Origin of the sequence: Pseudomonas sp. YQ_6 (genome assembly GCF_043103245.1) — a bacterium.
GTDB classification, from domain to species: Bacteria; Pseudomonadota; Gammaproteobacteria; order Pseudomonadales; family Pseudomonadaceae; genus Aquipseudomonas; species Aquipseudomonas alloputida.
In genome coordinates this window covers 1-57,671 of the sequence record NZ_JBICJR010000032.1, presented here as the reverse complement: position 1 = coordinate 57,671, position 57,671 = coordinate 1, and the positions used below count along the sequence as shown (strand labels likewise).

General features: G+C 63.2%; 46 protein-coding genes and 1 riboswitch (1 of these 47 running past the window's edge). Of the genes, 32 read left to right on the top strand and 14 right to left on the bottom strand.

Annotated features, from left to right (window positions below):
- Positions 1 to 1,052, bottom strand: partial view of a peptidoglycan glycosyltransferase PbpC gene (gene pbpC, locus ACF8FG_RS10490; RefSeq protein WP_392518765.1) — the 5' portion only. Its footprint begins 1,303 nt before the window's first position; the window shows 1,052 of its 2,355 coding nt (coding positions 1–1,052); it begins with the start codon at positions 1,050 to 1,052; the stop codon falls past the left edge of the window.
- 77 nt (positions 1,053 to 1,129) lie between these two features.
- Here pbpC and ACF8FG_RS10485 point away from each other — a divergent pair, with 77 nt between their 5' ends.
- Positions 1,130 to 1,423 (top strand): hypothetical protein, encoded by a 294-nt coding sequence (locus ACF8FG_RS10485; protein ID WP_004577004.1) that lies wholly within the window; start codon positions 1,130 to 1,132, stop codon positions 1,421 to 1,423.
- A 152-nt stretch (positions 1,424 to 1,575) separates the two neighbouring features.
- Here ACF8FG_RS10485 and ACF8FG_RS10480 read toward each other — a convergent pair whose 3' ends face one another.
- Positions 1,576 to 6,471, bottom strand: coding sequence for an alpha-2-macroglobulin (locus tag ACF8FG_RS10480; protein ID WP_318081903.1), 4,896 nt, complete (start codon positions 6,469 to 6,471; stop codon positions 1,576 to 1,578).
- Between the two features lie 277 nt (positions 6,472 to 6,748).
- On the opposite strand from ACF8FG_RS10480, the gene ACF8FG_RS10475 reads away from it, so the two are divergent.
- Positions 6,749 to 8,086, top strand: coding sequence for an MATE family efflux transporter (locus tag ACF8FG_RS10475; RefSeq protein ID WP_014589553.1), 1,338 nt, complete (start codon positions 6,749 to 6,751; stop codon positions 8,084 to 8,086).
- A gap of 73 nt (positions 8,087 to 8,159) precedes the next feature.
- On the opposite strand, the gene ACF8FG_RS10470 is transcribed toward ACF8FG_RS10475, so the two are convergent.
- The 5 genes from ACF8FG_RS10470 to ACF8FG_RS10450 form a co-directional block, all read right to left on the bottom strand.
- Positions 8,160 to 8,615, bottom strand: coding sequence for a transposase (locus ACF8FG_RS10470; RefSeq protein WP_053868082.1), 456 nt, complete (start codon positions 8,613 to 8,615; stop codon positions 8,160 to 8,162).
- A 208-nt stretch (positions 8,616 to 8,823) separates the two neighbouring features.
- On the bottom strand, positions 8,824 to 10,737 hold the full coding sequence (speA, locus tag ACF8FG_RS10465; RefSeq protein WP_010951840.1) for an arginine decarboxylase: 1,914 nt from the start codon (positions 10,735 to 10,737) through the stop codon (positions 8,824 to 8,826).
- Positions 10,738 to 10,887: 150 nt separating this feature from the next.
- Positions 10,888 to 11,259: a translation initiation factor Sui1 gene (locus tag ACF8FG_RS10460; protein WP_003255318.1), complete on the bottom strand. Its 372-nt coding sequence runs from the start codon at positions 11,257 to 11,259 to the stop codon at positions 10,888 to 10,890.
- Between the two features lie 283 nt (positions 11,260 to 11,542).
- Positions 11,543 to 12,079, bottom strand: coding sequence for an NUDIX hydrolase (locus tag ACF8FG_RS10455; RefSeq protein ID WP_014589551.1), 537 nt, complete (start codon positions 12,077 to 12,079; stop codon positions 11,543 to 11,545).
- Positions 12,080 to 12,081: 2 nt separating this feature from the next.
- On the bottom strand, positions 12,082 to 13,149 hold the full coding sequence (locus ACF8FG_RS10450; RefSeq protein WP_014589550.1) for a DUF2333 family protein: 1,068 nt from the start codon (positions 13,147 to 13,149) through the stop codon (positions 12,082 to 12,084).
- A 248-nt stretch (positions 13,150 to 13,397) separates the two neighbouring features.
- Between ACF8FG_RS10450 and ACF8FG_RS10445 the strand changes: the two genes are divergently transcribed.
- From ACF8FG_RS10445 to accC, 6 genes are all read left to right on the top strand, one after another.
- Positions 13,398 to 14,753 carry a diguanylate cyclase gene (locus ACF8FG_RS10445; RefSeq protein WP_014589549.1) on the top strand — a complete coding sequence of 452 codons (1,356 nt, stop codon included), beginning with the start codon at positions 13,398 to 13,400 and terminating at the stop codon, positions 14,751 to 14,753.
- Between the two features lie 146 nt (positions 14,754 to 14,899).
- On the top strand, positions 14,900 to 16,861 hold the full coding sequence (locus tag ACF8FG_RS10440) for a methyl-accepting chemotaxis protein (RefSeq protein ID WP_014589548.1): 1,962 nt from the start codon (positions 14,900 to 14,902) through the stop codon (positions 16,859 to 16,861).
- A 188-nt stretch (positions 16,862 to 17,049) separates the two neighbouring features.
- On the top strand, positions 17,050 to 18,822 hold the full coding sequence (locus ACF8FG_RS10435) for a protein-disulfide reductase DsbD (RefSeq protein WP_014589547.1): 1,773 nt from the start codon (positions 17,050 to 17,052) through the stop codon (positions 18,820 to 18,822).
- A 179-nt stretch (positions 18,823 to 19,001) separates the two neighbouring features.
- Positions 19,002 to 19,457 carry a type II 3-dehydroquinate dehydratase gene (aroQ, locus tag ACF8FG_RS10430; RefSeq protein WP_010951834.1) on the top strand — a complete coding sequence of 152 codons (456 nt, stop codon included), beginning with the start codon at positions 19,002 to 19,004 and terminating at the stop codon, positions 19,455 to 19,457.
- 99 nt (positions 19,458 to 19,556) lie between these two features.
- Positions 19,557 to 20,018 carry an acetyl-CoA carboxylase biotin carboxyl carrier protein gene (accB, locus tag ACF8FG_RS10425; protein WP_014589546.1) on the top strand — a complete coding sequence of 154 codons (462 nt, stop codon included), beginning with the start codon at positions 19,557 to 19,559 and terminating at the stop codon, positions 20,016 to 20,018.
- Positions 20,019 to 20,035: 17 nt separating this feature from the next.
- Positions 20,036 to 21,391, top strand: coding sequence for an acetyl-CoA carboxylase biotin carboxylase subunit (accC, locus tag ACF8FG_RS10420; RefSeq protein ID WP_003255333.1), 1,356 nt, complete (start codon positions 20,036 to 20,038; stop codon positions 21,389 to 21,391).
- A 90-nt stretch (positions 21,392 to 21,481) separates the two neighbouring features.
- Here accC and ACF8FG_RS10415 read toward each other — a convergent pair whose 3' ends face one another.
- A complete protein-coding gene (locus ACF8FG_RS10415; RefSeq protein ID WP_318077467.1) occupies positions 21,482 to 23,335 on the bottom strand; it encodes a sigma-54-dependent Fis family transcriptional regulator in 1,854 nt (617 codons plus the stop codon).
- Positions 23,336 to 23,618: 283 nt separating this feature from the next.
- Between ACF8FG_RS10415 and ACF8FG_RS10410 the strand changes: the two genes are divergently transcribed.
- The 7 genes from ACF8FG_RS10410 to ACF8FG_RS10380 all read left to right on the top strand — a co-directional run bounded on the left by ACF8FG_RS10410 (position 23,619) and on the right by ACF8FG_RS10380 (position 31,563).
- On the top strand, positions 23,619 to 24,674 hold the full coding sequence (locus ACF8FG_RS10410) for an ATP-NAD kinase family protein (RefSeq protein ID WP_014589544.1): 1,056 nt from the start codon (positions 23,619 to 23,621) through the stop codon (positions 24,672 to 24,674).
- Positions 24,675 to 24,696: 22 nt separating this feature from the next.
- Complete coding sequence (locus tag ACF8FG_RS10405; protein WP_003255338.1) at positions 24,697 to 25,674, top strand: thiamine pyrophosphate-dependent dehydrogenase E1 component subunit alpha; 978 nt, start codon at positions 24,697 to 24,699, stop codon at positions 25,672 to 25,674.
- Between the two features lie 33 nt (positions 25,675 to 25,707).
- Positions 25,708 to 26,730, top strand: a complete 1,023-nt coding sequence (locus ACF8FG_RS10400; protein ID WP_010951829.1) for an alpha-ketoacid dehydrogenase subunit beta — start codon at positions 25,708 to 25,710, stop codon at positions 26,728 to 26,730.
- Positions 26,727 to 27,833: an acetoin dehydrogenase dihydrolipoyllysine-residue acetyltransferase subunit gene (locus ACF8FG_RS10395; protein WP_318077474.1), complete on the top strand. Its 1,107-nt coding sequence runs from the start codon at positions 26,727 to 26,729 to the stop codon at positions 27,831 to 27,833. The genes ACF8FG_RS10400 and ACF8FG_RS10395 overlap by 4 nt, the downstream gene beginning before the upstream one ends.
- Positions 27,834 to 27,885: 52 nt before the next feature.
- Entirely contained in the window at positions 27,886 to 28,950 is a 1,065-nt protein-coding gene (locus tag ACF8FG_RS10390; protein WP_223279163.1) for a 2,3-butanediol dehydrogenase, read from the top strand.
- Positions 28,951 to 29,157: 207 nt separating this feature from the next.
- Positions 29,158 to 30,891, top strand: coding sequence for a C13 family peptidase (locus ACF8FG_RS10385; RefSeq protein WP_014589541.1), 1,734 nt, complete (start codon positions 29,158 to 29,160; stop codon positions 30,889 to 30,891).
- A 27-nt stretch (positions 30,892 to 30,918) separates the two neighbouring features.
- Positions 30,919 to 31,563 carry an oxidoreductase gene (locus ACF8FG_RS10380; RefSeq protein ID WP_014589540.1) on the top strand — a complete coding sequence of 215 codons (645 nt, stop codon included), beginning with the start codon at positions 30,919 to 30,921 and terminating at the stop codon, positions 31,561 to 31,563.
- Positions 31,564 to 31,588: 25 nt separating this feature from the next.
- On the opposite strand, the gene ACF8FG_RS10375 is transcribed toward ACF8FG_RS10380, so the two are convergent.
- The 4 genes from ACF8FG_RS10375 to ACF8FG_RS10360 form a co-directional block, all read right to left on the bottom strand.
- Positions 31,589 to 31,876, bottom strand: a complete 288-nt coding sequence (locus ACF8FG_RS10375) for a YceK/YidQ family lipoprotein (RefSeq protein WP_318077477.1) — start codon at positions 31,874 to 31,876, stop codon at positions 31,589 to 31,591.
- On the bottom strand, positions 31,873 to 32,502 hold the full coding sequence (gene ubiX, locus ACF8FG_RS10370) for a flavin prenyltransferase UbiX (protein WP_003255348.1): 630 nt from the start codon (positions 32,500 to 32,502) through the stop codon (positions 31,873 to 31,875). The genes ACF8FG_RS10375 and ubiX overlap by 4 nt, the downstream gene beginning before the upstream one ends.
- On the bottom strand, positions 32,499 to 33,848 hold the full coding sequence (gene mpl / locus ACF8FG_RS10365; protein WP_014589539.1) for a UDP-N-acetylmuramate:L-alanyl-gamma-D-glutamyl-meso-diaminopimelate ligase: 1,350 nt from the start codon (positions 33,846 to 33,848) through the stop codon (positions 32,499 to 32,501). Before mpl ends, ubiX begins: the two co-directional genes overlap by 4 nt.
- 66 nt (positions 33,849 to 33,914) lie before the next feature.
- Positions 33,915 to 35,927: a sigma-54-dependent Fis family transcriptional regulator gene (locus tag ACF8FG_RS10360; RefSeq protein WP_053868080.1), complete on the bottom strand. Its 2,013-nt coding sequence runs from the start codon at positions 35,925 to 35,927 to the stop codon at positions 33,915 to 33,917.
- Positions 35,928 to 36,181: 254 nt separating this feature from the next.
- Between ACF8FG_RS10360 and ACF8FG_RS10355 the strand changes: the two genes are divergently transcribed.
- The 10 genes from ACF8FG_RS10355 (at position 36,182) to ACF8FG_RS10310 (ending at position 46,424) form a co-directional block, all read left to right on the top strand.
- Positions 36,182 to 37,702: an aldehyde dehydrogenase family protein gene (locus ACF8FG_RS10355; RefSeq protein ID WP_014589537.1), complete on the top strand. Its 1,521-nt coding sequence runs from the start codon at positions 36,182 to 36,184 to the stop codon at positions 37,700 to 37,702.
- A 226-nt stretch (positions 37,703 to 37,928) separates the two neighbouring features.
- The gene (eat, locus tag ACF8FG_RS10350) at positions 37,929 to 39,377 is read left to right on the top strand and encodes an ethanolamine permease (RefSeq protein ID WP_014589536.1); all 1,449 of its coding nucleotides are present in this window, start codon (positions 37,929 to 37,931) and stop codon (positions 39,375 to 39,377) included.
- A 46-nt stretch (positions 39,378 to 39,423) separates the two neighbouring features.
- Positions 39,424 to 40,818 carry an ethanolamine ammonia-lyase subunit EutB gene (locus ACF8FG_RS10345; RefSeq protein ID WP_014589535.1) on the top strand — a complete coding sequence of 465 codons (1,395 nt, stop codon included), beginning with the start codon at positions 39,424 to 39,426 and terminating at the stop codon, positions 40,816 to 40,818.
- An 8-nt stretch (positions 40,819 to 40,826) separates the two neighbouring features.
- Positions 40,827 to 41,645, top strand: a complete 819-nt coding sequence (eutC, locus tag ACF8FG_RS10340; RefSeq protein ID WP_014589534.1) for an ethanolamine ammonia-lyase subunit EutC — start codon at positions 40,827 to 40,829, stop codon at positions 41,643 to 41,645.
- A gap of 107 nt (positions 41,646 to 41,752) precedes the next feature.
- Positions 41,753 to 42,211: a GNAT family N-acetyltransferase gene (locus tag ACF8FG_RS10335; RefSeq protein WP_003255360.1), complete on the top strand. Its 459-nt coding sequence runs from the start codon at positions 41,753 to 41,755 to the stop codon at positions 42,209 to 42,211.
- 234 nt (positions 42,212 to 42,445) lie between these two features.
- Positions 42,446 to 43,093 carry a DedA family protein gene (locus ACF8FG_RS10330; protein ID WP_014589532.1) on the top strand — a complete coding sequence of 216 codons (648 nt, stop codon included), beginning with the start codon at positions 42,446 to 42,448 and terminating at the stop codon, positions 43,091 to 43,093.
- A gap of 20 nt (positions 43,094 to 43,113) precedes the next feature.
- Positions 43,114 to 43,929, top strand: a complete 816-nt coding sequence (locus ACF8FG_RS10325; RefSeq protein ID WP_392518762.1) for a zinc-dependent peptidase — start codon at positions 43,114 to 43,116, stop codon at positions 43,927 to 43,929.
- A 92-nt stretch (positions 43,930 to 44,021) separates the two neighbouring features.
- Positions 44,022 to 44,549, top strand: a complete 528-nt coding sequence (gene ppa, locus ACF8FG_RS10320; RefSeq protein ID WP_003255365.1) for an inorganic diphosphatase — start codon at positions 44,022 to 44,024, stop codon at positions 44,547 to 44,549.
- Positions 44,550 to 44,735: 186 nt separating this feature from the next.
- Positions 44,736 to 45,437, top strand: coding sequence for an XRE family transcriptional regulator (locus ACF8FG_RS10315; RefSeq protein ID WP_014589530.1), 702 nt, complete (start codon positions 44,736 to 44,738; stop codon positions 45,435 to 45,437).
- A 522-nt stretch (positions 45,438 to 45,959) separates the two neighbouring features.
- Positions 45,960 to 46,424 carry a hemerythrin domain-containing protein gene (locus ACF8FG_RS10310; RefSeq protein WP_135199033.1) on the top strand — a complete coding sequence of 155 codons (465 nt, stop codon included), beginning with the start codon at positions 45,960 to 45,962 and terminating at the stop codon, positions 46,422 to 46,424.
- Between the two features lie 176 nt (positions 46,425 to 46,600).
- Here ACF8FG_RS10310 and ACF8FG_RS10305 read toward each other — a convergent pair whose 3' ends face one another.
- Positions 46,601 to 48,778: a TonB-dependent siderophore receptor gene (locus ACF8FG_RS10305; protein WP_014589520.1), complete on the bottom strand. Its 2,178-nt coding sequence runs from the start codon at positions 48,776 to 48,778 to the stop codon at positions 46,601 to 46,603.
- Positions 48,779 to 48,959: 181 nt separating this feature from the next.
- Between ACF8FG_RS10305 and ACF8FG_RS10300 the strand changes: the two genes are divergently transcribed.
- The 3 genes from ACF8FG_RS10300 (at position 48,960) to ACF8FG_RS10290 (ending at position 51,974) form a co-directional block, all read left to right on the top strand.
- The gene (locus tag ACF8FG_RS10300) at positions 48,960 to 49,652 is read left to right on the top strand and encodes a response regulator transcription factor (RefSeq protein WP_014589519.1); all 693 of its coding nucleotides are present in this window, start codon (positions 48,960 to 48,962) and stop codon (positions 49,650 to 49,652) included.
- Entirely contained in the window at positions 49,652 to 50,980 is a 1,329-nt protein-coding gene (locus ACF8FG_RS10295) for a sensor histidine kinase (RefSeq protein WP_014589518.1), read from the top strand. The genes ACF8FG_RS10300 and ACF8FG_RS10295 overlap by 1 nt, the downstream gene beginning before the upstream one ends.
- A gap of 100 nt (positions 50,981 to 51,080) precedes the next feature.
- Complete coding sequence (locus ACF8FG_RS10290) at positions 51,081 to 51,974, top strand: alpha/beta hydrolase (RefSeq protein ID WP_070383388.1); 894 nt, start codon at positions 51,081 to 51,083, stop codon at positions 51,972 to 51,974.
- A gap of 21 nt (positions 51,975 to 51,995) precedes the next feature.
- Here the strand turns inward: ACF8FG_RS10290 and ACF8FG_RS10285 are convergent, their stop codons facing one another.
- Complete coding sequence (locus tag ACF8FG_RS10285) at positions 51,996 to 52,976, bottom strand: zeta toxin family protein (RefSeq protein WP_014589516.1); 981 nt, start codon at positions 52,974 to 52,976, stop codon at positions 51,996 to 51,998.
- Positions 52,977 to 53,125: 149 nt separating this feature from the next.
- A riboswitch (FMN riboswitch) is annotated at positions 53,126 to 53,267 on the top strand.
- Between the two features lie 80 nt (positions 53,268 to 53,347).
- On the opposite strand from ACF8FG_RS10285, the gene ribB reads away from it, so the two are divergent.
- From ribB to dxs, 4 genes are all read left to right on the top strand, one after another.
- On the top strand, positions 53,348 to 53,998 hold the full coding sequence (gene ribB, locus ACF8FG_RS10280; protein ID WP_014589515.1) for a 3,4-dihydroxy-2-butanone-4-phosphate synthase: 651 nt from the start codon (positions 53,348 to 53,350) through the stop codon (positions 53,996 to 53,998).
- Between the two features lie 161 nt (positions 53,999 to 54,159).
- Positions 54,160 to 54,402, top strand: a complete 243-nt coding sequence (locus ACF8FG_RS10275) for an exodeoxyribonuclease VII small subunit (RefSeq protein WP_003255380.1) — start codon at positions 54,160 to 54,162, stop codon at positions 54,400 to 54,402.
- Positions 54,399 to 55,286: a (2E,6E)-farnesyl diphosphate synthase gene (gene ispA, locus ACF8FG_RS10270; RefSeq protein WP_014589514.1), complete on the top strand. Its 888-nt coding sequence runs from the start codon at positions 54,399 to 54,401 to the stop codon at positions 55,284 to 55,286. The genes ACF8FG_RS10275 and ispA overlap by 4 nt, the downstream gene beginning before the upstream one ends.
- Before the next feature lie 177 nt (positions 55,287 to 55,463).
- Positions 55,464 to 57,359, top strand: coding sequence for a 1-deoxy-D-xylulose-5-phosphate synthase (dxs, locus tag ACF8FG_RS10265; RefSeq protein WP_119714195.1), 1,896 nt, complete (start codon positions 55,464 to 55,466; stop codon positions 57,357 to 57,359).
- The last annotated feature ends 312 nt before the right edge of the window (positions 57,360 to 57,671 follow it).

The following is a 57,671-nucleotide window of genomic DNA, read 5'->3' as shown; positions in this document are numbered from 1 at the left end:
AACGGCTTGAGGGTGGAGCCGGGCGAACGTAACGAGCGCACCATGTCGACATGGCCAAAGCGGCGCTCATCAGACAAATCTATCGAGCCCAGGTACGCGCGCACCGCCATGCTCTGCGCTTCGACCACCAGAATGGCGGCCGAGGTACGCTCCGGCAGCCGTGCGCGCCAGCCCAGCAGCAAGTCTTCAAGGCGCCGCTGAAGCGCAGCGTCAAGCGTGGTACGGATCAGCGGCGGGCTGTCAGCGCTGTTCAGGCGCCGGGCCAACAATGGCGCCAGGGCCGGCTCCTGGCGTGGCGCCAACACCAGCGGCTCCTCGGCTGCCTCGCGAATTTGCCGGGTCGGCCATACCTGGTATTCAGCCAGGCGCTGCAGCACCTTGTCCCGGGCACGCTGGGCACGCTCGGGGTGGCGGTCCGGGCGCAGCCGGCTGGGTGCCTGGGGCAGCACGGCCAGCAGTGCCGCTTCGGCAGGTGTCAGGTGCAGGGGCGACTTGCCCAGGTACGCCCAGCTGGCTGCCGCCACACCCTGAAGCGTGCCGCCAAAAGGTGCGCGGTTCAGGTAGATCTGCAGGATGTCGCGTTTGGACAAGTGCCATTCCAGCTGCAAGGTGCGCCATAGCTGGCGCAGTTTGCCGACCAGGGTACGGTCGTGCGGGTCGAGCAGGCGTGCCACCTGCATCGACAATGTGCTGCCGCCCGACACGACACGCCCGCCGCGCAGGTTCAGCCAGGCCGCGCGGGCCAATGCCAGCGGGTTGACCCCTGGGTGGTTGTAGAACCAACGGTCCTCGTAAGTCAGCAAAGCCTGCAGGTAAAGCGGCGAAACCTCTTCAGGGCTTACGGGGTAGCGCCACACGCCATCAGCATCGGCAAAGCGCCACAACGGCGTGCCGTCTTCGGCCAGCACTACCCGGGCCAGGTCGTCACCCGGCAGCGGCAACGGCCAGACACGGTCAGCCAGCCAGAACAGGCCGCCGAGCACCAGCAGACTGATCAGCGTGGCACGCAACAACCTGCCCGCACGGCAGCGTGGTCGCGCTAAGCTTGGCATCGGGAACCGTCCTGGCCAGGTAATGGCCAAAGGCTTTGGGACGACAACCTCGCCGATTTTTTCATCAGGAAGCAACTATGCATGTAGAAGGTTTTTTCGAGTGGCTGGGCCAGGCACTGGGGTCGTTGATCCGCTTCATCGTCGACGCATTGAGCGGGCTGTTCAACCTGCTGGCCAATGCCGGTGGCAACTTCATCGATGGCCTGTCGCGCACCTTGGGCATGGACACCTCGCTGCTGAGCATCCTGGCCCTGATCATCGGCCTGATGCTGCTGTACTCGGCAATCCGCGCATTCATGCGCGCCTCGATCATCCTCGGGATCATCTGGCTGGTGCTGGGGCTGTGGGTGATGAGCTGGGTGATCCACTGATCTGCGCGGTCTTTGTGGGAGCGGCCTTGCGTCGCGATAGGGCCGCAAAGCGGCCCCGACAATTCAAGCGGCGAAGCTGAAACCATGGGGCTGCTGTGCAGCCCTGTCGCGACGCATGGCCGCTCCCCACATTGTCCGCGTAGAGCGGGTCTCTAGCGGGCTTTCACAGTCATCTCCCTCTGCCCATCGCCCACGGCCTGCAGGTTCGGCCGATACATCGACTCGACCTGCGGCGGCGGCACGCGGTAAGTGCCCGGGGTCACCGCTCGCGCCAGGTACAGCAGGTGAGTGGTGCCGTAGCCGTCAAGCTTGAGCGCGGCAACATAACGGTCATCACGGTACTCCTGATGCACCACGCTGGCATTCTGCATCGACTCGCGCCACGCCTTCACCGCACTGCTGGCGTTGTCCAGGCTGGCAGCGCTTTGCGCCAGGTTCTGGTTTTCCAGCTCCAGGCCTGCCGGCAGCAGGTCCACCACCAACGCATCCGGCACGCGGTCCTCAGCCTTGAGCGCCAGGTGCACGAGCACAAGGTCGCCACTGCGCAGGTTGTGCAGGTCCAGCGGCTGGCCATTCATGCCCAGGTACTCTCTGTGAATCTGCATGCCATTGCCGCCTGCCGCAGGTGCCTGGCGCGGGTATCCGGACAAGGTCAGCTGCTGATAGAGCGTCTCAATGCCTTGGTTCTGCACGCTCAGCGGTGAAGCCAGCATCGGGCCCTCAAGCTTCATACCGGCCTCGGCATTGTTCAACTCGCGCACTTCACCCGCATTGTCCAGGCGTGCCTGCCACTGGCCTTCGGGCTTGCCCAGCAGGCCACGGCCAGCGAGGAACAGTGCATTGCGCTCTTGTGTCGACAGCCAACGGTTGGCCGCCAGTTCATCCGACAAGGCGAACAGGCGCTGATCGACCTGGCTGCTGGCCAGGTTGCTTTCCTGCAGCAGCGCCAGGATCAGCGCCTGGTCACGCAGGGCGCTGCCGTAATCGGCCAGCCAGCCTTTGCCACGGCTGATGCCCAGGCCCGCCTGCAAGGCTTGCTCGGCACGCGGTTTGTCGCCCATTTTGTCCAGCGCCACCGCCAGTTGTACCAACGGCAGACCGGAGCGGGCATCGGCGCGACGTTCGAACAGGCCGCGCAGGGCGCCCAACGGCGCCTGCTGGCTGCGCGACAGCACCAGCGCCGCATAGGCCTGCACGGCAAAGCGCGTGTGGTCGGCATTCTCGCTGTAGTCGACTTCGATCAGGTTGCGTTCCTGCAGGTAACGCAGCAGGCGCTCACTGGCCTTCTTAAGTGCCTCGGCGGGTACGCCATACCCTTGGTCACGGGCACGCAGCAGGAAGTCGGTCACATAGGCGGTCAGCCAGTACTCTTCCTCGCTGTCCGAGCTCCACAGGCCAAAGCTGCCGTTGTAGCGCTGCATCCCCAGCAGGTGCTCGATGCCCATTTCGATCTTGCGCTTGCGCACATCCGCCGGCTCGCCCTTGATGCCCAGGCGCTTGAGGCTGTCGGCATCGGCGTACAGCGAAGGGTACAGGCCACTGGTGGTCTGTTCGAGGCAGCCGTAGGGGTAGGCTTGTAGCGCGCGAATCTGCTCGGCAAGGTTCAGCGGCGGCCGGCTCGACAAGGCCAGGCTGGCTTCCAGGCCAGCGGGTTCGAAGGCGGCCAGGTCTGCTTCGGGCAGAGTCCACGGCTGGTCCTTCAAGGCCACACGGTAGTGCTTGAGCATTGCCGGGTAGGCCGGGCGCACGCCCAGCGTCCACTCACGTTCGAACGCATTGACCGGCTCGTTCGGCAGTTGCAGGCCCGTCACCCGGACATGCACCTTGCCCTGCCCCAGCCCTCCCTGGGCCTGCACCGGAATCATCAGCGTCGAGCGCTGCCCTTCGGCCAGGTTAATGCTCTGCACGGCGTTGGCCGCCAGGCTCAGTTGCCCATCCGTGGTGATTTCGACGCTCAGTTGCTGGGCGCGGCCGGACAGGTTGGCCAGGTCCAGTGCCAGGCTGGTACGGTCGCCACCGGCCAGGAAGCGCGGGGCCGAAAGCTCGGCAATCAACGGCGCGGCGACCACGGTCTTGCCTTCGGCCATGCCGAAGTGCTCTTCGGTCCAGGCCTGGGCCATCAGCCGCAGTTCGCCGTTGAAGTCGGGGATGTCGACAGTGGCCTGGCCCTCACCCTTGTCGTCCAGTGTCACCGGCAGGCTCTGCTGGGCGACGATGGTTACCGTAGTGTTGGGTCGCTTGCCCCCCTTGGCCATCGCTGCATCGCCACCGAATGCCAGGCTGGCCAGGCGGCCTTGGCCGGCCTCTATCAACTGGCCGTAGATGTCCAGTTGATCGGCACCATAGGCCTTGCGCCCGAACAGGCTGGCGAAGGGGTCGGGGGTTTTGAAATCGGTGATGTTGAGGATGCCCACGTCCACCGCCGACAACAACACATGCACCTGCTTGGGCACACTGCCATCGGCGTTGGCGGCCTTTATCTTCACTGTCAAAGGCTGTTTCGGGCGCATTTTCTCCGGCGCCTGCAGGCTCAGCGCAAGCTTGCGCTCGGCGCGGTCCAACGGCAGGTGCAGCACGCCTACGGCGCGCTTGGGCGTGGCATTGGCCTTGCGCTCACCAGGGCGGATAACCAGCGCGCTGACGTACAGATCGTGACGGGCCCAGGCCTTGTCCAGTTGCACGTCAAAGGTCTTGCCCTCGGCGGGCACATCGATCTCCTGCCACCAAAGCGGGCCATCGCTGGACTCGATCATCAGGTAGCCGCTGCCCGCAGCGGGCGGGGTGACGGTGACCTTGGCGGTAGCGCCATCGGTGTAGGAGGGTTTGTCCAGCGCCAGCTTGACCTGGTCCGGCCGCACCGCGCCGCCCTCAGCGTTGTCCTGGGCACGATAGCCGGCCCAGAAGCGCTCACTGGACACCAGGCCGGTCTGCGGGTCTTCGACCTCGACGCGGTACGGGCCCCACTCAACCTGGAAGCTGAGTTTGGCGGTGGAACCTGCCTTGACGCTGATCGTCTCTTCGTTCTGGGTCAGGAACTTCTCGTTGTAGGCGTAGCTCCAGCCGTCGCTTTGCGAGTAATTCCAGTAGTAATCGCGGCGTTCGCGAACAAGGCGCACCTTGAGCGCGTCGGCCGCCAGTTTGTTACCGTCGCGGTCGGCCACCAGGAATTCGAATTCCACGGGCCCGTCGCTATCGGTCTCCTCCCCTTCGAACAGGCCTCGCAGGCCCGGCAGGCGCTCAGCCGGCCAGATAGGCTGCTCCAGGCGCCGGGTGATCGGCCGCCCCCCCGACTCTTGCAGGCTGGCCTGCACGGTCAGTTGCAGCGGAGAGCGGGCTTCGGCCCAACGGCTTTCGATATCGACCACCGCCTTGCCGGCCTGGTCAAGGGTGACTTCGTCCAGTTCCAGGTCCTGGTTCAGATCGGTCTCGGTGACCGAGCCGAACTGGTAGCCAGGCAGCGCCGGTACTGCCTCGCGCAGCGGGCGTACATAGGCCTGACCGCTCAGGCGGTTGCCGGCGGCCGGCGCACCATAGAGGTAACGGCCATTGACCTGGATACGCGCATCTTCATCCGGCGAAAGCGGTGTACTGCTGCCCTTGAGCTCCAGCGCCAGACGCTCGGGCAGGAAGTCTTCAACGAGGAATTCATAGACCTGCTTGCGCCCGCCACCCAGGTCGAGCAGCAGTTGCCAACGGCCAGTCGGCGCCTCGGTAGCCAGCTGCAACTGGTATTGGTACAAGCCATTGCCGTCGGCTTCCCAGACGAACTTGCGGCTCACCTGTTCATCCGGGCGACGCACTTCCACGCTCACCGGCTGGGCTTTGACCGGCTTGCCGTCCTGGTCGCGCAGCAGGCCGTTGAGCAGCACCGTCTCACCCGGGCGGTACAGGTCACGCGGGCCGAAGATGAAGAATTGCAGCGGGTTGGCCTGAGGCCCGGTGATGTCGAACTCGGCCAGGTCCAGGGCTGCGGTGTTCAGGCGCAGCAGCGTGGTATGCACGCCCTGGGTGGCAATCAGGGTATCGGCCTTTGGCGTGATCGGCAGCTGGGCATGCCCCTTGCCATCGGTGGTGGCCTGGGCCAACAGCTTGCCCTTTTCGTCATGGATTTCCAGGTTGACGCCGCTCAGCGCCTTGCCGCCTTCCAGGGCTTGAGCAAACACGTCAATGCGGTCGCGGTAGCGGTGGGCCGACACGCCGATGTCGCTGAGGGTGAACAGGGTTGCCGGCTGAGAATAATCGTAGGTACCCGAGGCGCGCATCACTGCCAGGTACACGCCTGGCGCCTGCAACGGCTTGATGCCGGCAATCGGCAGCAACACGGTCTCGCGCGTGTTGCGCGCCGGGTTTAGATCGAAGCGGCCGCTGTAGACCAGCTCGGCCATGTCCAGGGTTTCCTTGGACTGGTAGTAGTACAGGCTGCTGTTGCGTCCCCAGTTGGCCAGGAAGGTCGAGAGCATGTCTGGCTTGACGCGGAAGAACTCGACATCCACTTTGTCGACGTTCAGGGCAATCACCGGCAGGCCTTCGGCCAGGCGGGTAGGCAGCAGCGAGCCGCGGCTGGCAAAGCCGATGGTCGGCTGCATGTCGCGGGTTTCCAGGCGGGTGATCGACTCGTTGTCCAGCTGCTTGCCGTTGACTGCCAGCAGCCCCTTGTCGACGGTCAGCACCAGCTTGCGCTGCGGCTCCAGGTGGCGCAGGCGCAGCTCCATCTGGTTGTCGGAGAGTTCCCAGGCGCCATCGAGCTTACCCTTGACGGTGTCGACCAGGTGCACCTTGGTGGCGAAGTCCTGCTTGGCATCCAGCGGTACGGAGAAGCTGATCGACAGCGTTGCTGCGCCATCGAGCTGCACTTCCGATACGTCCAGCACCGTGAGTTCGCGGCCCTCGTAGCGCTTGGCGAGCACGGCAGGGTCCTCACGCTTGGGGGCGGGGGCTTCGGCGGGCGCCACGGTTTTCTCGACCGGCGCCGGTTTGCCCGGCGTGGAAGAGTCACAGGCACTGAGCAACGCCAGCGCGCAGGCCAGCAACAATCCTTTGTTGAACATGAGATAGGAACTCTTGGGCAGCGTGTACGTGAGGGCAGCAACTATAGCGCAACGTCAGGTGCAGCACCCGGCGTTGCGCGCCAGGTCAGACCATGGTCGCGCTAAATGGTTGCCTGGTCGTTACACTGTGGCCATTCGTTAAAGGGGCCGCTGTGTGCCCCTTCGCGGGCTTGCCCGCTCCCACAGGTTTGGCGCCGGCCGCAAGAGCAACACTTTCCTGTGGGGGCGCAAGCCCGCGAAGGGGCACACAGCGGCCCCAAAATCTCATGGAATGCACATGCCCCAACTCGCTGCCGACTGGCGCCACCGCCCCACCCACCGCAAGGTCTGGGCGCTGGCCGCGCCGATGATCCTGTCCAACATCTCGGTACCGCTGGTGGCGCTGGTCGACAGCACGGTCATCGGGCATCTCCCGCACGCCCACCAACTGGGCGCCGTAGCCGTGGGCGCCACCTTGTTCACCTTCATGGTCGGCCTGATGGGCTTCTTGCGTATGGGTTCCACCGGCTTCGCTGCCCAGGCTGCCGGCCGTGGCGACGGTGCAGCGCTACGCCAGGTACTGGTGCAAGGGCTGCTGCTGGCGGTCGGCTTCGCCCTGTTGATCGGCCTGCTGGCCCTGCCCTTCAGCCAGTTGGCACTTCATGCGATGCAACCCAGCGCAGCCCTGCAGCAATCCACCGAAGACTTCTTCCATACCCGCCTGCTTGGCCTGCCTGCGGCGCTGGCCAGTTACGCGCTGGTCGGCTGGTTCCTCGGCACGCAGAACGCCAGGGCGCCACTGGCAATCCTGCTGACCACCAACCTGCTCAACATCGCCTTGAACCTGTGGTTCGTGCTGGGCCTGGACTGGGGCGTACTGGGCTCGGCGCGGGCGTCGGTAATTGCCGAATGGAGTGCCGCCCTGCTCGGTTTGGCCCTGACCCGCCCGGCCCTGCGGGCCTACCCGGGGCAGATCATGTGGGCAGCGCTCAAGCGCTGGCAGGCCTGGAGGCCTCTGCTGGCGGTGAACCGCGACATCTTCCTGCGCAGCCTGGCGCTGCAACTGGTGTTCCTGCTGATCACCGTGCAGGGCGCGCGTCTGGGTGAGGCCACGGTGGCGGCCAACGCTCTGCTGCTCAACGGCCTGCTGCTGACTGCTTATGCACTCGATGGCTTGGCCCACGCCGTGGAGGCCTTGTGCGGCCATGCCATTGGCGCCCGTAACCGCGACACCCTGCGTCGCTCGCTGGTGGTGGCCTGCGGCTGGTCGCTGATCACCAGCCTGGGCTTTGCCGGGCTGTTCCTGCTGGGTGGGCACTTGTTCATCGACTTGCAGACCGACATCGAAAGTGTGCGGGCGGCGGCTTATCCATATTTGCCCTACCTGGCGTTGCTGCCGTTGATCGCGGTGTGGAGTTACTTGCTGGATGGCTTGTTCATCGGCGCGACCCGGGCGGGGGAAATGCGTAATGCAATGCTGGTTTCGGTGTTGATTGCGCTGCCGGTGGCAGTGGGCATGAGCGGGTTCGGCAACCATGGGTTGTGGATGGCGTTTCTTGGGTTCATGGGGTTGCGGGCGGTGACGTTGGGGTGGGTGGGGTGGCGGTTGCAGCAGAAGGGTGAGTGGATCGCATGACGGCTTGGTATCGCGGCCCCCTGTAGGAGCGGCCTTGTGTCGCGAAATGAGGGCAAAGCCCTCACCTGCTGACTCACAGCCACACACAATCCCAATGCGGATACTCGCCCGCTCGCCGGACCAGGCCAGCCCGAATCGGGTTGGCGATGATGTAGCGGGCAGCAGCCTTTACATCTTCTTCCTTGCGCAATGCCCGGTCATAAAAGCCCGGTTGCCAGATGTGCCGGCGATCAATGCCTTTACGGTAAAGCGCGCAGCTGCTTCGCGACTTGAAGGCACACATGAGATTGCCCAAGCTGGTTGGCCCCAGTTCGATCAGCCAATGCAGATGATCCGGCATCAAGACCCAAGCCAGAGAGCGGCAGCCCCCTTCATGATCGCTAAGGCGCAACTGCTGGATTACCGTCCGCGCAAACAAGAGGTTCTTGAACAACGGAAGGCGATCGCGCGTGATGGTGGTTAGCAGGTAGAGCCTGCCTGGCTCCGAGAAGCGCCCTTGGCGCAAGCGGTGATTGCCGTGACGATCCATGTCTACTTCCTTTGAACATTGCGTTCAAGGGTAGGTGTCGCGATGACGGGCACCGTAGGCGGATCATTACCGCGTATAACGCGGTGAGGGCTGCGCCCTCAGATCGCGACGCAAGGCCGCTCCTACAAGAGATCGCGACCCCATGTGATATCGCGGTCTCTGTAGGAGCGGCCTTGTGTCGCGATGGGCCGCAAAGCGGCCCCGGCAATTACGACGACAGGTAAGAAGACCGGGTCAACCCAAGGCGCAACGCATCCAGGTACTGCGTGCGTTCACGCGCAGTGATCTTGGCGCTGGCGACCTTGTCGCGGTAGTGCGTCATCAACTCTTCCGGCGACAGGTGCACGTAGCGCAGCATGTCTTCGATGGTGTCGTGGGTTTCGATACCGGCGTGGTACACGCTGCCGTCGGCATTCTGGTAGATGTTCACCGAGTCGGTGTCACCGAACAGGTTGTGCATGTCACCCAGGATTTCCTGGTAGGCACCCACCAGGAACACGCCCAGCAGGTAATCCTCACCCTCCTTCACCGCATGCACCGGCATGCTGGTTTCGATGCTCTGCTCGTCAACGTACTGGTTGATCTTGCCGTCGGAATCGCAAGTCAGGTCCTGCAATACCGCACGCCGCATCGGCTCTTCGTCCAGGCGGTGCAGCGGGATGATCGGCAGGACCTGGCCGATGGCCCAGGTGTCTGGCAGGCTCTGGAACACCGAGAAGTTGCAGATGTACTTGTCGGCCAGCTTGTCGTTCAGCTCGTCCAGCACCTGGCGGTGCGAGCGCTGGCGGGCTTTCAGCGAGTTGTGCAGGCGGCGGCACACGGCGAAATAGCACTGCTCGGCCAGGGCCTTCTCGCCCAGGCTCAGCTTGCCATCGGCGTACTGCGCGGCCACATCACCCATGTAGTGGGTGGCGCGCCAGTAGGTCTCGGTGACCATCTCGATGTCGGTCGGGCCAAGCAGGTCGACCAGCCACTGCACGGTCTCGGGCAGGGCTTCCTTGTTCTCGATGGTCGGTACGTCGTCGTTGTGTTTCTCGACGTCGGTCACCTGGATCACCAGCATGGCGTGGTGCGCGGTCAGCGAACGGCCACTCTCGGAGAAGATGTGCGGGTGCGGCAAGCCCTGCGCGTCGCAGAACTCCTTGAGCATGCCTACCACCACGCCGGCGTAGTCGTCCATGTCGTAGTTGATCGAGCTGGCATTGCGCGAGTGGGTGCCGTCGTAGTCCACACCCAGGCCGCCACCCACGTCGATGTGGTCGACCGGCAGGCCCAACGCACGCAGTTCGCCGTAATAACGGATGGCTTCCTTGAAACCGTGCTGGTAGTCAGCCAGGTTGGCGATCTGCGAACCCATATGGAAGTGCAGCAGACGGATGCCCTGATCCAGGCCCGCATCGCGGAAGCGCTGCACCACCGAAAGCAACTGGGCGGCGGACAAACCGAACTTGGACTTCTCGCCACCGGTGTCGGCCCACTTGCTCGAGGCCAACGACGACAGGCGAACGCGCAGGCCAACCTGTGGTTTCACCTTGAGCTCGGCTGCCTCTTCGATCACCAGGGCCACTTCCGACTCTTTCTCGATGACGATGAACACATTGTGGCCAAGCTTCTGGCCCATCAGTGCCAGGCGAATGAACTCACGGTCCTTGTAGCCGTTGCAGACGATGGTGCCGCCCTTCGGCGCCAGCGCCAGCACTGCCAGCAACTCGGGTTTTGAGCCGGCTTCCAGGCCGATGGAAACGTTTTGCGTGGCGATGATGTTTTCCACCACCGCTTCCTGCTGGTTGACCTTGATCGGGTACAACGCGGTGTACTGGCTCTGGTATTCCAGGCGCGCGATGTTGGCGTCGAACGCACCGGTCAGCTGGCGCACACGGTCCTGCAAAATGTCAGGGAAGCGCACCAGCAAGGGCAGCGACAAGCCGCTCTGGCGCAGTTCGTCGACCTGTTCGAACAGGTCGATCGGAGCGCTTTGAGGGCCGTTGGGGCGTACTTCGACGCGCCCGGCTTCATTGATGGCGAAATAGCCAGCGCCCCAATGGCGGATGCCATAAACACTGCGGCTGTCGGCCACGGTCCATTGGCTACCATCGTCTTTGCGTGTGCGTCGTACGGACATTCAAGTCCCCTATAGATAAGTCGAAGACACTGCCCGCAGGCAGCGGGGCGAGTGTAAAAGCTGAAAATGACGATTCATCCGTGCTCAGGCATAGACTCTGACCACGGGAACGAGTTTAGAAAGCGCTGGGCAAAAAATCGCGCGATGGCCTCAGCCTCCGGACTTTTTCGCCTTGAAACCCTGTTTGGTCAGCTCGCCGATCAACAGCTCGACATGGTCGCCCTGGATCTCGATAACCCCGTCCTTCAGGGCGCCGCCGGTACCGCAGCGGCGCTTGAGCGTGGTCGCCAGCTCCTTGAGCTGGTCGGGCGGCAGCGGCACACCGGTGACGGTGGTCACGGTCTTGCCGCCACGGCCTTTGCTTTCGCGGCGCACGCGGGCAATGCCGTCGCCTTCGGGGATGATTTGCTGCTTGCAGGTGCAGGCGTCCACCGGCTGGCCACAGTCGGGGCAGTGCCGACCGGCGTCGGTGGAGTACACGAGACCGCCAAGGGCGGAAAAGGAAGAAGCTTTCTTGGCCACTTTTGTTCCTCGGTGCTGAGGACAAAAACTGGTCGTGCCTTGGGGTGGAGGCCGACCGCGAAGCCCCACTCTGGCAGGGGCGGCGCTACTGCTGCAAGAATTGCGGCAGCCCGAAAAGGGCGCGCAGTGTAACGATAAATACGGCGATTGCTAAGTACAGGATTGCGGCATTTTGCGAATCTTTTGCGACCATTCGCGGGCGCGCCCGCTCCCACAGGGACTGTGCAGCCCCCAAGCGCGGCGTTGCGCCCGTGAGAGACGGCGTCCGGTACCAGCAAAACGACTATCTCAGGCTTGCCTTATAGCGCTGCAACGCCGCCAACGAGTCCGGGCAATAAGGCTTGCTCAGGCTTTCCTGCTCAGCCTGTTCCAGACCGATGAAGCGCGCCTCGATCACCTCTTCCGGCTGCAACCGCAACGGTGCATCCGACACCGCCGAATACACCGCACACCACAAGCGGTTATCCGGCTGGTCAAAGTAGAACCGCTCGTGGAAGCGCAAATCAGCGCCTTCGATGCCCAGCTCTTCGGCCAGCTCGCGCGCGGCCGACTCGGCATACGCTTCCCCGGCCGTGACCATGCCGCCCGCCGCCACATCCCAATACCCGGGGTACAGCGCCTTGCTCAGCGTACGCCGGTGTACACACAATTCACCGGCACTGTTGAACAGCAGAATGAACGTGCAGCGACCGATCAGGCCACGCTCGCGCAGCTCGGCACGGGGCAAGGCGCCCAGTACCTGGTCGGTTTCGTCCACCCAGGTGACCAGCTCGCGGTCGGAAGCCGCCCGATGGGCGGCCTCGGTTGGGCTGATAGCCATCATCAACCCTGCGACAGCAGCTGACGCAGATCGATAACCGCAGCGTTGGCCCGGGAAATGTAGTTGGCCATGACCAACGAGTGGTTGGCCCACATGCCGAAGCCACTGCCGTTGAGCACCATCGGGCTCCACAGCGACTCTTGCGAGGCCTCCAGCTCACGGATGATCTGACGCACGCTGACGGTGGCATTCTTCTTCGCCAGCACGTCGGCGAAGTCCACCTCGATGGCACGCAGCAGGTGCGACAGCGCCCAGGCTTGGCCACGGGCTTCATAGAACACGTTGTCGATCTGCAGCCATGGGGTTTCCACCAGTTCCTCATCCACCTGCGGCGCCTGGCCGGCAACGACCGACTCGGTCTTCAGCGTGGTGTTGAGCTTGACCCGGCCAACGCTGGCCGACAGGCGCTGCGACAGCGAGCCCAGACGAGTGGCGACGTCACCCAGCCAGTTGTTCAGGTTGTCGGCGCGGGTATAGAAGATAGCGCCCTTGTCGCCGGCAGCCAGACGGGTCTGGTAGCGGGTCAGCGACTTGATGCCCTCTTCGAACTCCGACTCGCTCGATGGCAGGATCCAGCTCTTGTTGTCGAAGTTGAAGCGCGGCTCGGCCTTGGCCAGGTCGGCGTCTTCGGTGGACTGCGACTGCGAACGGGCGAAGTCTTTACGCAGGGCACGGGACAGGTCGCGGACCTGGACCAGCACGCCATATTCCCAGCTTGGCATGTTGTCCATCCACAGCCCTGGCGGGAAGCGGTCGTTGGAAATGTAGCCGCCCGGCTTGTTCAACAAGGTGCCGGCCACGGTCTTGAGGGTTTCGACGGTGGTATAGCCCACCACCATCTGCTGGCCAGCACGTTCGGCTGCGGCCTGGGCGTTTTGCTGCACCGGGAACAGAGCAGGCTCCTGGCTCCAGTACCAGCCCAGGCCGATACACACCAGCAGGTACAACCCGATCAGGGTCCCCAGGGCACGGCTCCAAAGGCCGCCAAGGTAGCTACGGGCGGCAGCGCCGCGCCCGTCGACACGCTCACGGGGCTCGGCTTTGGCCTCGCGGTTTTTCCAGTCCAGCATGGCTTTGTCCTTAATCAGTCACGACGGTTCAGGGGCTTTGACCACAGGCCTGCGCTAGCGTGCCACGGGAAGCCCTAATGGCTGCACTATAAAGCAGACACCACCGTACGCATAAGCGACCATTCAGTCAGCAACTGAATATTCGTTCTGCCCGCTTTGTTGACGCAGGGCACTCACGCACGTGAAAAGAGCTGCTAGCATAGAGCCATCATTGCCCCAGCACATCCCAACCTATAAGTAGCCAGGACATGAGCCAAGCAGTCGAGCCGAGCCCGCAGTGCCCCGTCCAACAGTTGACGCGTAACGGCCTGCGCAAGGACGACCCGCTCGACCAGCTGCTGCTGCCCGTGCGCAAACCGGTGTACATCCTGCTGCAGGACCACGAGCGCGCCCAGCGCCTGGCCCAGCAACTGGAATTCTTTGGTCTGGTGGTGCAAGCGTTGCCCAGCGCCGCAGCGTTTCTCGCCTCGATCAGCGAGTACCCGCCGTCGGCCATCATCATGGATGTCGACTTCACCGGCGCCGGCCTGGGCTTGCTGCTGGCCGCTCAGGTGCAGCAGGGCCTGGCACGCGCCATTCCGTTGCTGTTCTTCAGCCATCACGAAGCCGACACCCCTACCCGCCTTGCCGCAGTACGCGCCGGCGGTCAGGACTTTCTCACCGGCAGCCTGGAAGCCTCCAGCTTGCTGGAAAAGGTCGAACTACTGACCAACACCGCCCCGCACGACCCGTTGCGCGTGCTGATCATCGACGATTCGCGCACACAGGCCATGTACACCGAGCGTGTACTGGCCGGCGCCGGCATGCTCACCCGCAGCCTGACCGACCCGATCCGCACCATGGCCGAGCTTGCCGACTTCCAGCCCGACCTGATCATCCTCGACCTGTACATGCCGGCCTGCACCGGCCCGGAGCTGGCCAAGGTAATCCGCCACAGTGACCGTTATGTGAGTGTGCCGATCATCTACCTGTCTGCCGAGGACGACCTGGACAAGCAACTGGATGCCATGAGCGAAGGCGGTGATGACTTTTTGACCAAGCCGTTTCGCTCACGCCACCTGATCACTACCGTGCGCAACCGCGCCGCCCGCGCCCGCCATTTGAAGGCGCGCATGGTCCGCGACAGCCTGACCGGGCTGTACAACCACACCCATATCCTGCAGCTGCTGGAAGACTGCAGCTTCCGCGCCCGCCGTGAGCAGCAGCCGTTGAGCTTCGCCATGCTCGACATCGACCACTTCAAGAAGATCAACGACCGCCACGGCCACCCCATGGGCGACCGAGTGATCAAGAGCCTTGCCCTATTCCTCAAGCAGCGCTTGCGCAAGACCGACTTCATTGGCCGCTACGGTGGCGAGGAGTTCGCCATCGTCATGCCCAATACCGCGCTGGATGCCGCACACAAGGTGCTGGACGAAATTCGCCGGCGCTTTGCCGAAATTCTCTACCCGGCGCAGCCGCGGGATTTGCAGTGCACCTTCAGTGCAGGGGTGGTGCAACTGGACGAGGGGCTGGATGCACTGACCATGGCCAGTGCAGCGGACGAGGCCCTGTACCGGGCCAAGCATGCGGGGCGTAATTGTGTCGTTCGTGTAGAGCCCTGAAATTCGCACTCACTGTGCCGGCCACACCACATGAAGGCACTGTGCCACTTTTTTTTCTGACACCAAGCCCCTGGCGTCATCACCCCGTCACAAAATCGCAATAACTTCAGGCGCCTACCTCTCCCCTGCGCAGGAAGTTCGCGGCTATGCGGCTGAAGTGGCTGACCAATTTCAACACCCTGTTGCTGGTGACCGTGTGTATCGCCTTGGGCGTCACCCTGTGGTGGTCACAGCGCGCCCTCGAACGCCCCTACCAGCTGATGGAGCGCTATCTGGGCCTGTCCCAGCAGTTCCAGAACCAGGCAGCGCGCAATATCCAGGCCTATCTGGGCAGCGGCGATGCCTTGCGCCAGGCTGCCGCCATGGAGGCGAACCAACAGTTGCAGGCCGCACTGACGGACTGGCCGGTAGAGCTGGCCGAGAAGTTGCGCCCCAGCCTGGATAGCCTGCAGGCCTTCACCGCCAACGAACTGCTGGCCGCCGGCAAGCTGGCCGGCGACCCACAGGCCCTGCTGCTGCAAGCCGAGCGGGAGCTGGGGGCGAACTTCGAGCAGATGGCCAGCTACGCCCGCGACAGTGGCAACGCCGAAGCCAATCGCTACTTGCTGCCCTTGCTCGACGCCACCCTGCACCTGGGGCGGCTGTCATTGGCTCGCGACAAGCTGGTCAGCAGCGGCCGCCCGGAGCTGGCCGACGAGGTCGAGCGCGAGCTGCAACTGATCCGCGCCCAGGCCCAGACGGTCGACGGCCTGCCACTGCTCGGCGTAACCCGCACGGCCGAATCCGGAGCCGACGACTTCGCTGCGATGATGGGCCTGGAATCCCAGAGCAGCGCCCAGCAGGAAGACATTGCCGTGGGCCTCAAGCGTGAATTGCAAAGCCTGCTCAACCGCTACCCGGCCGAACTGCAACGCACCCGCGAACAGATCGAGCGCCGCGCCGAGCTGGCCGCCACTACCGGCCAGCGCCTGGAAGCCGTACAACAGGCCATCGCCGCGCTGGAACCCGAAGTGCGCGGCCAGCATGCGAAAATCGCTGCCGAGGTGCGCATCATCCAAGGCCTGATGATCGGCCTTATCCTGCTGATCGCCCTATTGATCGATACGCTGCAACGGCGCCTGGCACGCACCCTGACCGGACTGGCCCCGGCCCTGTCGCGCTGGGCCGAGGGCGACTTCGCCCAAGCCATCGCCCTTGGCAAGACCAACCGCGAACTGCACGACATCCAGGAGTCGCTCAACCGCCTGCGTCAGTACCTGGTGGAACTGGTCGGCACCATCCGCCATAACGCCGAGCAGGTCGCCGGCAGCAGCCACGCCCTGGCCGGCATGAGCGCTGCGCTGCACGGCGGCGCCGAGCGACAGGCCGGCGATACCGGGCAGATCCGCGATGCCTTGGGCGAGCTGGAAGCGACCATTCAACAAGTGGCTGGTGATGCCAGCGCAGCCGCCGAGGCCAGCCGCGATGCCGGGCGTGCGGTGGAACAAGGCCAGGCGGTAATCGGCCAGAGCCTGTCGGGCTTGCGCGAACTGGTCGATGAAGTGCAAGGCAACGCCCGCATGATCGAACAATTGGCGGAAGAGTCGGCCACCATTGGCGGGGTACTGACGGTGATCCGCGCGATTGCCGAGCAGACCAACCTGCTGGCACTGAATGCCGCGATCGAAGCGGCCCGTGCCGGCGAGATGGGCCGTGGCTTTGCCGTGGTCGCCGATGAGGTGCGCTCACTGGCTCAGCGCACCACGGGGGCTACCGGCGAGATCCAGGCGTTGATCGACCGCTTGCAGCAGGCCGCCAGAAGTTCGGTGGCGGGGATGCGCGCGCAGCTGGAGCATGCCGAGGCCACGGCCAACCAAGCCCAGGCGGCGGATGGGGCGCTGGATGAGATTGTCTGTGCCATTCGTACCATTGCCGATACGGCGGTGCGGATTGCCGATGTCACGGCGCAGCAGAGTGGCGCGGTGAGCGAGATTCGTGACCACAGCGAGCGGATTCACGCGTTGGGTGAAGACAACCTGCAGCGCATTGGCGAGGGGCGTGAACAGGGCGAACAGCTGCTGAGCCTGGGCGGTGAGCTGAACCGGGCCGTGCGAGCGTTCAGGGTCTGAGTCGGCGGGTGGTCGCCAGGACAGGTGTAGCAACTGAAGAGGGTTTGACGTGATATGTGTTGCGTCTGGGAGATCGAGCGCCGCCCGCGCGGCGCTTCGCGGGTAAACCCGCTCCTACGTTTGTTTCGGGCCAATTATTCCTGCGCATCCGTTATCATGCCGGGCACGTTCCACCTCGCGAGTCCGCCATGCGCCGCCTGTTTTTCATGCTGTTCCTGCTGCTGGCCAGCCCTGCCTTCGCCGCAGGCCTGCTCGACAACCGCCCCAGCGCCACCCTTGGCGCCGCTTCGCTGGCCAACAACGCCGATTTCCTGCCGGTACACGAGGCCTTCAAGCTCAACCTGGTCCAGGCCGATGCGCAAACCATCAAGCTGCGCTTCGTCGCCACCGATGGCTACTACCTCTACCGCCACCGCTTCCAGTTCCGCACGGAACCGGCCGATATCACCCTGGGCACGCCGAACATCCCCAAGGGTGAGGCCAAGCACGATGAATTCTTCGGCGACGTTGAGGTGTACCACGGCGTGCTCGATATCGAGTTGCCACGCAAAGACCCACGCGCTTTCACCCTGCTGGTGGGCTATCAGGGTTGCGCCGACAAGGGCTTGTGCTACCCGCCGGAAACCGCACGCCTGAGTATCGATGGCGAAGGCGCTGCAAACACGCCAGCCACCGGCGAACACGGCTGGAACTGGAAGTCGCTGCTGCTGTTCTTCCTCGCTGGGGTCGGCCTGACCTTCACCCCCTGCGTCCTGCCGATGTTGCCGATCCTTTCCGGTGTGGTGCTGCGCGGCCAGGTTGGCGGCGTGCGCGGCCTGGCGCTGTCGCTGGCCTACGTGCTGCCAATGGCCGCCAGCTTCGCGGTGCTCGGCGCACTGATGGGCCTGTTCGGCGCAAGCCTGAACCTGCAGGCGCGCCTGCAGTCTGCCTGGGTGCTGGTACCTTTCGCGCTGTTTTTCGTGGTATTCGCCCTGGCCATGTTCGGCCTCTTCGAACTGAGGCTGCCCCAGGCCCTGAGCAACCGCCTGAACAACGTCGCCAACCACACCCGCGGCGGCTCGCTGCTGGGCGCAGCTGTGCTCGGAGTGCTCTCCAGCTTGCTGGTTTCTCCGTGTGTATCGGCTCCCCTGGCCGGTGCCTTGCTCTATATCAGCGCCAGCGGCGATGCCCTGGGTGGCGCGCTCAAGCTGTTCACCCTGGGTTTGGGCATGGGTGCGCCACTGCTGCTGGTGGCCACCGGTGGCGCGGCCTGGCTGCCCAAAAGCGGCCCATGGATGAACACGGTGAAAAACGCCATTGGCGTATTGCTGCTGGGGCTGGCCATCGGTTTGCTCAGCCGTGTACTGCCAGGCCCTGTGACCTTGCTGCTGGTCGGTTTCCTCGCCGCGGGTGTGGCACTGTTCCTCGGCGCGCTGGAATTCGTCGTCAAGACGACGGCCCAGCGCCTGGCGCAACTGCTCGGTCTTGCCTTGCTGGTGTACGCGCTGGCTTGCTGGTACGGCGCCCTCACTGGCCAGGGCGACCCACTGCGCCCACTGCCGGGGGCGTCACTGGCCGCCAGCGGCAGCCTGCCGGCAGCAAAAGCCGATGCCTGGCAGACCATCACCACACCTGATGCTCTGGACGCAGCCCTGGCGCAAGCCAAGGCCGCCGGCCAACCAGTGCTGCTGGACTGGTACGCCGACTGGTGCATCAGCTGCAAGGTGATCGAGCATGAGGTGCTCAACGCACCGCAGGTGCAAACACAACTGGCCGGCTTCAAACTGCTGCGGTTCGACATCACCGACAGTAATGCCGAGCAACGCACGCTGCTCGACCGCTACCAGCTGTTCGGCCCACCCGCCCTGCTGTTTTTTGCTGCGAACGGCAGCGAAATTACCGCTGATCGGGTGATTGGCGAGATAAATGCCGGTGAATTTGCGCAGATTCTGACGCGCGTGCGCGGCAAAGTCGGTCTATAACTTCCCGCGAGCCCGGAAAAATCCTGAAATGAGTGACCGGATTTAATTATTCGGTCACATACTTCGCGCGAACCTCGGACATCGTGCTGGCTATTGCCGGGAACTGGACACTTGCCGTTGCTTTACGGCACACTCGCCGCGCTGTGTCGAATTGCCCTACAAATCCAAGGAATCCGCAGATGGCAACGCTACTGGTGCTCCACGGCCCAAACCTCAACCTGCTCGGTACTCGCGAGCCAGGCCACTATGGCGCCGTGACCCTGGCTCAGATCAACCAGGACCTGGAGCAACGTGCCCGCGCCGCAGGCCACCATCTGCTGTACCTGCAGAGCAATGCCGAATACGAACTGATCGACCGCATTCATGCCGCACGCAACGAGGGTGTGGACTTCATCCTGATCAATCCGGCTGCTTTCACCCACACAAGCGTCGCATTACGTGACGCATTGCTTGCGGTGAGCATCCCATTCATCGAAGTGCACCTGTCCAACGTGCACAAACGCGAACCGTTCCGTCACCACTCCTACTTTTCCGATGTTGCCGTAGGGGTGATCTGCGGTCTGGGCGCCAGCGGTTATCGCCTGGCCCTGGAGTCCGCGCTGGAACAACTGGCTGCCAACGCACAGCCCAAATGATGAAAACCCTGGCCTAAGTGGGCCGGGGTTCGAGAGAAACGTTTCAGATACGTTTTTTGTATTTCGCCCCCTGACCGAACCTTTGGGAGTTGATGATTAATGGATATCCGTAAAGTCAAGAAACTGATCGAGCTGCTGGAAGAGTCTGGCATCGACGAACTGGAGATCAAGGAAGGCGAAGAGTCGGTCCGTATCAGCCGTCACAGCAAGACCCCAGCTGCCCAGCAGTTCTACGCACCGGCGCCTATGGCTGCCGCCCCTGCCGCTGCGCCGGTTGCCGCTGCTGCGCCAGCCGCCGAAGCCGCTGCTGCCGCCCCGGCCCTGAAAGGCACCGTGGTCCGTTCGCCAATGGTAGGTACCTTCTACCGCAAGCCTTCGCCGACCTCGCCTAACTTCGCTGAAGTTGGCCAGTCCGTGAAGAAAGGCGACACCCTGTGCATCGTCGAAGCCATGAAGATGATGAACCACATCGAAGCCGATGTTGGCGGTGTCATCGACGCCATCCTGGTAGAAGACGGCCAGCCGGTTGAGTTCGACCAGCCGCTGTTCACCATCGTTTGAATCGCGGAGAGCCAACGATGTCTGGGAAGCTCGAAAAAGTCCTGATCGCCAACCGCGGGGAAATTGCCCTGCGGATCCTGCGTGCCTGCAAAGAGCTGGGTATCAAGACCGTCGCCGTGCACTCCACTGCCGACCGTGAACTGATGCACCTGGGCCTGGCAGACGAGTCGGTCTGCATCGGCCCTGCATCGTCCAAGGATTCCTACCTGCATATCCCGGCGATCATCGCTGCCGCCGAAGTGACTGGCGCCACTGCGATTCACCCGGGTTACGGCTTCCTGGCGGAAAACGCCGACTTCGCCGAACAGGTGGAAAAATCCGGTTTCGCCTTCATCGGCCCGAAAGCCGACACCATTCGCCTGATGGGCGACAAGGTTTCGGCCAAGGACGCGATGATCAAGTCGGGCGTACCGACCGTACCGGGCTCCGATGGCCCACTGCCAGAAGACGAAGAAGTTGCCCTGGCGATTGCCCGCGACGTCGGCTACCCGGTGATCATCAAGGCCGCCGGTGGTGGCGGTGGTCGCGGCATGCGCGTGGTGCACAAGGAAGAGGACCTGATTTCCTCGGCCAAGCTCACCCGTACCGAAGCCGGTGCTGCCTTCGGCAACCCGATGGTTTACCTGGAGAAGTTCCTGACCAACCCACGTCACGTGGAAGTACAGGTACTGTCCGACGGCCAGGGCAACGCCATTCACCTGGGCGACCGTGACTGCTCGCTGCAGCGCCGTCACCAGAAGGTCCTGGAAGAAGCACCAGCCCCGGGCATCGATGAGAAAGCCCGTCAGGAAGTGTTCAAGCGCTGCGTCGATGCGTGCATCGAGATCGGCTACCGTGGTGCCGGTACTTTCGAGTTCCTGTACGAAAACGGCCGCTTCTACTTCATCGAGATGAACACCCGTGTGCAGGTTGAGCACCCGGTGTCGGAGATGGTCACTGGCATCGACATCGTCAAGGAGATGCTGAGCATCGCCGCGGGCAACAAGCTGTCGTTCCGCCAGGAAGACGTGGTGATCCGTGGCCACTCGCTGGAGTGCCGGATCAACGCCGAAGACCCGAAGAAGTTCATCCCGAGCCCAGGCAAGGTGAAGCACTTCCACGCCCCGGGCGGCAACGGCGTACGCGTCGATTCGCACCTGTACAGCGGTTATTCGGTTCCGCCGAACTACGACTCGCTGATCGGCAAGCTGATCACCTACGGCAAGGACCGCGACGAAGCCATGGCGCGCATGCGCAATGCCCTGGACGAGATCGTCGTCGACGGCATCAAGACCAACATCCCGCTGCACCGCGACCTGGTGCGTGATGAAGGCTTCTGCAAAGGCGGCGTCAACATTCACTACCTCGAGCACAAACTGGCCAACCAGGAGTGATCGTGTAGTGTGATGTACCAGAACCCCGGCCCTGTGCCGGGGTTTTTTATTGCCTGCCAGAATCTGGGGCCGCGTTGCGGCCCCAGGGCTCTACCCCTTCATCCGCGGCATGTCGATGCGATGCTCATGCACTCGCCGATAAAGCGTCGCCCGCGAAATACCCAAAGCCCGCGCCGCATCAGCCGGCTTCCAGCGATGGCGAATCAGCGCGTCCAGCAACAGCTGCCGGGCCGGGCACGACACCCCGCTTTCAGCCGAGCCAACCGCTTCACCGCGCACCTCCTGCGGCAGATCCTGCAGCCGCACCTGCCCGCCTTCACTCACCGCACAGGCATACCGCAACACCTGCCGTAGCTGACGCAAATTGCCCGGCCAGCGATAAACCAGCAGCGCCTGCAGCGCGTCATCCGCCAACACCACATCCACCCCGCAGGCCGCAGCCTCTTCGTCCAGCAACTGGTGAATCAGCCCCAGCCGGTCATCACGCTCACGCAAAGGGGGTAGCTCAAAGCGGGCATTGGCCAGGCGGAAGTACAAGTCTTCACGAAATCGCCCGTCCTCCACCATCGCCGCCAGATCGCGATGGGTCGCACAGATCACCTGAATATCCACCCGCTCCCGCCGCGCCGCACCCAGCGGCGCCACCTCACCCTCCGCCAGCACCCGCAGCAGGCGGGTTTGCAGGTTCAGCGGCATGTCCCCGATCTCGTCGAGGAACAGCGTGCCGCCATCGGCCTGCTGCAACAGCCCTTGCATGCCTTTGCTGGAAGCCCCGGTGAAGGCCCCGGCCACATAGCCGAACAACTCGCTCTCGATCAGGGTTTCCGGAATGGCCGCGCAGTTCAGGGTAACGAACGGGCCATCACAGCGCTGGCTTTGCTGGTGCAGCTGGCGGGCGAATACCTCCTTGCCGGCCCCGGTCTCACCCAGTACCAGCACCGCCAGGTTGCAGTCCTTGACCCGCGTGGCCAACCGCAGGTGCTGCTCGATACGGGTGTCCTGGGCCTGTCGCAAAGGCTGCGCACGCTGGCGTTGCTGTGGTGCGCTGACCCGTCCATACAAACCGCCCAGACCAGGCAGACGCTGGGCGGACGACGCGCTCACCCGGCGCAGTTGGTCGATGTCGAACAGTTCGCCAATATGCTCGGGCAAGCGCCCCAGGCGTTCCACCAAGCGTTGCCGCGCCAGGCTGTTGATCGCCTGCAAGCGGCCATCGGCATCCCAGGCCAGCAGGTAATCGGGCTGGCTCTCCACATAGCCCGGCGTACCATGGGCGCGCATCACCCAGTGGCCTTGGGCGCTGTGCATGAAGAAGGCGTTTTCGATCTCGCGGGCCGTTTGCTCGACCAGTTGGCGGATCAGGTGCTGGCTGCGCCGATCGTCCGGCGACTGCAAGGCCGACACATCGACCACGCCCAACAACTCGCCCAACGGGTCGAACACCGGCGCCGCTGTGCAGGTCAGGCCGATGAAGGCGGCGCGAAAGTGATCGCGCTTGTGCACCGTGACCGGTGCCTTGCTGGTCAGCACCGCCGCCACGCCGCATGTGCCCTCCTCGCCCTCCGACCAGCAGGTCCCCAGATACAGCCCGGCCTTGCGACAGTCGTTGCGGATGGCCGACTCGACCCGGTAATCGATGGTGCGCCCCTGGGCATCGGTAAGCAGCACGCAGTAGTCAGCGCCGCGCACCCGCTCATGCAAGCGCGCCACGGCATCGCTGGCGATGCGCAGGAACAGCTCGGCGCGTTCGCGGCATTCGTTGAGCAGGCTTTGGGAAAGGATACGCGGCCCCTGCTGGGAACCGGGATCGAGGCGGTACACATCCATGGAGCGGCGCCATGAATCGAGGATCAGCGGTGGTACCGGCGCCTGCGGCAGGTGGTCGGCATTCTTCAACACCCTGCTGACGCAGTCCACATGGGCTCGGGAGTTCGCGGCAAGCATTCAGGCCCTCCGGTTCTCGTTACTGTTTTTATCGTTGTACGGCCATTAAGCGCCTCTGGGCATGCCCCGACAAGCACTGTGTGATTACCGGCTGGCTTGAGACGCAGCGTCTCAGTGTCTCGGCTAAGCAGGCCCGGCGCTGGCACCCGGCGTCTCTCCACCCTACCCGTGAAAACCTGCCCGAACACGACCAGAGCCCTCTAGCCCGGCTACTTCAGCCATCGCGAAGAAAGCTGGCACCCCGCTTGCTCCTGCCCTTGCAAACAAAAATACGAGGTGCGCCATGCCGCTACCCGCCCCGATTGTCGGGATCATTGCCAACCCTGCCTCTGGCCGCGACCTGCGCCGCCTGACCGCCAATGCCGGGCTCTATTCGAGCACCGACAAGGCCTCGGCTATACAGCGCCTGCTGGCCGCTTTCGGCGCCACCGGCATTGGCCAGGTGTTGCTGCCCATCGACATGACCGGCATCGCTGCCGCCGTGCTCAAGGCCAGCCAGGGCCCGGGGGCCCGTGACCAGCACTGGCCGGCCATCGAAATCCTCGACCTGCCACTGAGCCAGACCGTGGCCGATACCCGCCTGGCTACCCGGCGCATGGTCGAGCGCGGCGTGGCGATGATCGCCGTGCTGGGCGGTGATGGCACCCACAAGGCGGTCGCCGCCGAAGCCGGTGACGTGCCGCTGCTGACCCTGTCCACCGGCACCAACAACGCCTTCCCCGAACTTCGCGAAGCCACCAGCGCGGGCCTGGCCGGTGGCCTGCTTGCCAGTGGCCGGGTACCGGCCAGCATCGGCTTGCGCCGCAACAAACGCTTACTGGTGAACGTGCCTGAACAACAACTGATCGAGTGGGCCTTGGTCGAGGTGGCCGTGTCGCCGCAGCGCTTCATCGGTGCCCGTGCGCTAAGCCGCAGCGAGGACCTCTGCGAAGTCTTCGCCTGCTTCGCCGAGCCCCACGCCATCGGCCTGTCGGCCCTGTGCGGTCTGTGGTGCCCGGTGTCACGGCAAGACCCGCACGGCGCCTGGGTACGCCTGGCCCCCGACGCCGAACAGGCGCTGTTGGCGCCGTTGGCGCCCGGCCTGCTGCAAGCCTGCGGCATCACTGCCTGCGGTCCGCTGACACCCGGCGTCGCCCAGCGCCTGAGCCTCGCCAGCGGCACCCTGGCCCTGGACGGCGAACGCGAAATCGAATTTGCCGAGCATGACACCCCCACCATCACCCTCGACCACCAAGGCCCACTCAGTGTGGACGTCGAGGCCGTGCTGGCGCATGCCGCCCGCCACCACCTGCTGGCCGTCCCGCGCGGCCACCGGCTGCACCCTGCAAACCCGTGTTGAGACAACCCCGGAGAACAACAAGATGTCCAATCAACTCAGTACTGATCAACTGCTGCATGCCTATGAAGTCATGCGGACCATCCGCGCCTTCGAAGAGCGCCTGCATGTGGAGTTCGCCACCGGCGAAATTCCCGGCTTCGTCCACCTGTATGCCGGCGAAGAAGCCTCTGCAGCCGGGGTCATGGCCCACCTGCGCGACAGCGACTGCATTGCCTCGACCCACCGCGGCCATGGCCACTGCATCGCCAAAGGCGTGGACGTGTACGGCATGATGGCCGAGATCTACGGCAAGAAAACCGGCGTGTGCGGCGGCAAGGGCGGCTCGATGCACATTGCCGACCTGGAAAAAGGCATGCTCGGTGCCAACGGTATCGTCGGCGCCGGCGCACCACTGGTGGCCGGGGCGGCGCTGGCGGCCAAGCTCAAGGGCCGCGATGACGTGTCGGTAGCCTTCTTCGGCGATGGGGCATCCAACGAGGGCGCGGTGTTCGAGGCCATGAACATGGCATCGATCATGAACCTGCCCTGCATCTTCGTGGCCGAGAACAACGGCTACGCCGAGGCAACTGCCTCCAACTGGTCCGTAGCCTGCGACCATATTGCCGACCGCGCTGCCGGCTTCGGCATGCCAGGCGTCACCATCGACGGCTTTGACTTCTTTGCCGTATACGAGGCCGCCGGCGCTGCCATCGAGCGCGCCCGTTCCGGGCAAGGGCCGTCGCTGATCGAGGTCAAGCTCAGCCGTTACTACGGCCATTTCGAAGGCGATGCGCAAACCTACCGCGCCCCTGATGAAGTGAAGAACCTGCGCGAATCCCGCGACTGCCTCATGCAATTTCGCAACAAGACCACCCGCGCCGGCCTGCTCACGGCCGAGCAACTGGACGCCATCGACGCCCGCGTCGAGGACCTGATCGAAGACGCCGTACGCCGCGCCAAATCCGATCCCAAGCCACAGCCCGCCGACCTGCTCACCGACGTCTACGTCGCCTACCCGTGAGCCGCGGATTACAAGAACAACAGGAGAACCACCATGGCAAGAAAGATCAGCTACCAGCAGGCCATCAACGAAGCCCTGGCCCAGGAAATGCGTCGCGACAGCACAGTGTTCATCATTGGCGAAGACGTCGCCGGCGGCGCCGGTGCGCCCGGCGAGGATGACGCCTGGGGTGGCGTGTTGGGCGTGACCAAAGGCCTGTATCACCAATTCCCCGGCCGCGTGCTTGACGCGCCGCTGTCGGAAATCGGCTACGTCGGCGCGGCCGTCGGTGCCGCCACCCAGGGCCTGCGCCCGGTGTGCGAACTGATGTTCGTCGACTTCGCCGGCTGCTGCCTGGACCAAATCCTCAACCAGGCCGCCAAGTTCCGCTACATGTTCGGCGGCAAGGCAGTAACCCCGCTGGTGATGCGCACCATGTATGGCGCCGGCCTGCGCGCAGCCGCCCAGCACTCGCAGATGCTCACCTCGCTATGGACGCACATCCCCGGCCTGAAAGTGGTGTGCCCATCCTCGCCTTACGATGCCAAGGGCCTGTTGATCCAGGCGATCCGCGACAACGACCCGGTGATCTTCTGCGAACACAAGTTGCTGTACAGCATGCAGGGCGAGGTGCCGGAAGAGGTGTACACCGTACCGTTCGGCGAAGCCAACTTCTTGCGCGATGGCGACGACGTGACCCTCGTTACCTACGGGCGCATGGTGCATGTGGCGCTGGAGGCCGCCAACAACCTGGCCCGCCAGGGCATCGACTGCGAAGTGCTGGACCTGCGCACTACCAGCCCGCTGGACGAAGACAGCATTCTGGAAAGTGTGGAGAAGACCGGCCGCCTGGTGGTGATCGATGAAGCCAACCCGCGCTGCTCGATGGCCACCGACATCAGCGCGCTGGTGGCGCAGAAGGCTTTTGGCGCACTCAAGGGCCCCATCGAAATGGTCACCGCACCGCATACCCCGGTGCCGTTCTCCGATGCCCTGGAGGACCTGTACATCCCTGATGCGGCGAAGATTGAAGCCGCCGTGCGCAAGGTAATCGAAGCCGCAAGGAGTGCCGCATGAGCCAGATCCATACCCTGACCATGCCCAAGTGGGGCCTGTCGATGACCGAGGGCCGGGTGGACACCTGGCTCAAGCAGGAAGGTGACGAAATCAGCAAGGGCGACGAGGTGCTGGACGTTGAGACCGACAAGATCAGCAGCAGCGTCGAAGCGCCGTTCAGCGGCGTGCTGCGCCGCCAGGTGGCCAAGCCGGATGAAACCCTGCCCGTCGGCGCACTGCTGGCGGTGGTGGTCGAAGGCGAAGCAGAGGAGGCCGAGATCGATGCGGTGGTACAGCGCTTCCAGGCCGAGTTCGTCGCCGAAGGCGGCAGCGACCAGAGCCAGGGGCCGGCCCCACAGAAGGCGGAAGTTGGCGGGCGCCTGCTGCGCTGGTTCGAGCTGGGTGAAGGCGGCACACCGCTGGTGCTGGTGCACGGTTTTGGCGGTGACCTCAACAACTGGCTGTTCAACCACCCGGCGCTGGCTGCCGAGCGGCGGGTCATCGCCCTCGACCTGCCGGGCCACGGCGAGTCGGCCAAGGCCCTGCAGCGGGCCGACCTGGATGAGTTGAGCGAAACCGTGCTCGCCCTGCTCGACCACCTGGACATCGCCAAGGCGCACCTGGCTGGCCATTCCATGGGCGGTGCCGTCAGCCTCAACGTGGCGCGCCTGGCCCCGCAGCGGGTGGCCAGCCTGAGCCTGGTGGCCAGCGCCGGTCTGGGCGAAGCGATCAACGGACAGTACTTGCAAGGTTTCGTTACCGCGGCCAACCGCAATGCACTCAAACCGCAGATGGTGCAGTTGTTTGCCGACCCGGCGCTGGTCACCCGGCAAATGCTGGAAGACATGCTCAAGTTCAAGCGCCTGGAAGGTGTGGACCAGGCCCTGCAGCAGCTGGCAGGGGCGCTCGCCGACGGCGACCGGCAGCGCCACGACTTGCGCGGGGTACTTGGCAATCACCCGGCATTGGTGGTGTGGGGTGGCAGGGATGCGATCATCCCGGCCAGCCACGCCGAGGGCCTGGAAGCCGAAGTACAGGTGCTGCCAGAGGCCGGCCACATGGTGCAGATGGAGGCAGCCGAACAGGTCAACCAGCAACTGCTCGCATTCCTGCGCAAGCACTAAGCCCTTTTCGTGAGCCTGGAGAACAACAATGAATGACCTGAGCCACACCCACATGCGCGCTGCTGTCTGGCATGGCCGCAATGATATACGTGTCGAACAGGTACCCTTGCCGGCCGACCCTGCGCCGGGCTGGGTGCAGATCAAGGTGGACTGGTGCGGCATCTGCGGCTCCGACCTGCACGAATATGTTGCCGGCCCGGTGTTCATCCCGGTAGAGGCCCCGCACCCGCTGACCGGCATTCAGGGCCAGTGCATCCTCGGCCACGAATTCTGCGGCCACATCGCCAAGCTTGGCGAAGGCGTGGAAGGCTATGCCGTAGGCGACCCGGTGGCGGCAGACGCCTGCCAGCATTGCGGTACCTGCTATTACTGCACCCATGGCCTGTACAACATCTGCGAACGCCTGGCGTTCACCGGCCTGATGAACAACGGTGCCTTCGCCGAGCTGGTCAACGTGCCCGCCAACCTGCTCTACCGGCTGCCGCAGGGCTTCCCTGCCGAAGCCGGAGCACTGATCGAACCGCTGGCGGTGGGTATGCACGCGGTGAAAAAGGCCGGCAGCCTGCTTGGGCAAACCGTTGTAGTGGTGGGAGCCGGCACCATCGGCCTTTGCACCATCATGTGTGCCAAAGCCGCGGGCGCAGCGCAGGTTATCGCCCTGGAAATGTCCTCAGCACGCAAAGCCAAGGCCAAAGAAGTAGGCGCCAACGTGGTGCTGGACCCCAGCCAGTGCGATGCCCTGGCGGAAATCCGCGCACTGACTGCAGGGCTGGGCGCCGATGTGAGTTTTGAGTGCATCGGCAATAAACATACGGCCAAGCTGGCCATCGACACCATCCGCAAGGCGGGCAAATGCGTGCTGGTGGGTATTTTCGAAGAGCCCAGCGAGTTCAACTTCTTCGAGCTGGTGTCCACCGAGAAACAGGTGCTGGGGGCGTTGGCGTACAACGGCGAGTTTGCCGACGTGATTGCCTTCATTGCTGATGGTCGGCTGGATATTCGCCCGCTGGTAACCGGCCGGATCGGGTTGGAACAGATTGTCGAGCTGGGCTTCGAGGAACTGGTGAACAACAAAGAGGAGAACGTGAAGATCATCGTTTCACCAGGTGTGCGCTGATTGCACCTTGAAGGCAACGTGGCACCTGTGGGAGCGGGTGGGCCTGCGAACAATGCAACACCGTGGCGGGCACCGGCTTTGCCGGTGTTCGCGGCTGAAGCCGCTCCTACAGGGCAAGGTTCCAAGGCCTTGCGCTGACACAGGGGCTCGCTGTCTCAGGATCCCATTCTGCGTCATACTCGGCAGACCTATTGCCCGGTCCTCGCCATGCGTCCATTGCTCCCCATTACCCTGGTCCTGCTGCTCGCCGCCTGTGGCGATGGCGAATCGCTGCTCCCGCCGGACGCACGGCTGCCTGACGGCGGGCGTTACCGGGGGCAGGTGGTCGATGGCCTGCTGCAAGGTGAGGGCCGGATCGACTACCCCAATGGCAGCTGGTACGCCGGCAGCTTCAAGGACGGCCAGTGGCACGGCCAGGGCGAATGGCATGGCCAGAACGGCGAGGTCTACCGCGGCCAGTTCGCCGAGGGGCTGTTTCAGGGCTTGGGCGAGCTGACAACCCCGGGCAGCCACTATAGCGGCACCTTCCGCCACGGCCGCCGCGACGGCGAGGGCACCCTCAAGCAAGCCGACCAGACATACCGCGGCCAGTTCAAGGACGACCTGTACGACGGCGCAGGCCAACTGGAGCTGGCCGACGGCAGTCGCTACCAAGGCCTGTTCGCCAAGGGCAAGCCCAACGGCGCCGGGGTGCGCAGCGATGCCAGCGGCAACCAGTTCAGCGGCCACTTCGTCAACGGCCAGCTACAAGGCGCCGGCACCTACGACAGCGTTGATGGCGAGCAGTACATCGGCGAATTCAAGGACAACCGCCTGGAGGGCCGAGGCCGCTACGAAAATGCCGATGGCGACGTGTGGATCGGTGAATTCAAGGACGGTTCGCTGATCGGCGAAGGCGAGTTGCTGGGCAGCGATGGCAGCCACTACAGGGGTGAGTTCGCCGACTGGCGTCTGTCGGGCCAGGGCAGCCTGCAACTGGCCGACGGCAGCAAGTATATCGGCGGTTTCCTGAACGATGCCTACCATGGCCATGGGCGGCTGATTCTGCCCAGTGGCAAGGTCGAAAGCGGAACATGGGCCAACGGCGTGCGCGTGCGCGACCAGAATGGCAAGCTGCTACCAGACCCACTGGACCTGGCTTTGCTCAACCAGGGCCGGCTGCTGGACGAGGCGCTGGCTCGGGTACCTCGCTCGGCGCCACCGATCCAGCTGTATAGCCTGGTCGTGGCCGGCGATGGCCAGCAAAGCGTATTCCTGCGCGAAGCCGACTACGTCAGCAACATGCTAAAGGTGCGCTTTGGCGCCCGTGGCCAAGTGACCCTGGTCAACCACCGCGACCACATGGCCACACGCCCCATGGCCACCCGCGAAAACCTCTCCCGCGCTGCCGCCACCCTGGCAGAGCGCAGCGGCCCCGAAGACCTGGTGTTCATCTACCTCACCAGCCATGGCAGCCAGGACCACCAGCTGGTGCTCGACCAGCCCCGTCTGCAATTGGCCGACCTGGCCGCTGACGAGCTGGCAACAGCCTTGGCGCCGCTGAAGGATCGCGACAAGGTAATCGTCATCTCCGCCTGCTATTCAGGGGGCTATATCGCTCCCCTCAAAGACGAGCGCACGGTCATCATGACCGCTGCCCGGGCCGACCGCGTCTCCTTCGGTTGCTCGGAGGAAGCCGACTTCACCTACTTTGGCGATGCCCTGTTCGCTGAAGCGCTGAACCAGACCGACGACCTGAAACAGGCGTTTGAACTGGCACGTGCCAGCGTTGCCGAAAGAGAACAAAGGGAAGGCTTCGAGGCCTCCGAGCCGCAGCTGTGGGCACCGCCGGCCGTGCTTGAGCACTGGCATCGCCTGCGCCAGCAACAAGCCGAAGAAGCGTTGCGTAACGCCACACAGGCCAACGTGAGGGAACAGGCAAAAATGCCCGGCACTCACTAGACTTGTGTGTAACAAGGGAGAGACATCATGTACTTGACGCCTCAGCATGTCCTGCTTGCCGGAGCCACCGGTCTGACCGGTGAACACCTGCTAGACCGCCTGCTCAACGAGCCCACCATCACCCGTGTCCTGGCGCCTACACGCCGACCATTGGCCGAGCACCCGCACCTGGAAAACCCGGTGGGCGACCCGGCAGTATTCCTTCCGCAACTGGCCGGGCGGGTCGACATCGCGTACTGCTGCCTGGGCACCACGCTGAAGCAGGCGGGTTCCGAATCGGCTTTCCGCGCAGTGGATCTGGACATGGTGGTCGCCTTCAGCAAGCGTGCCCGGGAAATGGGCGCACGGCATCTGCTGGTGGTCAGTGCAGTGGGCGCCGACCCTAAGTCGTCAATTTTCTATAACCGGGTCAAGGGCGAGATGGAAGAAGCGCTCAAGGCTCAGGACTGGCCACAGTTGACCATCGTGCGGCCCTCGTTCCTGCTGGGCGAGCGACTGGAGCCACGGCTGACTGAACAGCTAGTTGCGCCGTTTTCCCGGTTCATACCCGGGAAATACCGGGGAATCGAGGCTTGTACCCTGGCCCGTGCCCTGTGGCGGCTGGCGCTGGAGGAAGAAGACGGCGTGCGGGTCGTCGAGTCGGATGAATTGCGCAGGTTGGGCAGGATCTAGGCTTCGCCTGTGCCCGCAAAGGCCATCACAGGCCGCCGCTAGCCTGGAAGCCTATGCCGGCCGCTGTCAGCAAAGACAACGGCAGCAGCAGGGTATCGAGCAGCATGCTGCCGGGCAGATCCAGGCGCGGATACGCCGGAGCGTCCGCCCCGTAATGATCCCGCGGGCAACACCCGCCATTGATCACATACAAATCCAGACGGGTACCGGCATACACCACCGGTGCGCCGGGCTTGTTGGCATTCAGCGTGCGCACCGTGGCGCACCCACCCAGCATCACCAGCGCCAGCAACCCCGCCAGTGCTCGCTTCAATCATCCACCCCGAAGTGGTGCTCGCCCCAACGCGGCAACATATCCTGGGGGATGTTCAGCAGGTTGAGGATACGCGCCACGACAAAGTCGACCAGGTCGTCGATGGTCTGCGGCTGGTGATAGAACCCCGGAGCCGCCGGCAAGATCACCGCGCCCATTTGCGACAGCTTGAGCATGTTTTCCAGGTGGATGGTGGAGAATGGCGCTTCGCGTGGCACCAGGATCAGTTGACGACGCTCCTTGAGGGTGACGTCGGCAGCACGCTCGATCAGGTTGTTGCAGGCGCCAGTGGCGATGGCCGACAAAGTACCAGTGGAACAGGGGACCACCACCATTGCCGCCGGGGCGCCAGAACCCGAGGCTACCGGCGACATCCAGTCTTCCTTGCCATACACACGGATCTGCCCATCGGCCGCGCCGGTGTATTCAGTCAGGAAGGCCTGCATCGCCTGGGGCTTGGCCGGCAACACAACATCCGTCTCGGTGGCCATCACTAACTGTGCGGCCTTGGAGATCAGGAAGTGCACCTCGCGGTCTTCGCGTACCAGGCAATCGAGCAGGCGAAGGCCATACTGGGCACCCGAGGCGCCCGTCATGGCCAGGGTAATGCGTTCCGGCCCGTTCACTTCAGCGCCTCGGCCAACTTGCCGTGCAGGCCGCCGAAGCCGCCGTTGCTCATGATCACCACATGGGTGCCTGGGCGAGCCTGGCCTTTGATCCGCTCGATGATCGCTTCGAGGCTGTCAGCCACCACGCTTGGTACCTTGCACTGCGCAGCAGTGCCGGCCAGGTCCCAGCCGAGGTTGGCCGGCGCATACCAGATCACCTGGTCGGCGTCGTTGACGCTTTCTGGCAGGCCGTCACGATGGGCACCGAGTTTCATCGAGTTGGAGCGTGGCTCGATCACCGCGATCACAGGCGCCTCCCCCACCCGCTTGCGCAGGCCGTCGAGCGTGGTGGCAATGGCGGTCGGATGGTGGGCGAAGTCATCGTAAATGGTCACACCTTGTACTTCGGCAACCTTCTCCATGCGCCGCTTGACGCTCTTGAACGCACTCAGGCCCTCGATACCCATGGCGGGCACCACGCCTACATGACGCGCTGCTGCCAGGGTAGCCAAGGCATTGGCGACGTTGTGCTGGCCGGTCAGCGCCCAATCCACCACACCCTGCACTTCGCCCTCGAACAGTACTTCAAAGCGCGAGCCATCGGGGCTGAGCAGGCGGGCTTGCCACTGGCCGCCCTCACCGGTGGTTTGCACAGGTGTCCAGCAGCCCATGCCGATCACACGCTCCAGCGCTTGCTCGGTGGTCGGGTGGATGACCAGGCCTTCGCCGGGGATAGTCCGCACCAGGTGATGGAACTGCCGCTCGATCGAGGCCAAGTCCGGAAAGATGTCCGCGTGATCGAACTCAAGGTTGTTGAGGATCGCGGTACGCGGGTGATAGTGGACGAACTTCGAGCGCTTGTCGAAGAAGGCGCTGTCGTACTCGTCGGCTTCCACCACAAAGAACGGCGTATCGCCCAAGCGGGCCGACACCGAGAAGTTCTGCGGCACGCCACCAATCAGGAAGCCCGGGCTCATGCCGGCGTGCTCCAGCACCCAGGCCAGCATGCTGCTGGTGGTGGTCTTGCCGTGAGTACCGGCAACGGCCAGCACCCAGCGGCCTTGCAGCACGTGGTCGGCCAGCCACTGCGGGCCGGAGACGTAGGGCAGGCCCTTGTTCAGCACGTATTCAACCGCTGGGTTGCCGCGCGACATGGCGTTGCCGATGACCACCAGGTCCGGCGCCGGATCCAGCTGGGCCGGGTCATAGCCTTGGGTCAGTTCGATACCCTGGGCTTCGAGCTGGGTGCTCATCGGGGGATAGACGTTGGCGTCGGAGCCGGTGACGCGGTGGCCAAGTTCCTTGGCCAGCACCGCCAGCGAACCCATGAAAGTGCCGCAAATACCGAGAATGTGAATATGCATGGTCGACCTCGCAAAACATCGAGGCAGGGTAGCCCAGGGCGCGACAAATCGCACCCGCTGTTTCGCTCAGTCGCCTCTGGTAATGCCGTGTTTGCGCAGTTTTCGATACAAGGTATTGCGGCTGATGCCCAAGTGCTCGGCGACGCGGGTGAGATGCCAGTGTTTTGCCTCCAGGACCTCCTTCAGCGCTTGCCGCTCCGCGTCGAGCAGAACCTCGGTCCCTACAGACTCACCCTCAATCTCTGCGGCACCGCCGGACCTGTGGGAGCGGGCTTGCCCGCGAACGAGGGCAACGCCCTCGCCCTCTATTGCCTGGTCGGACATCGTGGGCTCGCCCGCCCCCACAGGAGGTGGGCTGGTGCGGATGACGGCGGGGAGGTCCGCAAAGGTAATGCGGGCATCTTCGCAAAGCGCCACCAGGGTACGCAGCACATTGCGCATCTGCCGCACGTTCCCTGGCCAGTTAAATGCGAGCAGCGCCTGCCGCGCCCTGGGCTCGATGTCTATCCATTGCCCCTGCGTCTCCTGACGTAGCAGAAAGTCCAGCAACTGCGCCTTGTCACTGCGTTCGCGTACCGCCGGCAGCGCGACCTCCAGGCCATTGAGGCGGTAATACAGGTCCTCGCGGAAACTGCCCTGTTCAACCCGTTCCAGCAGGTCACGGTGCGTAGCACTGACGATGCGCACGTCCACCGCCTGTGGCTCTCCCCCGATCGGCACCACCTGGCGCTCCTCCAGCACCCGCAGCAGTCGGGTTTGCAGGGCAAGCGGCATATCGCCGATCTCGTCCAGCAGCAAGGTGCCGCCATCGGCCTGCAACAGCTTGCCACGCATACCCTCCTTGCGCGCGCCGGTAAAACTGCCGCCGCGGTACCCGAACAGCTCACTCTCGATCAGGCTTTCCGGGATAGACGCGCAGTTGATGGCGACGAACGGCTTGCCGCGCCGCTCACTGGCCTGATGCACAGCCTGGGCGAAGGCCTCCTTGCCACAGCCAGTCTCGCCGCGCAGCAGCAATGGCACATTGCGCTCGAACACCCGCACGCTGCGGCGAAAATCATTTTGCAACGCAGGGTCAAGCAGACAGACCAGCGGCTCCACTTCACCTGCGGGCCGCGGGTGGGCGGCCGGCACCGACCACACCGGCGCCCGGGCCTGCCCCCGCAGGCTAGCGAACACCTGGCGACCGTCCAGGGTACGCAGCGGCCAGACGGCACTGCCGCCGGGCGTGGCACGGCTGAACATTTCGTCATGGCTGCACGCGAAAAAGCACTCCAACGGTTTGCCCAGCACGCCGCCCCGTACCGTGCCCAGCAGGTTCAGTGCGCTTTGGTTGGCAGCGCAAATGCGCCCATCGCCGTCGAACGCCAGCAAACCTTCGCTGAACAGGCCGACCGACTCGGCTTGCAGGTGAAAACGCAATAACCATTGCTGCTCGAAATGGCGCAGGAAATAGCAGCTTTCGATCATCTTCGCCGAAAGGTTGACCAACGCCATGGTGTGGAACTGGCTTTGCCGCGATACATCGGGGCGCGCAGAGGACACGTCGAGTACCGCCAGCAGGTCGCCATGCGGGTCGAACACCGGGCTGGCCGAGCAGGTCAGCCCGGTGTGACGGCCACGGAAGTGCTCGTTCTGATGGATGGTCAGCGCCTGGCGCTCGACCAGGCAGGTGCCGATGCCATTGGTGCCCTCGCGCGCCTCGCTCCAGTCAGCGCCCAACCACAGCCCGGCACGCTCGAAGCTACGCCGCTCGGCGGGGGCACTGACGCAGTTGAGGATCACCCCGCGGGCGTCGGTCAGCAGCACCGCGTGGCCTGCGCCGGAAAGCTGCTGGTGCAGGCTGTTCATTTCATGGTCGGCAATTTGCAGCACCTGATGCAGGCGCTCGCGGCTTTCCAGCAGGCGCCCATGCTCAAGCACCACCGGCGCTTCGATCACCGCCGGGTCGAGGTGGTAATCCTCCAGGCAGCGCAGCCAGGAGCGGGCGATGGACGGGTCACTGCCGCCCTCCCCGGCCCCACCATGGGCAACGCTATGAACCTGCCGGGCATGGCGCGTGAAGTGATTGCTCTGCATTGTTGTAATTCTCCGCAGATAGAGCGTCAGCCCAGCATCCTCCACCCGGGTAGGCTTTGCAATGCACACGCCTGCGATGTGTCGCAAACGGCACAAAATGTCACCCCAGGCGTACCGACACCGGTACAGCGGCCCTTGATCAGCCCCGTAAAAATGACCCAAGTCATTGATTTGCCTGGCGTGGCCAACACTGGCCCAACCCTTGCTCTATGCTTTTCAACTCCCTAAAAAACACAATACCAAGGAGACACACCATGCGTTATGCACATCCCGGAACCGAAGGCGCGAAGGTTTCCTTCAAGAGCCGCTACGGCAACTACATCGGTGGTGAGTTCGTTACTCCGGTAAAGGGGCAGTACTTCGAAAATACCTCCCCGGTGAATGGCAAGCTGATCGCTGAATTCCCCCGCTCTACTGCCGAAGACATCGAGAAGGCCCTGGATGCCGCCCATGCTGCGGCCGACGCCTGGGGCCGCACTTCAGTGCAGGATCGCTCCAACGTTCTGCTGAAGATCGCCGACCGCATCGAGCAGAACCTCGAACTGCTGGCCATTACCGAAACCTGGGACAACGGCAAGCCGATCCGCGAAACCCTCAACGCCGACATTCCGCTGGCCGTCGACCACTTCCGCTATTTCGCTGGCTGCATCCGCGCCCAGGAAGGCGGCGCTGCCGAAATCAATGAAGGCACCGTGGCCTACCACATCCACGAGCCACTGGGCGTGGTCGGGCAGATCATCCCCTGGAACTTCCCGATCCTGATGGCTGCCTGGAAGCTTGCCCCGGCACTGGCCGCTGGTAACTGCGTGGTGCTGAAACCAGCCGAACAGACGCCGCTGGGCATCACCGTGCTGCTCGAAGTCATTGGCGACCTGCTGCCACCTGGCGTGCTCAACGTAGTGCAAGGCTATGGCCGCGAAGCCGGTGAAGCCCTGGCCACCAGCAAACGCATCGCCAAGATCGCCTTCACCGGCTCTACCCCGGTGGGCTCGCACATCATGAAATGCGCCGCCGAGAACATCATCCCGTCCACCGTCGAACTGGGTGGCAAGTCGCCGAACGTGTACTTCGAAGACATCATGCAGGCCGAGCCAAGCTTCATCGAGAAGGCAGCAGAAGGCATGGTGCTGGCATTCTTCAACCAGGGCGAAGTGTGCACCTGCCCGTCGCGTGCCCTGGTGCAAGAGTCGATCTATCCGCAGTTCATGGAAGTGGTGATGAAGAAGGTGCTGCAGATCAAGCGCGGCGACCCGCTGGACACCGACACCATGGTCGGCGCCCAGGCCTCGCAGCAGCAGTTCGAAAAAATCCTCTCGTACCTGCAGATCGCCCAGGAAGAAGGCGCCGAGCTGCTCACCGGCGGCAAGGTCGAGAAGCTGGAAGGTGCGCTGGCTACCGGTTACTACATCCAGCCGACCCTGCTCAAGGGCAACAACAAGATGCGCGTGTTCCAGGAAGAAATCTTCGGCCCGGTGGTCAGCGTCACCACCTTCAAGGACGAAGCCGAAGCACTGGCGATTGCCAACGACACCGAGTTCGGCCTGGGCGCCGGCGTGTGGACCCGCGACATCAACCGTGCCTACCGCATGGGCCGCGGCATCAAGGCTGGCCGTGTGTGGACCAACTGCTACCACCTGTACCCGGCGCATGCCGCGTTCGGCGGGTACAAGAAGTCGGGGGTTGGGCGTGAAACACACAAGATGATGCTGGATCACTATCAGCAGACCAAGAACCTGCTGGTGAGCTACGACATCAATCCGCTGGGCTTCTTCTAGACCGCGTCGCCTTCTTCGCGGGTAAACCCGCTCCTACAGGTCCTGCGCTGGTCTTGAATCTTGCGCAATCCCTGTAGGAGCGGGTTCACCCGCAAAGAGGCCAGGCCGGCATAACCTAAACCCAGGGCGGCAACCGTGCACCAACCGCTCTGGCTCGCTTCCTGCAGTACCCATCACCATCGGCCCGGAACCCTCCCGGCCACCAAGAAAAACAACAGGTGAATCTATGCCAAGCGAACATTCCGCCGGATCGCCGGCAGGCTCTTCCGTCGACTTCGAGAAAGTCGGCTCTGACTATTTCCAGCAACGTGAACTGAAAAAAGGCGCCGCCGGCTGGGTACTGCTGGTCGGCCTGGGCGTGGCGTACGTCATTTCCGGCGATTACGCCGGCTGGAACTTCGGCCTGGCGCAAGGCGGCTGGGGCGGCATGTTCCTGGCCACCTTGCTGATGGCAACCATGTACCTGTGCATGTGCTTCTCGCTGGCCGAACTGTCGTCGATGATCCCCACCGCTGGCGGTGGCTATGGCTTTGCCCGCAGTGCCTTCGGCCCGTGGGGCGGCTTTTTGACCGGCACGGCGATCCTTATCGAATACGCCATCGCCCCTGCCGCCATCGCGGTGTTCATCGGCGCCTACTGCCAATCGCTGTTCGGTATCGGCGGCTGGATGATCTACCTGGCGTTCTACATCGTGTTCATCGGCATCCACATTTTCGGCGTGGGTGAGGCACTGAAGCTGATGTTCATCATCACCGCCATCGCCGCCATTGCACTCGCCGTATTCCTGATAGGCATGGTGCCCCATTTTGATGCAGCCAACCTGTTCGACATCGCCAAAACGGACGCCGTCGGCGCCAGCAGCTTCCTGCCGTTCGGCTATGTCGGCGTGTGGGCAGCCATCCCCTACGCCATCTGGTTCTTCCTTGCTGTCGAGGGCGTGCCGCTGGCCGCAGAAGAAACCAAGAACCCCAAGCGTGACCTGCCACGCGGCCTGATCGGCGCCATGCTGGTACTGCTGGCCTTCGCCTTGCTGATCCTGGTGGTCGGCCCGGGCGGCGCAGGCTCCGAGGCGCTGAAGGCCTCCGGTAACCCGCTGGTCGAAGCCCTGTCGAAGGCCTACGGCGGCTCAACCTGGATGGGCGGCTTCGTCAACCTGGTCGGTCTGGCCGGGCTGATCGCCAGCTTCTTCTCGATCATCTATGCCTATTCACGGCAGATCTTCGCCCTGTCCCGCGCCGGTTACCTGCCGCGCAAACTGTCGGAAACCAACAAGAGCAAGGCCCCGGTAATGGCCTTGGTCATCCCGGGCATCATCGGTTTTGCCCTGTCGCTGACAGGCCAGGGTGACTTGCTGATCCTGGTGGCAGTGTTTGGCGCTACCCTGTCTTACGTGCTGATGATGGCTGCGCACATCACCCTGCGCATCCGCCGGCCAAAGATGGAACGCCCCTACCGCACCCCGGGTGGCATCTTTACTTCCGGCCTGGCGCTGGTGCTGGCGTGTATCGCCGTGGTCGCCGGATTCCTGGTTGACCCGCGGGTAGTCATTGGCGCTGCAGTGATCTATGCGGTATTAATTGCCTACTTTGCTTTCTACAGCCGCCACCACCTGGTCGCGGGCACACCGGAAGAGGAATTCGCCGCGATCCAGAAGGCCGAAGAGGCCCTGCACTGATCGCCGCCACCCGCCGCGGGGCAACCCGCGGCTCTGGAGATTCTGTATGGCAAGTTTCGTACACACGGTCGGCCATCTGGTCTACCGCTTCGACAGCCTCAAGGAAGTGATGGCCAAGGCCAGCCCGGCACGCTCCGGGGACTGCCTGGCAGGTGTCGCGGCCAGCAACGACGGCGAGCGCGTCGCCGCGCAGATGGCGTTGGCCAATATTCCGCTGACGCACTTTCTCAATGAAGCACTGATCCCTTACGAAGCAGATGAAGTTACCCGCCTGATCATCGACACCCACGATGCCCAGGCCTTCGCCCCGGTCAGCCACCTGACCGTGGGTGGCCTGCGCGACTGGCTGCTGAGCGAGGAAGCCGACGAAAGCAGCCTGCGCGCCCTGGCGCCCGGGTTGACCCCGGAAATGGCCGCTGCCGTGTCGAAGATCATGCGCGTGCAGGACCTGGTGCTGGTGGCGCAGAAAATCCGCGTGGTCACCCGGTTCCGCGGCACCATGGGCCTGCGCGGGCGCCTGTCGACCCGGCTGCAACCCAACCACCCGACAGACGAACCGGCCGGTATTGCCGCCAGCATTCTCGACGGTTTGCTGTACGGCAACGGCGACGCCATGATCGGTATCAACCCGGCCACCGACAGCATCGCTTCGATCTGCGCCCTGCTGGAAATGCTCGACGCCATCATCCAGCGCTACGACATCCCCACCCAGTCCTGCGTACTGACCCACGTCACCACCTCGATCGAAGCGATCAACCGCGGCGTGCCACTGGACCTGGTGTTCCAGTCCATCGCCGGCACAGAGGCGGCCAACGCCGGCTTCGGCATCAACCTGAACGTGTTGCAGGAAGGCTACGAAGCAGGGCTGTCGCTGAAACGTGGCACCCTCGGGCAGAACCTGATGTATTTCGAAACCGGCCAGGGCAGTGCGCTCTCGGCCAACGCCCACCACGGCGTCGACCAGCAGACCTGCGAAACCCGCGCCTATGCCGTGGCTCGTCACTTCAAGCCGTTCCTGGTCAACACCGTGGTCGGTTTCATTGGCCCGGAATACCTGTACAACGGCAAGCAGATCATCCGCGCCGGCCTCGAAGACCATTTCTGCGGCAAACTGCTGGGCGTGCCGATGGGTTGCGATATCTGCTACACCAACCATGCCGAAGCCGATCAGGACGACATGGACACCTTGCTGACGCTGCTGGGTGTGGCCGGCATCAACTTCATCATGGGCATCCCCGGCTCCGACGACATCATGCTCAACTACCAGACCACCTCGTTCCATGACGCGTTGTACGCGCGCCAGACCCTGGGCCTGAAGCCCGGGCCGGAATTCGAGGCATGGCTGGCCCGCACCGGTATCTTCACCCAGGCAGATGGCCGGGTGCGCTTCGGTGACAACCTGCCGCCGGCCTTCCGCCAGGCCTTGGCACAGCTTGCATAGGGATGACCATGGACCATCGCACGCCTACCCCCGACAACCCTTGGCTGGCCCTGCGCAACCTGACCCCGGCGCGCATCGCCCTGGGCCGCACCGGCACCAGCCTGCCGACCGGGGCGCAGCTGGACTTCCAGTTCGCCCATGCCCAGGCACGAGATGCCGTGCACCTGGCTTTCGACCACGCCGGCCTGGCCAGCCAGCTGAGTGACCGCGGGCGCGAGAGCCTGGTGTTGCATAGCGCTGCCAGCGACCGCCACCAGTACTTGCAGCGCCCGGACCTTGGCCGGCGGCTGAACGAAGACTCGATTGCGACCCTTCGCCAGCATGCCCAGGCCAACCCCGGTGGCGTCGACCTGGCCATCGTGGTGGCTGACGGCCTCTCGGCACTGGCCGTGCATCGCCACACGCTGCCGTTCCTGACCCGCTTCGACGAACAGGCTGCCGCCGACGGCTGGACCAGCGCTCCGGTGGTGCTGGTGCAGCAGGGCCGTGTGGCAGTGGCCGACGAGGTCGGCGAACTGCTGGGCGCCCGGATGACGGTGATGCTGATCGGCGAGCGCCCGGGGCTGAGTTCACCCGATAGCCTTGGCCTGTATTTCACTTACGCACCCAAGGTCGGCCTGACCGATGCCTACCGCAACTGCATTTCCAATATCCGCCTGGAGGGGCTGAGCTATGGCATGGCGGCGCACCGCCTGTTGTACTTGATGCGCGAAGCCTGCCGGCGCCAGCTTTCCGGGGTGAATCTGAAGGACGAAGCCGAGGTCCATAGCCTGGAGAATGAAGACAGCGCCAATCAGAAAGGTAACTTCCTGCTCGGCAAAGGGTAAAAAACCTGTCACGGAAGGCGGATTGCACTTGTGCCGTGCATTGGGCAGCATGCCCTTGAACGCTGCTGGCATTCCGCTGTTTCCCAAATGGACTCTGAGGGCCGCACATGCGCATCATCAAAGCAACCCTGGAACACCTCGACCTGCTTACCCCGTTGTTCGTCAAATACCGTGAGTTCTACGGGCAACTGCCCTACCCCGACAGCTCGCGCAGCTTTCTGGAGAAGCGACTGAAGCGGGACGAATCGGTGATTTACCTGGCACTTCCGGATGATGACGACGGCAAACTGCTGGGCTTTTGCCAGCTGTACCCGAGCTACTCGTCGCTGTCGTTGAAGCGGGTATGGATTCTCAACGATATCTATGTAGCCGAGGACTCCCGGCGCATGCTGGTCGCCGACCACCTGATTCGCGAAGCGAAGAAAATGGCCAAAGAGACCAATGCCGTGCGCATGCGCGTGTCGACCAGCGCGAACAATGAAGTAGCGCACAAGACTTACGAATCCATCGGTTTTCGTGAGGATACCGAGTTCAAGAGCTACATCCTGCCCATCAGCCAGGATTGACCGGCACCGACCGCTTCGCGGGCACGCCCGCTTCCACAAGCAAGGTAATGATCCTTGTGGGAGCAGGCGTGCCCGCGAAGCGGTTGGTAAAGGAATACCCTTCTACCGTAACCCCCCGCTACAAACTCTCCGGGCATGTTCCTGACTTAGCCGTATAATGGCTCACCTGTCATGTGTGAAAATTTACCCTCCCCCCGGTAACCAAGCCTACGCCCAAGAACACAGGTGCTGTACATGGATTTCAACCCGCTGGACCTTATCCTGCATCTCGATGCCTACCTCGATCTGCTGGTCACCAATTACGGTCCCTGGATCTACGCCATCCTGTTCACCGTGATCTTCTGCGAAACCGGCCTGGTAGTGATGCCATTCCTGCCGGGCGACTCGTTGCTGTTCATCGCCGGCGCCGTGGCGGCGGGTGGCGGCATGGACCCGGTGCTGCTGGCCGGCCTGCTGATGGCCGCTGCAATCCTGGGCGACAGCACCAATTACGTGATCGGCCGAACAGCCGGCGAGCGTTTGTTCAACAACCCCAACTCCAAGATCTTCCGCCGGGACTACCTGCAACGTACCCACGATTTCTATGAACGCCATGGCGGCAAGACCGTGACCATGGCGCGCTTCCTGCCCATCTTGCGCACCTTCGCACCGTTCGTCGCGGGCATCGCTCACATGCACTACCCACGCTTCCTCGGTTTCAGCATTGCCGGTTCGCTGCTTTGGGTCGGCGGCCTGGTCACCTTGGGCTACTTCTTCGGCAACGTGCCGTTCATCAAGCAGCACCTGTCGCTGATGGTGGTGGGCATCATCATCCTGTCGCTGGTGCCGATGATTCTCGGCTTGCTGCGTGGGCGCCTGGGCCGTACGGCCAAGGCTCACTGAACAGGTAAAGAACAAACGGCATGTGGTCATTCAGCGCCTGGCGGCGCAAGCGTACTCTGGCGCGTTACCCGATCACGCCACAGCAATGGCAGACCGTACGCGAGCGGCTGCCGATGCTGGACGGCATCAGCGACGCGGAAGACCGCTGGCTGCGCGAAGCCTGCGTCCTGTTCCTGCTCGACAAGCACCTCACCTGTCTGCCCGGTGTCGAGCTGGACGACGAGCAGCGCCTGATGCTGGCCGCACAGGCACAGTTACCGCTGCTTCACCTGGGTGAGCTGAACTGGTACCAAGGCTTCCACGAAATCATCCTGTACCCCGACGACTTCAAGAGCCCCCAGCGCCACCGCGATGCCAGTGGCGTGGAGCATGTATGGGACGGCGAACACAGCGGCGAGGCGTGGCAGCAGGGGCCGATCATCCTGGCCTGGAACGGCGTGCAGGCCAGTGGTGGCTGGGAGGCTTACAACCTGGTCATCCATGAGCTGGCGCACAAGCTCGACATGCTCAATGGCGATGCCAACGGCCTGCCACCGCTGCACAGCAGCATGCCAGTTGATGAGTGGGCAACAGCCATGCAGCAGGCCTACGACGACCTCAACCAGCAACTGGACGCCAACCCCGACGCCGAAACCGCCATCGACCCCTACGCTGCGGAAAACCCGGCAGAGTTCTTTGCCGTTACCAGCGAGTACTTCTTTAGTGCCCCTGACCTGCTTCATCAGGCTTATCCACAGGTCTACCACCAGTTGTCGCTGTTCTACCGGCAAGACCCGCTGGCACGCCTGTGCCGGCTGCAGGCGGAACACCCCGAGTACTGCGAAAGCCACGCCTGACGGGCCCGCACATCAGGCCAAGCGTGGCGTGCCCCGGCAGAATGTGCCTATAATCGCCGCCACTTTTTGGTCAAACACGGGGGCACTGCCCAATGAGCTACAGCAAGATTCCGGCGGGCAAAGACCTGCCGAACGACATCTACGTCGCCATCGAGATCCCGGCCAACCACGCGCCGATCAAATACGAGATCGACAAGGACAGCGACACGCTGTTCGTCGACCGTTTCATGGCTACCCCAATGTTCTACCCAGCCAACTATGGCTTCATCCCGAACACCCTGGCTGACGACGGTGACCCGCTGGACGTGCTGGTGGTTACCCCTTACCCAGTGGCCCCAGGCTCGGTTATCCGCGCCCGTCCGGTTGGCGTGCTGAACATGACCGACGACGGTGGCGGCGACGCCAAGGTCATCGCTGTTCCTCACGACAAGCTGTCGCAGCTGTACGTTGACGTCAAGGAATACACCGACCTGCCAGCCCTGCTGATCCAGCAGATCGAGCACTTCTTTGCCAACTACAAAGATCTCGAGAAGGGCAAGTGGGTCAAGATCGAAGGCTGGGAAGGCGCCGACGCCGCCCGTGCCGCGATCACCAAATCGGTAGCTGCCTACAAGGGCTGATTCCGATTGCAGGAGAAACCCCGCTTAGGCGGGGTTTTTTTATGCAGGAATGGGCAATACGCACATTACTGGTAATAAATCCTACGCCGTCCTACACCAGAACCTTACAAACAACCACTTTTCATACAAACCCCGTCAACATCCGGTTCATATCCTGTCTGGCAATTCGCCGCTACACTCGCCGCCATGAACACTTCCGGCGACCGCCTCAGGGCCCTGCTCCAAGAATGTGGCCTGACCCCTTCCGATTTCGCCGCCCAGCGCAGCGTCACAGCACAGCACGTCAACAACTGGTTCAAACGCGGTGTGCCTTTGGCCCGGCTGGACGAACTGGCCGATCTGTTCTGTGTGCACCGGCGTTGGCTGCGCACCGGTGAAGGCCCCAAACACCCCAATCCACTCCTGCGCAACGGCCTTCCACGGCCGGCGCCCGCCAACCCGCTTACCCCGCTGACGGAACATCGTGGCCGAGTATTGAAGGTACCCTACTACGAAGTGCGCAACGGCTTGCTGTCGCCGGTGGGCAGCAAGCACCTGCGCTTGCCGGCAAAAGCCCTGAAGGGCTTGGGTGTGCAAGCCGGCAACGCAATCTGCCTGGCAATGCCGACCAGCAACATGCTCCCGCTGATTCCGCTGCAAGCTACGCTGGCCATCGACCTGGGCATGACCCAGGTGGTCGAGGGCGAAACCTATGCCCTGCTGCAAAACGGCATGCTCAGGGTGAACAATCTCAGTCTTGGCCCGCACGACACCCTGTACCTGCACAGCCATGACCGGCGCAACTACACGGTCGAACGCTACACCGCTGCTCAGCGTCAGGCGCAGGGCCTGGAAATTCTTGGTTGGGTCTTCCACTGGTCACATTTCCGCCAGCAGCGGCCCAGCTGAAGCACCCTGTGCAATTTTTTGCTGGGCATCCTGCGCCCGCCCTTGTATGCTACGCCGCACATTAAGCCCCGACCGGCGCGAGCCGCGTTCCAGAGGGCTCGGCGATATCCCACACGGGCATCTGCCATCTCTTTCAGGCCCTTGATGGCCACACAGTTAAGGCGATTGCGGCTTACCATAAATTAGTCGGAAGCGTCCCCGAGAAGCCGGCCACAAGCCGGCTTTTTAATTTTGCAATGCCCCGTCCTGCATAAGGTTGACAGCTCCCGTCGTGCTCAGCCCCCCGCTGTTCACGTTCAGCCCGCAAGCGATTCTGGGGTGTCAGCTTCTTCTTGTCGCGCATATAGATATCAAGTGGATATTTCGAAATCTTCCAATGGAGGTTTTTTTCTGAAGGTGAGCGTTTCGCGCCAGACTATAATAAAACGATTAGATGTGCGCTGACACGTGCGGCCATCCTTGGAGATTGCTTATTACTTATATTTAATCTGTAACGGCTTGATGTAGTGATGAGGACTTAGCATGAACGCCTTATTGAAAGAGCTGCACGCCTATCATCATGAGGTGGCTACCAAAATTACTCAGATCAAAGAATTACTGGAGAGGATAAGGCACGGCTCTGCGGGTGCCGATGACTGCAAGCTGTTGTTTAAGCTACTGGAAGCCTTGCACGGTGATGCAGAGCGGCACCACCATGAAAATGAAGAGCTTATTCGGCTGGTCTTGCTGACAACCGACGCACCGATCCACCAACGGGTCATGGCCATCGAGCAAGATCATAAAGCCTTCACGCGAATTGCCGGACAGCTCAAGATGTTGGAGCAGTCAAAGCAAGAGGCCAGAGTAATCGCCGACACGATCGAAGACTTCATCAAGAAATATTATGACCATATGGATGCCGAGGAGAATATTTTCTTTCCGCTGGCAGACAAGTGGTTGTCAGACACCCAATGGCAGGAAATAAAGCATCAATGGCACCCATCGTAGATTTAATATACCTGAATTAAAAGCAAGCTATTTATTAACACGCGGCCTCACAACTTTATGGCACTGATATCCGATGGTGCAGATACTTTCCCAAGTTTTTCATCATTCAGCCTCAAGGCCGCGCCCTTTGCGGGCGCGGCCTTGAGTTAAGGCGCACCTAGCGGCCACAGACCCCGTCAGAAGTCATACCGCGCCCCAACCATCATGCTGCGCGACGGCCCGTAGAAGTTGAACGTCGAGGTAGACCCCACCCGCGACAGGTAGTCCCGGTCGAACAGGTTGTTGACGTTGAGGGTGGCCGTCAGCTTCGAAGTCACCGGGTAAGACAGCATCGCATCCACCGTCGCGTAGCCCGGCGCGTCGATACGCACGCCGCCGTTTTCGGAGTAGAAGTTGCTCATCGCGGAAATTCCGCCACCAATCGCCAGGCCGGTCAGCGGCCCTTGGCTGATGGTGTACTTGCTCCAAAGCGAAGCCTGGTTGCGCGGCATGATGAAGAACGTGGTTTCGGCGTCCCCCTTGACGGTTTCGGTCTCCATCCACGTGTAGCCAGCCAGCAGTTCCCAGTTTGGCGTCAGCTTGCCGCTTACTTCCACTTCCGCGCCCTTCACGCGGGTCTTGCCGGATGCAACGGAATCGGTAGTGGCCACACCATCAGCATCGTACACGGTGGTAGCGCGGTTCTTGTCGGTCAGGCGGAACACCGAGAAGCGCGTATTCAAGTCGCCGCCAAAGTAGCTGCTCTTGAGGCCGAACTCGTACTGCTCGCCTTCACGCGGTTTCAACACCCGGCCATTGCTGTCGGTGTCGGATTGAGGCTTGAAAACCTGCGAGTAGCTAGCGTACAGCGCGTGGTTCTCGGTCAAGTCATAGACCAGGCCCCCGTACGGGGTGAAGTGGCCGTCCACACGTTTGCTGTCATTGGTCGTAGCACCGCTGCTCAGGGTGGTGGTGTAGAAATCACCGCGATACCAACTGAAACGGCCACCGGCAATCAGCGCAAGGCGCTCGATCGGGCGGAAGGTGACCTTGGAATAAAGGCCGTATTCCTCTTCCTGCATGCCGGTCTCGGTGCTGTAGTTGGGCGACGGTTTGGCGAACTGTTTAGGCGAGTAGGTGTTGACGTTGATGGCACCCAGGTTGGTGGTGCCGTTGAGATACTCGGTGTCGTAGTTCTTGTAGTCGCTGCCCACCACGAACTCGCTGACCTGGCCAAAGGTTTCGAACGGCTGGCTGTAACTGGCGTCCAGCGAGTAGGTGTCCTGAGTGAAATCGCGGGCGCTGGCGCGTTCGGAGTTGGCGCCGGTATTGGCGTTGGTGGCGGTGAAGGCGTAAAGATAATTAGTATCGCGGTGCGAGCCACGGGCAGCGACACGACCATAACCGCCGTTGTCGAAGCGGTGGGTCAGCTCGGCGACCAGGTCGGTGGTCTTGCCATCGAAGTAGTTCCAGTCGGCCCCCAGGAAACGGGAGTGGCTGAAGTCGGGCACTTCACCGGACAACGTGGCCGGATAGCCGTTGTGCGGGGTGATGTTCTTCACCTCGTGCATCAGGCCGAACGACAGCGTGGTGGCCTCGTCCAGGTCGATATCCAGCGCACCGTAATAGCTGTTGCTGGTGTTGGCGTTGTAGTCCACCTCGCCATTGGTGTCGTCACGGGACGCAATGAAGCGCCCGCGCACGCGACCGCCGGCGTCCAGCGGACCGCTCAGGTCGATTTCTTCATGGTTGGTGTCCCAGGTGCCGTAGCTGCCTTCGATATGGCCCTGAAATTCGGCGGTCGGGCGCTTGCGTACCATGTTGACGATACCGCCCAGTTCGCTGGTGCTGCTGAACAGCCCGGCCGGGCCACGCATGATTTCGACACGGTCGAACGCGGCCAGCGACGGTACGGTGCCAAAGATGCTGGCCATGGGGGCCGGCAGGCCATCGATGTTGAATTCGCTGTACTCGTAGCCACGGGCGTAGATCGACGAACGGCCGCTGTCGTTGGTCAGGGTGCGCAGGCCGGCGGTGTACTTGGCCAGGTCATCCAGATGTACGAACTGGCGATCCTTGACGTAGTCCTGGGTGTAGACGGTGATCGACTGCGGAATGTCCTTGAGCGCTGCCGGCGTCTTGGTGCCCACGGTAGCGGCATCGACGCTGTAACCGCCGGTTTCTTCCGAAGGCAGCATGTCGTACAGGCGGTTGCCTTCGATGGTCAATGCAGGCAGATCAAGCGAGGTGTCTTCGGCCGCCGCCTGGGTCGCTACCGTTTCGGCCACTGCCGATAAAGAAAACGGTGCCAGCAACCCCAGCGCCAGCCATCCCCGAACCCGTTGCAAGCTGCCCACACTTTTGAAACCGGTCATGACACACCCTTCGCCCAAATGATATCGAATCGCAAACGAAACAAGTTGCTTTTTGCGAACGATACCGGAGCGAAAACCAGGGTGCAGCAGGATTAACCTTCTTAACACATCAAGGCGTTGCCCTTTCCCTGCAGCCAGTGGGATGATTCGCAACTGATAAAAGTTCTCATCAAGGCTCGCCGTGCCCACCTCACTTCTCCTTGCCGAAGACGACCCACGCCTGCTTCAGGACCTGGAACGCCATTTCCGCAACCGCGGTTTCCAGGTGCACGCCTGCGCCAGCGGCACCCAGGCCCTGAATGCCATACAGCAATCGCAGTTCGAACTGGTGCTGCTGGACATCATGCTGCCAGGCATCGACGGCCTCAGCCTGCTCGATGCCCTGCGCCGCCAGCAGGCAGTGCCGGTCATGCTGATGTCGGCACTAGGGGCCGAGCAGGATCGCATCAGCGGCTTCACCCGTGGTGCAGACGACTACCTGCCCAAGCCCTTCAGCCTGGCGGAGCTGGACGCTCGGGTGGATGCCTTGCTGCGTCGCGTAGCATTCGATCGTGGTACCGCGCTGCGTGCCGACGTGGGGGAGGTGATGCTGGACCACGACCGCCAGGACGTTATCCACAACGGCAACGCCGCTGGCCTTACCGCTTCCGAATTCCGCTTGCTGGTCACGCTGCTGGCCCACCCCGACGAAGCGTTGAGCAAGCCCTTCCTGTACCAGACCGTGCTGCACAGGGCCTATACCCGACTGGACCGAGGCCTGGATGTGCATGTGTGCAACCTGCGCCGCAAACTGGCCGACATCAGCGCCCAGCACCTGCAGATCCAGGCCGTGCGTGGCCAAGGGTACATCCTGGTCGACACGGAGCAGGCCTGATGCGTCGCCACCCGTTGCTGTGGAAACTGGCCTTGCTGCAAGTCAGCTTCTGCCTGTTGCTGATCTGGCTCATCTGGACCTGGGGCCTTTCGGTGGAACGCAGTACCTATTTTCTGTCCCCGGCCGATCAGGACTACCTGGCACGTTATGCTCAACAGGCCGAACAGGCGTTGGAGCAGGACGGCGCGGTCGGCATCGAAGCCTGGCGCAAGCAGGTGGAACGGGCCGAGGACACCTGGGTGGCCGTGATCGGTCCATACCTTCAGAGCCTTGGCACCACGCCGCTGAGCGCCGAGGAAGCCAGCCACCTGACATTCATGCGCAAGCTCGACTGGCCGATGAGCCGGCGCCTGCAGGATGAACTGCCCTACGTCAGCATCGAATTTCCGCAACACCCCGAGCATGGCCGCCTGGTGCTGCAACTGCCCGAACGGCTGCTACCCACTGGCCTGACACCCTGGACCCATGTGGTCACGCATGGCGTTGCCCCCGCACTGCTGGCCCTGCTGCTAGGCCTTGCGCTATACCGGCATCTTGTCGTGCCGCTGAACCGCCTGCGCGACCGCGCCGACGCCCTGCGGGCCGATGACCTGGACAGCCCCGCCCTGCCTCTGCAGGAACGCCGTGATGAGCTGGGTGAGCTGGCTCAGGCCTTCGAGCACATGGCCGGGCGCCTGCGTCAGAGTCTTGAGCAACAACGCCTCCTGTTGCGCACGCTGTCTCACGAATTGCGCACGCCGCTGGCGCGGCTGCGCATCGCCCATGACAGCGACTTGCCACCGCCGCAGTTGCGCGAGCGCCTGGACCGTGAGGTGGGGGACATGCAGAAGCTGCTGGAAAACACCCTCGACCTGGCCTGGATGGACACCGAACAGCCCAGCCTGGCGACCGAGCCGGTATTGGTACTTTCCGTGTGGGAAGCCTTGTGCGAGGACGTCTGCTTCGAAAGCGGCTGGGACCGTGCGCGCCTGCCGTGTTCACTTGGCACCGACTGCCTGGTGCAGGCCCATCTGGACAGCCTGGCCCAAGCCCTGGAAAACCTGTTGCGCAATGCCATTCGCCACTCGCCGACCGAAGGCCGGATCAGCCTCGATGGCTGGCGCTCAGGCGCATGCTGGCACCTGCGCCTGAGCGACCAGGGGCCAGGCGTACCTGATACCGACCTTGAGCGCATCTTCAAGCCCTACCAGCGCCTGGCCGACAGTGGCGCAGGCTTCGGCCTGGGCCTGGCTATCGCCCGTCGCGCCATCGAACTGCAAGGCGGGCGGTTGTGGGCCAGCAATGGGCACCCGGGCCTGTGTCTGCACATGACCTTGCCTGCGGCCTGAGATTGTTTAGAAAGTTAATGCGCTTTACGCTCGATCGGGACTGGTTATCATCTGGGCGCTCAAACCTTGCGCTCCTTGCAAAGCCCTGACGAGACGCCCGATGAGCAAGAACACCCTGATGCTGGCCTTGGCACTTGCCCTGGCGGCCCCTCTTGTCCTGGCCCAGCCCGAGCATGACCAGAAGATGGACACGTCGGTGTTACAGCGCCAGGACCTGGCCTATCACTTCAGCCAGCTTGATCTGGACTCGGCCGATGGCCTGCGTCACTACCGCCTGTGGGTTGGCAAGCCGAATCGTCCAGCGCCGGCATCGGGGTACCCGGTGCTGTGGATGCTCGATGGGAATGCTGCGCTGGGGACGCTGGATCAGCAGCAACTGGACAGGCTCGCAGCGGGCCAGGCGCCCCTGCTGGTGGCGGTGGGTTATCCGACCGAACTGCGCATCGACAGGGCCGGCCGCACGCTGGACTACACCCCGGCGCTGCCGGAGCAGGCGCAGCAGCGTGACCCACTGACCGGCCAGCCCAGCGGCGGGGTCGATGCGTTCCTGAAGCTTCTGACCGGGCGCATGCGCACGATGGTGTCGGCTGTGGCGCCGATCGATCCGCAACGACAGACGCTATGGGGGCACTCCTATGGTGGCCTGGCCGTGCTTCACGCACTGTTTACCCGCCCCGGCGCATTCAGCCTTTACGCTGCTGCCAGCCCGTCACTGTGGTGGCGCGATGGCGTGATTGTCCGGGAGGCGCAAGGACTTCCCTCACGCCTGGGCGAGGCGCGCCCGCACCTGTTGCTGATGCGCGGCGGGCAGGAGCCCGCCAGCCCGCATGGTTCGCCGCACGAGAACGACGAGTTGCCTGCGCGCCAACTGGCGGCAGATCTGGCCGCGATCAAAGGCCTCGACGTGCGCTTTGAGCGCTTCGAGGGTCTGGGGCATGGGCCCATGCTGGGCGCCTCCCTGCGCAGGGTGATCGAAGGCATGTCTGGCCAGTGACCAGCCCTGTGCCTGCCCGGCTCAACGTTGCGCGTACTTGAGCACGTACAGGCACAGCTCGCGGTAGACATCGACAGGCAACTGCGACATCAGCCTCTGAGCCTGGCCGAGGGTTTTGCAATTGAGTTCGGCCATCGCCCGACGGTGTTCCGAACCCAGCAGGCCGGCATGCACCACCTGCGCATACTGAATATAGGAACAGGGGAAATCGGCCTGGGGACTGCGCTGGACCTTGAAGTTGATCTTCAGGTCTGCCCCGCGGAAGAATGCTCTGCCCTGGTAGGTCTGCTGGGGCACGAGGAGCCCTTTTTCAGGACAGGTGCTGTGACAGACCGGCAGACTGTTCTTTTCCGTCTCCAGGCCACGTCGATAGATCACGATTTCAGAACCCGGTACCTCGATACAGGCGTTTTCGAAAGCATCGATGATGGACCTGCCATTGATTTGCGCCTCTTCGATCTGCGTCAGGCTGACCACACGCTCGATCTCATGATTGGCAACGCTGTTGACCACACGGTCCAGGGTCGACCAGTGGCTGAACTCTTTCTGACACGCTACCAGATGAACCTCGCTCTGATAGCCCTGCCGGGCGGCTTCAGGTGGAAAATCAGCGAAATGAGGGCTGTCGAGCGCGGTCTCCATGATGATGTTGTATTTGTTTTCCATCGCATACGTGCAAACCATGGCCCCCAGCCGCCAGATGAACGACTCGGTATGCTCGTAGACATGCAGCACGCCTTTGTCTTCCATCGCCCGATAATGAGGGTGCAGTTCACGAAAATGGGTTTCGTAAAGGCGAACATAATTGTCGTAGCGCCCGCTCTTCAACAGCGTTTTTTCCAGCAAGTACGTTTTACCCGAGCCCTGTGCACCGGCAATGATGAGCATTTTGGGCTTGAGCACGCCGTCGACGTAGTCGCGTTTCTTGTCGAACAATGTGTCGGCGACCTTTCTGAATGCGAGATGGAGATCGGTATCGGTAAAAGGATAGAGAAAGGACATGACGGTTCGTTTCCTAGGCTTGCCAAAGTGACCGTCACGAAGGTAGGCGCTGCGGCAGGTGAAAAGGGGTAGATGGTTACTGCTGCAAGTCTCGTCGAAGGTAGTAGAACCGCGGGTTGCCACTGGGGTGGCCCTGTGCTGTATGCTTGGTCGGTCTTCAGGGCGGGGTGTAAGTCCCCACCGGCGGTAAATCGAAAGATAAGCCCGCGAGCGCCCCGACCATGTCGGGGGTCAGCAGATCTGGTGCAACTCCAGAGCCGACGGTCATAGTCCGGATGAAAGAAGGCGTCATGCAGGGGCCATCCGGGCGCCCTTGCGCGCGCATTTTGTTCGCCCCGAGACGTTCATCGATCATTCACGAGGAGCGTTTCATGTTCACCCAGCACCACGCGCAATTCCCCAATGTTTCCGCCGCCATCGCCGCCTTCCAGGCCGGGCGCCCTGTACTGTTGCTCGACGATGACGACCGCGAGGACGAAGCGGACATCATTGCCGCCGCCGAGAACATTTCGCTGCAGACCATGGCCATGATGATTCGCGATTGCAGCGGCATCGTCTGCCTGTGCCTGGACGAAGCCACCGTCGACGAACTGCAGCTGGCACCCATGGTGCAGAACAACCAGGCCCGTCATGGGACCGGCTTCACCGTCACCATCGAGGCGGCGGAAGGGATCACAACCGGGGTTTCGGCCCAGGATCGTATTACCACCATTGCCGCAGCACTGAGTTCCAGCGCCGAACAGCGCCATATCGTCAGCCCGGGGCATGTTTTTCCGCTGCGCGCCCGCAATGGCGGCGTGCTGACCCGCCGTGGACACACCGAAGGTTCGGTAGACCTGGCGCGCCTGGCCGGCCTGCGCCCGGCAGCGGTCTTGTGCGAGCTGATGAACCCCGATGGCAGCATGGCCCGTGGTGAGCAGGTGGCGGTATATGCACGGCAGTACAATTTGCCGGTGCTGACCATCGAGGAGCTGGCGCGGTACCGTGAGGCGATGCTTGAACGGGAAGCAGAGCCGGCCTGATCCGAACCGGGACGCTTTGCGGTCCTTGTGTGAGCGGCCCTTTCGCTACACAGGGCCGCTGCTCCGTCGGTCTGCATAAGCCGAGCAGTTGCCGGAAGTTTGCTACCCCTGCCCCGCTCTGCTAGTGTCGCGCCGTTCTGAATGCCACCGAGACAGTCGCCATGGCCCGCAAAAAAGCCTCCCTCGATTTCGAGCAATCCCTCGCAGACCTGCAAGCACTGGTCGAGCGCCTGGAGAACGGCGAGTTGTCGCTGGAAGAGTCGCTGGCCGCCTTTGAACAAGGCATCGCCCTGACACGTGACTGCCAGGGCGCCCTGGCCCAGGCCGAACAGAAGGTGCAAATTCTGCTGGAGCGCGACGGTGAACTGGCTGCCCAGCCCTTCGACGCGGAGCCGGAAGCATGATTGGCACCTACCAGGCCGGTTGCCAGGCGCGAGTCGACGCAGCCCTCGAACCGCTGTTCATCGCCCCGAGCAAAGAGCTGGAACGCCTTTACGCCGCCATGCGCTACAGCGTGATGAACGGCGGCAAACGCGTGCGCCCGCTGTTGGCCTATGCGGCCTGCGAAGCCTTGGGCGCCCCGGCCGAACAGGCCAACGGCGCAGCCTGCGCGGTAGAGCTGATCCATGCTTACTCGCTGGTGCATGACGACCTCCCGGCCATGGACGACGACGACCTGCGTCGCGGCCAGCCGACCACCCACAAGGCTTTTGACGAAGCGTGCGCAATCCTCGCGGGCGACGGTTTGCAGAGCCTGGCTTTCAGTGCCCTGCTCGACCCATGCCTGAGCCCTCAGATCGACAGCATTCGTCTGGCCATGGTTCAGGTACTGGCCAAAGCTGCCGGCCCGGCCGGCATGGTTGGCGGCCAGGCCATCGATCTCGGTTCGGTGGGCCAGAAGCTGGACCAGCAGGCGCTGGAGTTCATGCACCGGCACAAGACCGGCGCGCTGATCGAAGCCAGTGTACGCCTCGGCGCCCTGGCCAGTGCCCGTGCCGAACCGGCGCAGCTGGATGCCCTGCAGACTTATGCACAGGCCATTGGCCTGGCATTCCAGGTGCAGGACGACATCCTCGACGTGGAAAGCGACACTGCTACCTTGGGCAAACGCCAAGGTGCAGACATAGCGCGTGACAAACCGACCTACCCGGCCCTGCTGGGCCTGGAAGCCGCCAAAGTCTATGCAATCGAACTGCGCGACCAGGCGCTGGCTGCACTGCAAGGGTTCGGCGAAACGGCCGAACCGCTGCGGGCCTTGGCGCGTTACATCGTCGAACGCCGTAACTAAAAAGCTTCACCTATCCCTGTAGGAGCGGGTTTACCCGCGAATGCGATCTTGAATTTGCCGACGCATTCGCGGGTAAACCCGCTCCTACAGAGGGCCGCGTAACCTGTGGTCGAATGGGCACTTTTCCCACAATGGGGTAAACTGCCGCGTCTTCACAAACCTATAACGACTCGCCTGATGCCCACGACGTTTCAAGAGATCCCCCGCGAACGCCCGGTCACGCCGTTGCTCGACCGCGCTGACACGCCTGCCGGCCTGCGCCGGTTGGCCGAAGCCGACCTGGAAACGCTGGCCGACGAACTGCGCCAGGAATTGCTCTACACCGTCGGGCAGACCGGTGGGCATTTTGGTGCCGGTCTGGGCGTGATCGAGCTGACCATCGCCCTGCACTACGTGTTCGACACCCCGGACGACCGGTTGGTGTGGGACGTGGGGCACCAGGCCTACCCGCACAAGATCCTCACCGGGCGCCGTAACCGCATGCTCAGCCTGCGCCAGAAGGACGGCATCGCGGCGTTCCCGCGCCGCAGCGAAAGCGAGTACGACACCTTTGGCGTTGGCCACTCCAGCACCTCGATCAGCGCCGCGCTGGGCATGGCCATTGCTGCCCGCCTGCAGAACAGCGCACGCAAGTCGATCGCGGTGATCGGTGATGGCGCGCTGACCGCCGGCATGGCATTCGAGGCGTTGAACCACGCCCAGGAAGTCAATGCCGACATGCTGGTGATCCTCAACGACAACGACATGTCGATTTCGCGCAACGTCGGCGGCCTGTCCAACTACCTGGCCAAGATCCTCTCCAGCCGCACCTACGCGAGCATGCGCGAAGGCAGCAAGAAAGTGCTGTCGCGACTGCCAGGCGCCTGGGAAATTGCCCGTCGCACCGAGGAATACGCCAAGGGCATGCTGGTGCCAGGCACGCTGTTCGAGGAACTGGGCTGGAACTACATCGGCCCGATCGACGGCCACGACCTGCCCACCATGATCGCCACCCTGCGCAACATGCGTGACCTGAAAGGCCCGCAGTTCCTGCATGTGGTGACCAAGAAGGGCAAAGGCTTCGCCCCTGCCGAGATTGACCCGATCGGCTACCACGCCATCACCAAGCTGGAGCCGGCCGACAAGCCGGCTGCGCCGAAGAAAGCCAGCGGCCCGAAATACTCCGCGGTGTTCGGCCAGTGGCTGTGCGACATGGCCGCCGCCGACAACCGCCTGGTGGGCATTACCCCGGCAATGAAGGAAGGCTCGGACCTGGTCGACTTCAGCGAGCGCTACCCTGAGCGCTACTTCGACGTTGCGATCGCAGAGCAACATGCCGTGACCTTGGCGGCCGGCATGGCCTGCGAGGGCAGCAAGCCGGTGGTGGCGATCTACTCCACTTTCCTGCAGCGTGCCTACGATCAGCTGATCCACGACGTGGCGGTGCAGAACCTCGACGTGCTGTTCGCCATCGACCGCGCCGGCCTGGTCGGCGAGGACGGCCCGACCCACGCCGGCAGCTACGACCTGTCGTACCTACGCTGCATCCCGGGCATGCTGGTGATGACCCCCAGCGACGAGAACGAACTGCGCAAGATGCTCAGCACCGGCCACCTGTACAACGGCCCGGCCGCTGTACGGTACCCGCGTGGTACCGGCCCGAATGCGCCGATCAGCGGTGACCTGCAACCACTGGAGATCGGTAAAGGCGTGGTCCGCCGCCAGGGCGAGAAAGTGGCCCTGCTGGTGTTCGGCGTACAACTGGCCGAGGCCATGCAAGTGGCCAAACAGATCAACGCCACGGTGGTCGACATGCGCTTCGTCAAGCCGTTGGACGAGGCGCTGGTGCTGGAGCTGGCAGGCAACCATGAGCTGCTGGTAACCATCGAAGAGAACGCCATCATGGGTGGCGCGGGCGCTGCGGTGGGTGAGTTCCTTGCCAGCCAGGCAGTGCTTAAGCCGCTTCTGCACCTGGGGCTGCCGGATATCTATGTCGAGCATGCCAAGCCTGCGCAAATGCTGGCTGAGTGCGGGCTGGATGCAGCCGGGATCGAGGCTTCGGTGAAGGCTCGCATGGTCAAGCTCGGGCTCTAGGGCGCTTTCGCGGGTAAACCCGCTCCTACGACGGCCTGCGCCCGATCACCGATGTGTGCTCACTGTAGGAGCGGGTTTACCCGCGAATACGGTAGCGGCGGCGACGGTGAACGGCTGGTGAAAATTGGCTAGCAGGCCCGGCCCTTTCGCGGGTGAACCCGCTCCTACGGCGGGCTGCGCCCGATCACCGATGTGTGCCCACTGTAGGAGCGGTTTTACCCGCGAATACGATAGCGGCGGCGACGGTGAACGGCGGGTGAAAATTGGCCAGCAGGCCCGGCCCTTTCGCGGGTGAACCCGCTCCTACGGCGG

Excerpts from the sequence above, each read along its gene's own strand:
- ACF8FG_RS10485 (WP_004577004.1), top strand. The coding sequence starts at position 1,130 with ATGCATGTAGAAGGTTTTTTCGAGTGGCTGGGCCAGGCACTGGGGTCG.
- ACF8FG_RS10480 (WP_318081903.1), bottom strand. The coding sequence starts at position 6,471 with ATGTTCAACAAAGGATTGTTGCTGGCCTGCGCGCTGGCGTTGCTCAGT.
- ACF8FG_RS10475 (WP_014589553.1), top strand. The coding sequence starts at position 6,749 with ATGCCCCAACTCGCTGCCGACTGGCGCCACCGCCCCACCCACCGCAAG.
- ACF8FG_RS10470 (WP_053868082.1), bottom strand. The coding sequence starts at position 8,615 with ATGGATCGTCACGGCAATCACCGCTTGCGCCAAGGGCGCTTCTCGGAG.
- speA (WP_010951840.1), bottom strand. The coding sequence starts at position 10,737 with ATGTCCGTACGACGCACACGCAAAGACGATGGTAGCCAATGGACCGTG.
- ACF8FG_RS10455 (WP_014589551.1), bottom strand. The coding sequence starts at position 12,079 with ATGGCTATCAGCCCAACCGAGGCCGCCCATCGGGCGGCTTCCGACCGC.
- ACF8FG_RS10450 (WP_014589550.1), bottom strand. The coding sequence starts at position 13,149 with ATGCTGGACTGGAAAAACCGCGAGGCCAAAGCCGAGCCCCGTGAGCGT.
- ACF8FG_RS10445 (WP_014589549.1), top strand. The coding sequence starts at position 13,398 with ATGAGCCAAGCAGTCGAGCCGAGCCCGCAGTGCCCCGTCCAACAGTTG.
- ACF8FG_RS10440 (WP_014589548.1), top strand. The coding sequence starts at position 14,900 with ATGCGGCTGAAGTGGCTGACCAATTTCAACACCCTGTTGCTGGTGACC.
- ACF8FG_RS10435 (WP_014589547.1), top strand. The coding sequence starts at position 17,050 with ATGCGCCGCCTGTTTTTCATGCTGTTCCTGCTGCTGGCCAGCCCTGCC.
- aroQ (WP_010951834.1), top strand. The coding sequence starts at position 19,002 with ATGGCAACGCTACTGGTGCTCCACGGCCCAAACCTCAACCTGCTCGGT.
- accB (WP_014589546.1), top strand. The coding sequence starts at position 19,557 with ATGGATATCCGTAAAGTCAAGAAACTGATCGAGCTGCTGGAAGAGTCT.
- accC (WP_003255333.1), top strand. The coding sequence starts at position 20,036 with ATGTCTGGGAAGCTCGAAAAAGTCCTGATCGCCAACCGCGGGGAAATT.
- ACF8FG_RS10415 (WP_318077467.1), bottom strand. The coding sequence starts at position 23,335 with ATGCTTGCCGCGAACTCCCGAGCCCATGTGGACTGCGTCAGCAGGGTG.
- ACF8FG_RS10410 (WP_014589544.1), top strand. The coding sequence starts at position 23,619 with ATGCCGCTACCCGCCCCGATTGTCGGGATCATTGCCAACCCTGCCTCT.
- ACF8FG_RS10405 (WP_003255338.1), top strand. The coding sequence starts at position 24,697 with ATGTCCAATCAACTCAGTACTGATCAACTGCTGCATGCCTATGAAGTC.
- ACF8FG_RS10400 (WP_010951829.1), top strand. The coding sequence starts at position 25,708 with ATGGCAAGAAAGATCAGCTACCAGCAGGCCATCAACGAAGCCCTGGCC.
- ACF8FG_RS10395 (WP_318077474.1), top strand. The coding sequence starts at position 26,727 with ATGAGCCAGATCCATACCCTGACCATGCCCAAGTGGGGCCTGTCGATG.
- ACF8FG_RS10390 (WP_223279163.1), top strand. The coding sequence starts at position 27,886 with ATGCGCGCTGCTGTCTGGCATGGCCGCAATGATATACGTGTCGAACAG.
- ACF8FG_RS10385 (WP_014589541.1), top strand. The coding sequence starts at position 29,158 with ATGCGTCCATTGCTCCCCATTACCCTGGTCCTGCTGCTCGCCGCCTGT.
- ACF8FG_RS10380 (WP_014589540.1), top strand. The coding sequence starts at position 30,919 with ATGTACTTGACGCCTCAGCATGTCCTGCTTGCCGGAGCCACCGGTCTG.
- mpl (WP_014589539.1), bottom strand. The coding sequence starts at position 33,848 with ATGCATATTCACATTCTCGGTATTTGCGGCACTTTCATGGGTTCGCTG.
- ACF8FG_RS10360 (WP_053868080.1), bottom strand. The coding sequence starts at position 35,927 with ATGCAGAGCAATCACTTCACGCGCCATGCCCGGCAGGTTCATAGCGTT.
- ACF8FG_RS10355 (WP_014589537.1), top strand. The coding sequence starts at position 36,182 with ATGCGTTATGCACATCCCGGAACCGAAGGCGCGAAGGTTTCCTTCAAG.
- eat (WP_014589536.1), top strand. The coding sequence starts at position 37,929 with ATGCCAAGCGAACATTCCGCCGGATCGCCGGCAGGCTCTTCCGTCGAC.
- ACF8FG_RS10345 (WP_014589535.1), top strand. The coding sequence starts at position 39,424 with ATGGCAAGTTTCGTACACACGGTCGGCCATCTGGTCTACCGCTTCGAC.
- eutC (WP_014589534.1), top strand. The coding sequence starts at position 40,827 with ATGGACCATCGCACGCCTACCCCCGACAACCCTTGGCTGGCCCTGCGC.
- ACF8FG_RS10335 (WP_003255360.1), top strand. The coding sequence starts at position 41,753 with ATGCGCATCATCAAAGCAACCCTGGAACACCTCGACCTGCTTACCCCG.
- ACF8FG_RS10330 (WP_014589532.1), top strand. The coding sequence starts at position 42,446 with ATGGATTTCAACCCGCTGGACCTTATCCTGCATCTCGATGCCTACCTC.
- ACF8FG_RS10325 (WP_392518762.1), top strand. The coding sequence starts at position 43,114 with ATGTGGTCATTCAGCGCCTGGCGGCGCAAGCGTACTCTGGCGCGTTAC.
- ppa (WP_003255365.1), top strand. The coding sequence starts at position 44,022 with ATGAGCTACAGCAAGATTCCGGCGGGCAAAGACCTGCCGAACGACATC.
- ACF8FG_RS10315 (WP_014589530.1), top strand. The coding sequence starts at position 44,736 with ATGAACACTTCCGGCGACCGCCTCAGGGCCCTGCTCCAAGAATGTGGC.
- ACF8FG_RS10310 (WP_135199033.1), top strand. The coding sequence starts at position 45,960 with ATGAACGCCTTATTGAAAGAGCTGCACGCCTATCATCATGAGGTGGCT.
- ACF8FG_RS10305 (WP_014589520.1), bottom strand. The coding sequence starts at position 48,778 with ATGACCGGTTTCAAAAGTGTGGGCAGCTTGCAACGGGTTCGGGGATGG.
- ACF8FG_RS10295 (WP_014589518.1), top strand. The coding sequence starts at position 49,652 with ATGCGTCGCCACCCGTTGCTGTGGAAACTGGCCTTGCTGCAAGTCAGC.
- ACF8FG_RS10290 (WP_070383388.1), top strand. The coding sequence starts at position 51,081 with ATGAGCAAGAACACCCTGATGCTGGCCTTGGCACTTGCCCTGGCGGCC.
- ACF8FG_RS10285 (WP_014589516.1), bottom strand. The coding sequence starts at position 52,976 with ATGTCCTTTCTCTATCCTTTTACCGATACCGATCTCCATCTCGCATTC.
- ribB (WP_014589515.1), top strand. The coding sequence starts at position 53,348 with ATGTTCACCCAGCACCACGCGCAATTCCCCAATGTTTCCGCCGCCATC.
- ACF8FG_RS10275 (WP_003255380.1), top strand. The coding sequence starts at position 54,160 with ATGGCCCGCAAAAAAGCCTCCCTCGATTTCGAGCAATCCCTCGCAGAC.
- ispA (WP_014589514.1), top strand. The coding sequence starts at position 54,399 with ATGATTGGCACCTACCAGGCCGGTTGCCAGGCGCGAGTCGACGCAGCC.
- dxs (WP_119714195.1), top strand. The coding sequence starts at position 55,464 with ATGCCCACGACGTTTCAAGAGATCCCCCGCGAACGCCCGGTCACGCCG.